General features: G+C 47.7%; 56 protein-coding genes (1 of these 56 running past the window's edge). 8 read left to right on the top strand and 48 right to left on the bottom strand.

The window, feature by feature from the left end; all coding sequences use genetic code 11:
- The 4 genes from BLW29_RS14800 to BLW29_RS14785 all read right to left on the bottom strand — a co-directional run.
- On the bottom strand, nt 1-17 hold the beginning of the coding sequence (locus BLW29_RS14800; protein WP_090980805.1) for an ABC transporter substrate-binding protein. Its footprint begins 1,708 nt before the window's first position; 17 of the gene's 1,725 nt are visible here — the first part of the coding sequence; it begins with the start codon at nt 15-17; its stop codon lies beyond the left edge, outside the window.
- A 97-nt stretch (nt 18-114) separates the two neighbouring features.
- A complete protein-coding gene (locus tag BLW29_RS14795) occupies nt 115-1,008 on the bottom strand; it encodes a carbohydrate ABC transporter permease (RefSeq protein ID WP_090980804.1) in 894 nt (297 codons plus the stop codon).
- 27 nt (nt 1,009-1,035) lie between these two features.
- Nucleotides 1,036-2,019, bottom strand: coding sequence for an ABC transporter permease (locus tag BLW29_RS14790; protein ID WP_090980801.1), 984 nt, complete (start codon nt 2,017-2,019; stop codon nt 1,036-1,038).
- 35 nt (nt 2,020-2,054) lie between these two features.
- Nucleotides 2,055-3,122, bottom strand: coding sequence for a glycoside hydrolase family 130 protein (locus BLW29_RS14785; protein ID WP_256208626.1), 1,068 nt, complete (start codon nt 3,120-3,122; stop codon nt 2,055-2,057).
- A gap of 340 nt (nt 3,123-3,462) precedes the next feature.
- On the opposite strand from BLW29_RS14785, the gene BLW29_RS14780 reads away from it, so the two are divergent.
- Entirely contained in the window at nt 3,463-4,473 is a 1,011-nt protein-coding gene (locus tag BLW29_RS14780; RefSeq protein WP_177186638.1) for a LacI family DNA-binding transcriptional regulator, read from the top strand.
- 75 nt (nt 4,474-4,548) lie between these two features.
- Here BLW29_RS14780 and BLW29_RS14775 read toward each other — a convergent pair whose 3' ends face one another.
- From BLW29_RS14775 to BLW29_RS14725, 10 genes are all read right to left on the bottom strand, one after another.
- Complete coding sequence (locus BLW29_RS14775) at nt 4,549-5,079, bottom strand: hypothetical protein (protein ID WP_090980797.1); 531 nt, start codon at nt 5,077-5,079, stop codon at nt 4,549-4,551.
- A gap of 13 nt (nt 5,080-5,092) precedes the next feature.
- Entirely contained in the window at nt 5,093-5,500 is a 408-nt protein-coding gene (locus BLW29_RS14770; RefSeq protein WP_090980795.1) for a hypothetical protein, read from the bottom strand.
- A gap of 125 nt (nt 5,501-5,625) precedes the next feature.
- Complete coding sequence (locus BLW29_RS14765; protein ID WP_090980793.1) at nt 5,626-6,468, bottom strand: DNA-primase RepB domain-containing protein; 843 nt, start codon at nt 6,466-6,468, stop codon at nt 5,626-5,628.
- Nucleotides 6,469-6,926: 458 nt separating this feature from the next.
- On the bottom strand, nt 6,927-7,352 hold the full coding sequence (gene fabZ / locus BLW29_RS14755) for a 3-hydroxyacyl-ACP dehydratase FabZ (RefSeq protein WP_090980789.1): 426 nt from the start codon (nt 7,350-7,352) through the stop codon (nt 6,927-6,929).
- 21 nt (nt 7,353-7,373) lie between these two features.
- Nucleotides 7,374-7,877 (bottom strand): NUDIX hydrolase, encoded by a 504-nt coding sequence (locus tag BLW29_RS14750; protein WP_090980788.1) that lies wholly within the window; start codon nt 7,875-7,877, stop codon nt 7,374-7,376.
- 64 nt (nt 7,878-7,941) lie between these two features.
- Entirely contained in the window at nt 7,942-9,567 is a 1,626-nt protein-coding gene (locus tag BLW29_RS14745) for a S8 family serine peptidase (RefSeq protein WP_090980786.1), read from the bottom strand.
- A gap of 182 nt (nt 9,568-9,749) precedes the next feature.
- On the bottom strand, nt 9,750-10,142 hold the full coding sequence (locus BLW29_RS14740) for a VOC family protein (RefSeq protein WP_090980784.1): 393 nt from the start codon (nt 10,140-10,142) through the stop codon (nt 9,750-9,752).
- Between the two features lie 90 nt (nt 10,143-10,232).
- Nucleotides 10,233-10,811: a GNAT family N-acetyltransferase gene (locus tag BLW29_RS14735; RefSeq protein ID WP_090980782.1), complete on the bottom strand. Its 579-nt coding sequence runs from the start codon at nt 10,809-10,811 to the stop codon at nt 10,233-10,235.
- Between the two features lie 43 nt (nt 10,812-10,854).
- A complete protein-coding gene (locus BLW29_RS14730; protein WP_090980780.1) occupies nt 10,855-11,313 on the bottom strand; it encodes a hypothetical protein in 459 nt (152 codons plus the stop codon).
- A 39-nt stretch (nt 11,314-11,352) separates the two neighbouring features.
- Nucleotides 11,353-11,865, bottom strand: a complete 513-nt coding sequence (locus BLW29_RS14725; RefSeq protein WP_090980779.1) for a DUF6886 family protein — start codon at nt 11,863-11,865, stop codon at nt 11,353-11,355.
- A gap of 319 nt (nt 11,866-12,184) precedes the next feature.
- Here BLW29_RS14725 and BLW29_RS14720 point away from each other — a divergent pair, with 319 nt between their 5' ends.
- Nucleotides 12,185-13,177: a Gfo/Idh/MocA family protein gene (locus tag BLW29_RS14720; protein ID WP_090980777.1), complete on the top strand. Its 993-nt coding sequence runs from the start codon at nt 12,185-12,187 to the stop codon at nt 13,175-13,177.
- Between the two features lie 69 nt (nt 13,178-13,246).
- On the opposite strand, the gene BLW29_RS14715 is transcribed toward BLW29_RS14720, so the two are convergent.
- From BLW29_RS14715 to BLW29_RS14705, 3 genes are all read right to left on the bottom strand, one after another.
- A complete protein-coding gene (locus BLW29_RS14715; RefSeq protein WP_177186637.1) occupies nt 13,247-15,076 on the bottom strand; it encodes an ABC transporter ATP-binding protein in 1,830 nt (609 codons plus the stop codon).
- On the bottom strand, nt 15,051-16,898 hold the full coding sequence (locus BLW29_RS14710; protein ID WP_090980774.1) for an ABC transporter ATP-binding protein: 1,848 nt from the start codon (nt 16,896-16,898) through the stop codon (nt 15,051-15,053). The genes BLW29_RS14715 and BLW29_RS14710 overlap by 26 nt, the downstream gene beginning before the upstream one ends.
- Nucleotides 16,899-17,181: 283 nt before the next feature.
- Nucleotides 17,182-17,784 carry a histidine phosphatase family protein gene (locus BLW29_RS14705; protein WP_090980772.1) on the bottom strand — a complete coding sequence of 201 codons (603 nt, stop codon included), beginning with the start codon at nt 17,782-17,784 and terminating at the stop codon, nt 17,182-17,184.
- Nucleotides 17,785-17,980: 196 nt separating this feature from the next.
- Between BLW29_RS14705 and BLW29_RS14700 the strand changes: the two genes are divergently transcribed.
- Nucleotides 17,981-19,525, top strand: coding sequence for a M20/M25/M40 family metallo-hydrolase (locus tag BLW29_RS14700; protein WP_177186636.1), 1,545 nt, complete (start codon nt 17,981-17,983; stop codon nt 19,523-19,525).
- A gap of 59 nt (nt 19,526-19,584) precedes the next feature.
- Here the strand turns inward: BLW29_RS14700 and BLW29_RS14695 are convergent, their stop codons facing one another.
- Nucleotides 19,585-19,866 carry a hypothetical protein gene (locus tag BLW29_RS14695; RefSeq protein WP_090980769.1) on the bottom strand — a complete coding sequence of 94 codons (282 nt, stop codon included), beginning with the start codon at nt 19,864-19,866 and terminating at the stop codon, nt 19,585-19,587.
- Between the two features lie 858 nt (nt 19,867-20,724).
- Between BLW29_RS14695 and BLW29_RS14685 the strand changes: the two genes are divergently transcribed.
- Nucleotides 20,725-21,426: a protein-glutamine gamma-glutamyltransferase gene (locus BLW29_RS14685; RefSeq protein WP_090980765.1), complete on the top strand. Its 702-nt coding sequence runs from the start codon at nt 20,725-20,727 to the stop codon at nt 21,424-21,426.
- A 41-nt stretch (nt 21,427-21,467) separates the two neighbouring features.
- Here the strand turns inward: BLW29_RS14685 and BLW29_RS14680 are convergent, their stop codons facing one another.
- The 11 genes from BLW29_RS14680 to BLW29_RS14630 all read right to left on the bottom strand — a co-directional run bounded on the left by BLW29_RS14680 (nt 21,468) and on the right by BLW29_RS14630 (nt 31,060).
- Nucleotides 21,468-22,253 (bottom strand): DUF817 domain-containing protein, encoded by a 786-nt coding sequence (locus tag BLW29_RS14680; RefSeq protein WP_090980763.1) that lies wholly within the window; start codon nt 22,251-22,253, stop codon nt 21,468-21,470.
- Entirely contained in the window at nt 22,250-22,459 is a 210-nt protein-coding gene (locus tag BLW29_RS14675) for a helix-turn-helix domain-containing protein (RefSeq protein WP_090980761.1), read from the bottom strand. Before BLW29_RS14675 ends, BLW29_RS14680 begins: the two co-directional genes overlap by 4 nt.
- 10 nt (nt 22,460-22,469) lie before the next feature.
- A complete protein-coding gene (locus tag BLW29_RS14670; protein ID WP_090980759.1) occupies nt 22,470-22,952 on the bottom strand; it encodes a DUF2975 domain-containing protein in 483 nt (160 codons plus the stop codon).
- 146 nt (nt 22,953-23,098) lie between these two features.
- Nucleotides 23,099-23,626 carry a GNAT family N-acetyltransferase gene (locus tag BLW29_RS14665; RefSeq protein ID WP_090980757.1) on the bottom strand — a complete coding sequence of 176 codons (528 nt, stop codon included), beginning with the start codon at nt 23,624-23,626 and terminating at the stop codon, nt 23,099-23,101.
- Nucleotides 23,627-23,654: 28 nt separating this feature from the next.
- Nucleotides 23,655-24,368: a class I SAM-dependent methyltransferase gene (locus tag BLW29_RS14660; RefSeq protein ID WP_256208624.1), complete on the bottom strand. Its 714-nt coding sequence runs from the start codon at nt 24,366-24,368 to the stop codon at nt 23,655-23,657.
- Between the two features lie 314 nt (nt 24,369-24,682).
- Nucleotides 24,683-26,188, bottom strand: coding sequence for a malate:quinone oxidoreductase (locus BLW29_RS14655; RefSeq protein WP_090980755.1), 1,506 nt, complete (start codon nt 26,186-26,188; stop codon nt 24,683-24,685).
- A gap of 333 nt (nt 26,189-26,521) precedes the next feature.
- Nucleotides 26,522-27,076, bottom strand: a complete 555-nt coding sequence (locus BLW29_RS14650; protein ID WP_090980753.1) for a DJ-1/PfpI family protein — start codon at nt 27,074-27,076, stop codon at nt 26,522-26,524.
- Between the two features lie 123 nt (nt 27,077-27,199).
- Complete coding sequence (locus BLW29_RS14645; protein ID WP_090980752.1) at nt 27,200-28,180, bottom strand: aldo/keto reductase; 981 nt, start codon at nt 28,178-28,180, stop codon at nt 27,200-27,202.
- Between the two features lies 1 nt (nt 28,181).
- A complete protein-coding gene (locus tag BLW29_RS14640) occupies nt 28,182-28,733 on the bottom strand; it encodes a GNAT family N-acetyltransferase (RefSeq protein ID WP_177186635.1) in 552 nt (183 codons plus the stop codon).
- 81 nt (nt 28,734-28,814) lie between these two features.
- The gene (locus BLW29_RS14635) at nt 28,815-29,993 is read right to left on the bottom strand and encodes a sugar efflux transporter (protein WP_090980748.1); all 1,179 of its coding nucleotides are present in this window, start codon (nt 29,991-29,993) and stop codon (nt 28,815-28,817) included.
- A 173-nt stretch (nt 29,994-30,166) separates the two neighbouring features.
- Complete coding sequence (locus BLW29_RS14630) at nt 30,167-31,060, bottom strand: AraC family transcriptional regulator (RefSeq protein WP_090980746.1); 894 nt, start codon at nt 31,058-31,060, stop codon at nt 30,167-30,169.
- 168 nt (nt 31,061-31,228) lie between these two features.
- On the opposite strand from BLW29_RS14630, the gene BLW29_RS14625 reads away from it, so the two are divergent.
- From BLW29_RS14625 to BLW29_RS14615, 3 genes are all read left to right on the top strand, one after another.
- On the top strand, nt 31,229-32,080 hold the full coding sequence (locus BLW29_RS14625) for an aldo/keto reductase (protein WP_090980744.1): 852 nt from the start codon (nt 31,229-31,231) through the stop codon (nt 32,078-32,080).
- Nucleotides 32,081-32,094: 14 nt separating this feature from the next.
- Nucleotides 32,095-32,556: a DinB family protein gene (locus BLW29_RS14620; RefSeq protein ID WP_090980742.1), complete on the top strand. Its 462-nt coding sequence runs from the start codon at nt 32,095-32,097 to the stop codon at nt 32,554-32,556.
- Nucleotides 32,557-32,699: 143 nt separating this feature from the next.
- Complete coding sequence (locus BLW29_RS14615) at nt 32,700-33,551, top strand: nicotianamine synthase family protein (protein ID WP_090980740.1); 852 nt, start codon at nt 32,700-32,702, stop codon at nt 33,549-33,551.
- A gap of 9 nt (nt 33,552-33,560) precedes the next feature.
- On the opposite strand, the gene BLW29_RS14610 is transcribed toward BLW29_RS14615, so the two are convergent.
- From BLW29_RS14610 to BLW29_RS14585, 5 genes are all read right to left on the bottom strand, one after another.
- Nucleotides 33,561-33,851 carry a DUF3817 domain-containing protein gene (locus BLW29_RS14610; protein WP_090980738.1) on the bottom strand — a complete coding sequence of 97 codons (291 nt, stop codon included), beginning with the start codon at nt 33,849-33,851 and terminating at the stop codon, nt 33,561-33,563.
- Between the two features lie 448 nt (nt 33,852-34,299).
- Nucleotides 34,300-35,157, bottom strand: a complete 858-nt coding sequence (locus BLW29_RS14600; protein WP_090980734.1) for a GNAT family N-acetyltransferase — start codon at nt 35,155-35,157, stop codon at nt 34,300-34,302.
- Between the two features lie 34 nt (nt 35,158-35,191).
- A complete protein-coding gene (locus BLW29_RS14595; RefSeq protein WP_090980732.1) occupies nt 35,192-36,118 on the bottom strand; it encodes a phosphotransferase family protein in 927 nt (308 codons plus the stop codon).
- A 37-nt stretch (nt 36,119-36,155) separates the two neighbouring features.
- A complete protein-coding gene (locus BLW29_RS14590; RefSeq protein ID WP_090980730.1) occupies nt 36,156-41,138 on the bottom strand; it encodes a DUF4132 domain-containing protein in 4,983 nt (1,660 codons plus the stop codon).
- A gap of 16 nt (nt 41,139-41,154) precedes the next feature.
- Nucleotides 41,155-41,577, bottom strand: a complete 423-nt coding sequence (locus BLW29_RS14585; protein ID WP_090980728.1) for a hypothetical protein — start codon at nt 41,575-41,577, stop codon at nt 41,155-41,157.
- A gap of 290 nt (nt 41,578-41,867) precedes the next feature.
- Here BLW29_RS14585 and BLW29_RS14580 point away from each other — a divergent pair, with 290 nt between their 5' ends.
- Nucleotides 41,868-42,869 carry a LysM peptidoglycan-binding domain-containing protein gene (locus BLW29_RS14580; RefSeq protein ID WP_090980726.1) on the top strand — a complete coding sequence of 334 codons (1,002 nt, stop codon included), beginning with the start codon at nt 41,868-41,870 and terminating at the stop codon, nt 42,867-42,869.
- A gap of 52 nt (nt 42,870-42,921) precedes the next feature.
- Here the strand turns inward: BLW29_RS14580 and BLW29_RS14575 are convergent, their stop codons facing one another.
- The 14 genes from BLW29_RS14575 to BLW29_RS14505 all read right to left on the bottom strand — a co-directional run bounded on the left by BLW29_RS14575 (nt 42,922) and on the right by BLW29_RS14505 (nt 57,448).
- Nucleotides 42,922-43,653: an AAA family ATPase gene (locus BLW29_RS14575; protein ID WP_090980724.1), complete on the bottom strand. Its 732-nt coding sequence runs from the start codon at nt 43,651-43,653 to the stop codon at nt 42,922-42,924.
- Nucleotides 43,654-43,711: 58 nt separating this feature from the next.
- Complete coding sequence (locus tag BLW29_RS14570; RefSeq protein ID WP_090980722.1) at nt 43,712-43,981, bottom strand: hypothetical protein; 270 nt, start codon at nt 43,979-43,981, stop codon at nt 43,712-43,714.
- A 227-nt stretch (nt 43,982-44,208) separates the two neighbouring features.
- Nucleotides 44,209-45,045 (bottom strand): VanW family protein, encoded by an 837-nt coding sequence (locus BLW29_RS14560; RefSeq protein ID WP_090980718.1) that lies wholly within the window; start codon nt 45,043-45,045, stop codon nt 44,209-44,211.
- Between the two features lie 135 nt (nt 45,046-45,180).
- Nucleotides 45,181-46,170, bottom strand: coding sequence for a phosphotransferase (locus BLW29_RS14555; protein ID WP_090980716.1), 990 nt, complete (start codon nt 46,168-46,170; stop codon nt 45,181-45,183).
- Between the two features lie 124 nt (nt 46,171-46,294).
- Nucleotides 46,295-47,905 carry a copper amine oxidase N-terminal domain-containing protein gene (locus BLW29_RS14550; protein WP_090980714.1) on the bottom strand — a complete coding sequence of 537 codons (1,611 nt, stop codon included), beginning with the start codon at nt 47,903-47,905 and terminating at the stop codon, nt 46,295-46,297.
- A 341-nt stretch (nt 47,906-48,246) separates the two neighbouring features.
- The gene (locus tag BLW29_RS14545) at nt 48,247-49,263 is read right to left on the bottom strand and encodes a phosphotransferase enzyme family protein (protein WP_090980712.1); all 1,017 of its coding nucleotides are present in this window, start codon (nt 49,261-49,263) and stop codon (nt 48,247-48,249) included.
- Nucleotides 49,264-49,304: 41 nt separating this feature from the next.
- Complete coding sequence (locus BLW29_RS14540; RefSeq protein ID WP_090980709.1) at nt 49,305-50,222, bottom strand: aminoglycoside phosphotransferase family protein; 918 nt, start codon at nt 50,220-50,222, stop codon at nt 49,305-49,307.
- A gap of 30 nt (nt 50,223-50,252) precedes the next feature.
- Entirely contained in the window at nt 50,253-51,743 is a 1,491-nt protein-coding gene (locus BLW29_RS14535; RefSeq protein WP_177186634.1) for a stalk domain-containing protein, read from the bottom strand.
- Nucleotides 51,744-52,008: 265 nt separating this feature from the next.
- Nucleotides 52,009-53,352 (bottom strand): DUF4179 domain-containing protein, encoded by a 1,344-nt coding sequence (locus tag BLW29_RS14530; RefSeq protein ID WP_090980705.1) that lies wholly within the window; start codon nt 53,350-53,352, stop codon nt 52,009-52,011.
- Nucleotides 53,345-53,884, bottom strand: a complete 540-nt coding sequence (locus tag BLW29_RS14525; RefSeq protein WP_090980703.1) for a sigma-70 family RNA polymerase sigma factor — start codon at nt 53,882-53,884, stop codon at nt 53,345-53,347. Before BLW29_RS14525 ends, BLW29_RS14530 begins: the two co-directional genes overlap by 8 nt.
- A gap of 140 nt (nt 53,885-54,024) precedes the next feature.
- The gene (locus tag BLW29_RS14520) at nt 54,025-54,828 is read right to left on the bottom strand and encodes a class I SAM-dependent methyltransferase (protein WP_090980701.1); all 804 of its coding nucleotides are present in this window, start codon (nt 54,826-54,828) and stop codon (nt 54,025-54,027) included.
- Nucleotides 54,821-55,720, bottom strand: coding sequence for an SPL family radical SAM protein (locus BLW29_RS14515; protein ID WP_090980699.1), 900 nt, complete (start codon nt 55,718-55,720; stop codon nt 54,821-54,823). Before BLW29_RS14515 ends, BLW29_RS14520 begins: the two co-directional genes overlap by 8 nt.
- A gap of 98 nt (nt 55,721-55,818) precedes the next feature.
- Complete coding sequence (locus BLW29_RS14510; RefSeq protein WP_090980697.1) at nt 55,819-56,535, bottom strand: hypothetical protein; 717 nt, start codon at nt 56,533-56,535, stop codon at nt 55,819-55,821.
- Nucleotides 56,536-56,551: 16 nt separating this feature from the next.
- Nucleotides 56,552-57,448, bottom strand: a complete 897-nt coding sequence (locus tag BLW29_RS14505) for a phosphotransferase (protein ID WP_090980695.1) — start codon at nt 57,446-57,448, stop codon at nt 56,552-56,554.
- Nucleotides 57,449-57,671: the final 223 nt, after the last annotated feature.

The raw sequence follows: 57,671 nt of genomic DNA, 5'->3' as shown, positions 1-57,671 counted from the left end.
TGCAACTTTTTTCTCATTTTGTGTACCCCTCTCGATCTGATTGGAACGCTATATGCTAACCGGCATCCCGGTAATAGCCCGAACGAACGCTCTATGAATCTGGTAAAGCTTCTCTTAGCCTTTGACTGCTCCAACCGTTAAGCCCTTGATAAAATACTTCTGAAGGAACGGATAGAGCAAAACAATCGGACCAATCGATACCATCGCCGTCGCTACTCGAATGCCGATGGTCGGCACCGTTGCACCGCCAAGCGCCGCCCTTGCCGCTGAGCTTAGCGAGGAGTTCAGGAACTCAGCCTGCTGCTGCAGCCGCATAATCAAGTATTGAAGCGTAAACAACTTCTGATCGTCGATGAAGAGGAGAACCCGGAACCATTCGTTCCAATACCCCATGGCCGAGAATAAACCGATGGTTGCGAGAATTGGCGCCGACAGAGGCAGGATAATCTTGAAGTAGATATAGATATCACTTGCCCCATCGATCTTCGCTGACTCGGACAATGCCTCCGGCAAAGATGCGAAGTAATTCTTCATGAGAAACACGTTGAAGCCGTTCAAGGCACCCGGGATAATTAGCACCCAAATGTTGTTATGCAAATGCAGCATGCGAGTCGTTAGAATGTACGTCGGGACCAAACCACCGTTAAATACCATCGTCACATAAGTGAAGAATGTGATGCGATTCCGGTACTTCAAGGTGCTGACCGTCAGCGGGTAGGCCAGCGAGCTCGTAAGGAAGAGCGTCAGTATAACGCCGCCGATAGTCGTGATGATTGTAACGGAATAAGCGCGGTAAACACTCTGCGTTCCTGTGAAGATCAGCTTGTATGCGGTCAGATCGAACTGCGATATCCATAAGCTGTAGCCATTGCGAATCAGCGCCAGTTCATTGGTGAACGATGCGGCAAGCGCAATCCACAGCGGCAGCATACAGATGAGCGCGAATCCGATGATGGTTACGTAGAAGACGGTTAGCAGCGTCCGGTCACCCATCGTCTTGTGGTGCATGGCGATTCCTCCTTTCAAGGCCGGACCTTAGAACAGTGCCGAATCCTTCGATAGCTTGCGTGTGATGCCGTTAGCGGAGAGTACGAGGATGAAGCCGACGACGGCTTGGAACAGGCCGACTGCCGAAGACATGCCAATATCATTGTTCATGCGAAGAGCGCGGTACACGTACGTATCAATAACATCCGTCGTCGGTCGCAGTACCGGATTATCGCCTACAAGTGCATAGATCATGCCGAAGTCTCCGTAGAAAATGCCGCCGATCGACAAGATGAACAGCATGAGCGTTGTGGTCTTCAGCATTGGCAGTGTAATGCGAGTAATGGATTGGAACCGGTTGGCTCCGTCAATGCGAGCCGCTTCGTACATCTCTTGATCCAGACCGCTAATCGTTGCCAAATAGATGACGGTACCGAATCCAACGCCCTTCCACAGACGAAGCATGACGAGAATGAACGGCCACCAGGAAGCATCCTGATAATAATTGATAGGTTCTAGTCCGAATACACCGAGTACATGATTAATGACACCTGCATCGGTGGAGAAGAGTGCAATCGAGAAGATTGAGATAACTGTCCATGAAATAAAGTTCGGCAGAAACATAAAGGATTGCGCGATCTTCTTCACCGTCTTGCTGCCGATCTCGTTTAGACCGATCGCCATGAACATTTGGACAGCTAGCCCGGTAATGATGAACAAGATGTTCAGATAGATCGTATTGATCGTGACCGTTATCCAATCGTTGGAGGTAAAGAAGAACTTGAAGTTCATCAGCCCTACGAACTCACTCTTCAGTCCATACAGTCCTGCCATCGGATTGTAATCCACGAATGACATGTACAGTCCGGCCATGGGCAAGTAGTTGAACACAATGAGGAATAGAATACCCGGTAAAGTGAGCAAGTACAGATACCGGTTCTTTATGATCTCTCGTAAGAACGTGTCTTTCTTCTTCCTCTCAGTCGGTGGCTTCGACTGCGTTTGCCGCTCAAGCGTTATGGGAGCTGGCATGGTTGTTCCTCCTCTGGTCTATCATTTGTGTACACTCAAAGTTGATTATTCAGCTGCTTGAGCCCAAGGTTGGCTTTAATTGCTTCTATTGCGATTTCTACATAACCGATCGAGGTATCGCTTGCCCCGTAGTAGATCTTCACGAGACCATCCTCATGCAGAGCACCGCAAGGGAAGATGACATTCCCGAAAAATCCCTCTAGCTCATAGTCCGTCTCCGGCTCCATAATCGGCTCCACACTTCGTGCAATGACTTTCCATGGCTCCTGCTTATCCAGCAGCAGCGCCCCGATGCAGTAGCGATTGGACTTGTCCGCACCGTGATAGATTTCGAGCCACCCCTCTTCGATCTCGAACGGGACCGCGCTGGCTCCAATTCGGCCATCGTCCCAGAAGCCTGGCCTTACGCCGATAAGGTGTCGATGGTTGCCCCATTGCTTGAGATCGCTGGATTCTGCAATCCACATCTCCGGTTGTCCGTAGTGGGAGCAAGATGGACGGTGAAGCGCATAGTAGCTGCCTCCGATCGAGGCCGGGAAGATCGCAACGTCTTTGTTATCGGGGTGAAAAATGTTCCCTTGTCTCGTAAAGGTAATGAAGTCTTCGGTTGTGATCATGGATGTGCAGATGCCGTATTCAGAGATTGCAGAGTAGGTTATGTAATAGATGTCTTCTATTAAAGTAATGCGGGGGTCCTCGATGCCATAACTTTCATATGGATTGCTAGGTAGAAGGGTTGGTTCAGGATCGATTGTGAACTGAATGCCGTCTGTGCTCCTCGCCAGTCTTAAATGAGAGATAGACGTTAGATAATTTCGTTCTGGTGTGCGGATAACTCTTACATCGGAGAAGTCGTATTCCGGCTTGCGTTCAAGCGTATGCAGCTCGATACGGTCTTCGGAAGGACGATACAGGGGTACTACGTAAACCTCAGGATTATCGTTAATCGGACGTTCAGCAACACGGAGCAGCAGGATCGTTTCATCTTGATAGCGGGTAACTCCTGCATTGAATACCCCGATGACCTCCATATCCGAATTGGAAGCGTTAACATTTTGAGGTTGAATAATAGGGTTACTCGGTGATCGCCTCGGTTTCGTCAAGGGCACTCTCTCCTGTCCATTACTTCTCGTTTGCTTCAGGGGGGGATTTATTACCTTATGTAAGCGATTATAAATTAGGTTATTATTTCCTGTCAACGGTTAAAATTAAGTTATTTTTCTAGAGGTGGTTTAAATAGTAAATCGTTGGAAACAGCGATTAAACCCAGTAAACACGCGGGTTTTTGTGAAGTTTAACGGCCTTCAAAACCCACTTTATCGTAACTTTATGCCAAAACACAGAAAAGATACCTGGAAACTTATAACTTTACAATTGACTTGTTAAGTAACTTTTTATAGTATTTAATTAGCAGTCAAAATGACATTATTAGGGGAAATTCGCATGCAGGTGGGTAAAGTTACGCTAGATACCATTGCCGCGCAGCTCGGCATTACGAAAGTGAGCGTATCTAAAGCTCTGAATAACCAGCCGGGTGTCAGCGATGAGTTAAAGAAACGTATCGTTCAATCTGCCCGTGAGCTCGGATATATTAAGAAGGGGAACGTCAAACCTTCTACTGCCGTCTCCAAACTTGGACTCATTGTCCCCAAACGATTCTTTCTGGAATCGGATAACTTCTATACGAAGATCTATTATTATACCAATCAGGAATGTGCCAGGAAGGATATTAGCCTATCCTTATATGTTCTGGATCCCGAGCAGGAGCAGAACGGCTCACTTCCGCTCTCCCTCATTCAGGACCAGGGCGAGCTGGACGGCTTGTTCGTTGCAGGAGAGGTAGCAGCAGACTACATGAAGGTGCTGCTGGACTGCCCATTTCCCATTGTAGTCATTGATTTCTACAAGGCGGGTATGACGCTGGACTGCATTCTGGCCGATAACTATCAAGCCGGTTATACCGTAACGAATTACCTGATCCAGAACGGACACACGCGGATTGGCTTCGTTGGCAATCCTCAATTCACAACCAGCGTGATGGACCGCTACTGTGGTTATATTAAAGCGCTTACCTATCACCAGCTTGAGATTAATCCGAGCTGGAGAATCGTGAATAATGATATTAACAACTCCTATGTCATGGACTTTCAGCTCCCGGCTGAGCTCCCGACCGCATTCGTATGTCACTGTGACATGGCTGCCTATAAATTGCTGCTGAAGCTTCAAAAGGAAGGTATTTCCGTACCTGACGACGTATCACTCATCAGCTTCGACAACACGGACCTGAGCCAGAGTGTTACTCCTGCGCTGACTTCGATGAATATCAGCAAACATGATTTTGCGACCGAAGCCGTTCACCGCATGTTGTGGCGTATCAAGCATGACAGCGCGCAGAGCAAGACGACGTATTTGCAAAGCACATTAATCGAGCGAGATTCAATTAAGCGGATGTAACCGCGCGTAATAACAAAGGAAGGCTGCCTGAGCAATTGTTGCTCGGCAGCCTTCCATCGTTTCATGCATTTATTGCTACACGGCTATAAATCGGATTAGACCTAATAGAGCAAAAGCGAATAACACCGTGCCGGCCCCGATACCCGTGATCGCGCTGTTTGCCACTTGGAGCCTAGGCGCAACAATAACGGCTACAATCGAGACGATAACCATAAGCGCTGCCAGCAGCCATAAGCTGGGATCATCAAAGACGTTTTTCAAGCTAATAAAATGAATGCCTACGATAAAAGCGATCCATGGAGCGACATAAGCCTTGCGCTTCGATCGGATCAATACATATGCGCCTACACCAGCCAGAACAAATTCGCCATAAAACGAAATCAAATAGTTACGGAAGGCGGACACCTCATTCAAAGCGGACGGCGCATCCCAGTTCCTAACGCTCAGATAGACTCCTGTTAAGCACACGATTAACGCAATTCCCGATGCAATGCCCAGATATATCCGCCAGCCAGCTCTGGGATTCTCTTGTGCCCAGCCAAACCACGCAAAACTAAACATGCCAAATACCGATGCATACATCGCGTAGTCCCTAATGTAATCCATTAACAGCCTCCTCCTAATTCACGTCTTTAACTTTAAAAAGACTTAGCATCATTGAATATCCACTTATTAAACCGATAAAAAATTGACCATTAAAACTCATGATCCTGATAAACGTGTGGCCTAAAGGTAAGGCCAAATAGAAGGATAAAACAAAATAGACTAAAGTAGCAAAACTGATAGCGAAAACAACAAACTTGCTGCTATCCAAACGTACATGCTTTGGTATTCCTTTCATCAACGCCAGATAAATACCAGAAAATAACGAAACTATGATTGGAATCCATAGATGATATCCCCGAATATTAAATGTTTTTGAAGACCAATCTTGAGCAAATTCAAGTAAAGTACTTGAATAATAAATGATTAAAATAGCTCCAATAGACCAAATAACAGAGTAAAGATTTCTTGCGTAATTACTCATACGGTAATCCTCCCTTAAATCAAGAAAACTTTTCCACTTAGGTTAAAACGAAATACGGCCATTAAAGTTGCACTTATTTGCCAAATGAATAAAGGCATCCGATCAGATCGGATGCCTTCGAATATTCATAAGGTTAATGCTAAGCTGCGAATGAGCTCGGCCTGCGTGAAAGGTTGTTTTCTCCCCCAGCTCTTTACGCAAACGAGGTAAGGGCTAGCCGGGTTCTTCCGGTGGTAGAAACCGGGAACGCGCATGACGCGAGCGAGGTCTGTGATTTTGGGATCGGAGTTGAACTTACGGGCCAGCGCTCGCTGAATGGGAACAAACCAGCCGATCGAGCCTTTACGAATTGTCCAGTAAATGTGGTAGCCGTTTTTGGTTTCGACGATCATTGCACCACGAATGAGCTTTCGGTGCTTGGCAAGAAACTTCTGTTTGAGCTGCCGCACTCTTCGCTTGCCTCGCTGCGCGAGCAGTTGATAAAGCCCTTGCTTGGTAGGTGTCACGCTGATGGATTGGATCTGTTCCAACCGGTCCGCTTTCAGCTCCTGCATGCGCCGCTCCGCTTCTTCTCTCGTATCCAGCAATTCGGAGATCTTGTTGAGGTCCACGTCGATGAAGTGAGCGCGAACCCCCTTGAACCGGCCCCGGGCCTCCTCCCGATAATTCACGGTCATGAACACCGCATAACCTTCCTTATTTTTGCGAAGCAGTGGAACCTCACGCTTCGCTGGAGTCAGCAGCGTAATCCGGGACAGCCGGCTCTCCAGCTGATTCAATGGCTTATGCAGCGTCATCGCCCTCGTCTTGCTTTGCGAGGTGGGGAGAGTTGGCTTGCGGGCCATCGTATCGTGGACGAGCGTAAAATGTAAGGTTTGCCCTCTTTTGCAGCCGAGCTTCTTGATAAAATGCCGGAATTGACGGGAACGCGACCGCATGCGGCTTGCATGCAGGTTCAAACTTTCCACACCATCACTTCCCTCTATTTTAGGCTGACATCACACGATCACACGCTGCATCCGCCTTTACACAATCATATTCTGCCAATATTCCATTCGTGTGGTCACTCATCATGCTTTGCTGCATTCATGAATAGTCTACCTACGTCTTACTTCATGGGCTGAGTGATTTTTTGAATGGATCCGGAACGATTATTGATAATCAGCCATGTAATTTCGTTTACCGACTCTACAGGAGATAGGTAAACCACCCAAGATTGCCTATCTCGACTAATCGACCCTACATTCCATTTAAACGATTGGCTAGCAACATATCGTTCGGCGATTTGCCTTGCTTCCTTTTTGGAAATTGTGAAGTAATCATACATTAATGAGGCCGCAAGGATAATTACAAGGGTTAGCGCACTAACTGCCATTACCTTCTTCATCATTTCACCTCAATATCGAGCAATAGATGTTGAATTAACCTAAATCGAACTGAATGCAAACATGATTTCAGCCTCACAAACCATTTCATTGTTAACCATGGCAACGCCTTTTCCTTTGACGATCTGGCCTTTAATTCGAGTTACATCAAACGTAAGGAGGAGTTGGTCCCCCGGTTTTACTTGCTGTCCGAATCGACAATTATCAATACCGGTCAATAAGCCGATTGTTTGACTGCTTTCTCCTTTGGACATCACGATACCGCCGACCTGCGCCAATGCTTCGACAATCAAGACCCCAGGCATAACGGGATAGTCGGGAAAATGACCAAGGAAATAAGGTTCGTTGATTGTCACATTTTTAATTCCAACCGCTTTCTTGCCCTCATCTATCTCTAAGATTCTATCAACCAATAGAAACGGATATCGATGAGGAATGAGCTTTTTAATTCGTTCAATATCAAGCATGGATTTCCTCCTCCTGCTGATTTACTTCAGTAAATGGTATTCCCTTTTCAAGTATTTCAAGTAAAACAATATCCCTGCTCGGTCAACATCAGAGAATTGTAGAGGGTCATCATTCATTAATTGGTTCAATTCATCTACCGTAATCCATTTTGGGTTTTTCGTTTCATCACCTGATATTAATAAGTTCCCTTGTGCTTTACAACGGAAGTACACACCTACAGAATCAAAGGGCCCTTTTATGGTCTGATATGCCCCGAAAGGTTGTATACATTCCACTTCAAAGCTTGGGTCAATACCAATGGTATCAATCCTTGTATCCTCACCTTCAATTTCTACTACATCCAATCCCGTCTCTTCCTTTACTTCTCTTATTAGTGCTTTTACGAATGATTCATATTGCTCAATTCTTCCACCTGGAAGCTCTATCCGCTCAGGACCATCAGGCTTATTCCTTGTCTGAACTACGATTTCGATTATTCCATTATGAGTTCGTTCAATGATTGCACGAGAATTAACTAAAAACATTCGATATCACAACACCCTTCTTTTCATCATAACTTACATTTTCGATAGTAAACGAAGCCTTTAATCAATGAACTACCTTCCATTGAGCCCATTTCTGGGCTATATGTAACCTTGCTTGTTTACTCCGATCCGAGTAAAAGCACTGCCCATCTCGCCATTCTGGCATCGGGTCGAAGGCAATACCAGTGATCGCTTCGAGAGCATTGCACCTCGCTCCGAATAGTGAGACGCGTTGGAGTAACGCATCTTCATAAAGACCAGAAATAAGCGGTTCTATAAAACCATGGTTATTTATCGCTGAAGCGAGCTTTATTGAACAGTATCGGAGGTTCACATCAGGATCCTGAAATAGCTTTATAATTTCATCAGTTAACCCCTGCCACATTTCGGGACAATTGTTCAAAGCAAACAGTGCTGCCATTCGAACGTAACTAGAGTCATCGCAAAGCAACCGACGTAAAGCACTGCTTGAAAGCTTGCCTGAGTGAAATCCTAGAGCCGTTATTGCAGCTGTACGAACCTTGTGGGACTTGTGATTCGATAATGAAAGCAGTTGTTCCGCAACTTCGTCAGAGAACAGTTCCCCGCAGAAAGACAATAAAACAGAAGTAATGAGTGCCTCATCCTGATCTTGCATTGCCTCTATGCGCGTTGATTGGTCTTTACTTTGCCAATCTTTCCATTCGCAATACGGTTTATAGCTATTTTCGATTGGGGGTACCGCTTCTACAGCTCCCGCAACATCAACTAAACCCGCATACAATTCGTCCCACATCTCATTCCTTATCGAGCTGCTGATCATTGCAGCTTTCACTTGGTTCGCAGTCCAATTGGGCTGTGCTTGCCAAATACATGCTGCACATCCCAATATAATTGGACCCGCAAATGAAGTGCCTTCTGTTCTGGCATAACCTTCAGGCAGGTTATCATTAGATGCTGTATAATGACTTCGTCTCTCTTCAAGTGTCTGAAAAGGCATTGGTAAAACCAGATTTTCAGCTGGCGCTAGAATCTCAGGTATCCACTTGCCTTCAAAGGTATTGCCCCTGCAGCCGTGGTATGGCCTAGCCTGATTGATTGCTGCATCCTCTGAGATGATCACGCCGCCAACCGACAGGACAGACGGTGACGAAGCCGGCCCACTGCAAGTTAATTCCATCGTGTTACCCGACGCTACGATTACGAGAAGACCATCCACTGAAAGTTGTTCGCATCGTATTCGAATCGGATCAGCTTGCCAAGGTAGAAGTCCCGTATCACGCGTTGATGCAATCGTTAATACTACTCCTCTAATATTATACTGACGCCAATTCAAGATCAGCCAACTTAAAGCGGCTTCAAATTTATGCTCAATTTCTTCGATGGTGTTGAAGCGCCCCGTCTCCAACAAGTAGAGATCCGCATCAGGGGCAGCTCCAGCATATCGTTCATCTGATAAGTAGCCGGAGCCAGCAGCTGCTGCCGCTGTCCACAATCCATGTAAACCTCTGTTCCAGGGTCCGTCATTCGCCACATGTAAAGTAGGATGAGGATCGGGCTCGGATGTTTTCACGAGATAACTATTTCGGCGTACATTTGTAGCAATGTCCGGATGGTTCGGGAAACTACCATCCACAATAGCTATACCGACACCTTTACCAGTGAGTTCCTCCGGAATCCGAAGGAATTCTCTAATTGAAGACCACGACATTCGACCGCCCCCCCTCGATTGAACAAATAGGACCGGGGATTCTTTTCCCTCGGCCCTTACTTTGGTGTACTCTTCTCGCTTTCCGCTACCAATCCGAACTGTCGTTGCTCATTAGCTTAAAGATCTTCTTGCTTTTTCTTATTTTCTACATACCACTCACTTAGATAGGGTACATATGAAAGTTACATCGGTTCACCGTCGAGCATTGATATAAATTCAAGCTCGTTACCATCGGGATCATCAAAATAATAAGCAGCGGCCGGCATCCATGTATGTACGATCGGCTCTTCGGTGCCACGACCAAATACTGGCTTAATACGAATATCTCTATCGCTTAAATACTGAGGAGCAAGGATTAAATCTTCAAAATTCACATTGAAAGCAAAATGACGTTTATTCATGTCCTCCTCTTTGACTTTCCAGAGTCCAAGCATATGTTTTTTCTCATCTGTAATCCATAAAAAAGCAACATTCTCATAACGGACATCTAGCTTCAATCCAAGCGATTCGTAAAACTCGATGGAGATATCCAAATCACGAATGAACAAATGAGTTTCAAATAATCCTTTTATCATAGTTATATCCCCTCACTAAACGTTTACCGTTGCCATTCATGCTGGCTGCGCAAGAGCATCGCTGCACTATATAAACTATCCTTATCAAGGCTATTTGTAGGCACTAGCATCAAGATAGCCCTCCAGCATGGATTTTACTTCCTGCCACTCCGAATCGAGGATGCTGTAAACGATATAATCAAGACCGCGGTACTTTTTTCGTAATACGCCTTCCTTAACTGCTCCTAATCGCTCGATGGCTCGCTGTGATCGGACATTATCCGGCGTCGTGATAATCTCGACCCTGTTCATGCTAATCGCTTCGAAGGCATGGCGAAGTAAGAGATATTTGGCTTCCGTATTGACCCTTGTTCTCCAAACCAGCGGCGAGTACCAGGTCGAGCCGATATTTAAATTGCGGTGTTCCTCCGAGATACGCAGATACCGAGTAGAGCCTACGAAAGCCTGCAGTTCCTTATCGAAGATAGCATACGGAAATTGCTCGCCCCGCTTCCGGCCTTCAATTGCCTTCTCAATAAATGCTTCAGTCTCTTCCATGTTCCGGATTGACGATGGATAATGCATCCCTATCCGGGGATCGTCGGCAGCCTGAAACAAGGGAGCTGCATGCTCGCGTTCAAGGGGAAGCAACCGTACGCGCTCCCCTTCCAATTCATGAAATGTGAGCATTGAAACTCCCTCCTACCACTTAGTGATTGATAGACATTACACATTAATCCTTTAACAAGGATCCTTCTTTTTGTAACCAAGCTACAAGGTTATCGAAGGTTAACTTCGACTTCCCGTATTGTTGATAATCTTTATTCTCAACCATAAAAGTTCCGGATTCGCGATAATCAACCATATAATTTCTATTATTGCCGTCCTTATCTTTATACATAAAAATAATCATAATTGCATCACCAGTAGCGCCTTGAAAATGAGTAACTCTTCTTCGAAAAGATGCGGCATCCAGAATGTTAACCAACTCATTTTGATGATTCATGAATTCTTGCTTATTTTTAAATTCATATTCGAGAAACTGTCCGCCTGTAATATGAATCACTTGAATGTTTTGAATATTATCTGTGGTTGGCAGTATATATTGAATTTTTAAGGGATACGTAAAATAGGTGATTGCCCCTAAAGTTAGCAGCACAATAAGAAGTAACACGAATCTGGAAAATTTCAATTATCCTACTCCTTTGCTACTAAATTTACTGTTCAATAGTTAGATTTTTTTGGCGTTATTGAATCTATGAATCCCAAATCCTTTAAAATCAGAAGCTAATATGGCCTCCCTAAGCGGGTATAAATTTGTTGTGAATCTTAATTCCACTCCTTTTAGGAGTAATCTCTCCAACAAGTTATCATATTGATCAACTGAGATCGGATGAACTACTTGGCGAGAGATGTAATAGCCAGCTGTTTCATCAATAAGCTCAAACCCCTCATCGTCGAAGCAATATCTATATAGAGTTTGCTTTGATATCCTCGTATACCAATCACTTTCCACCGTAACTATGGTATTGGCAATGGAATGATTAAAGAATAAATCTAAGTGTTGAGTTGTTGTCGTCTCATCTCTCCTGCACACAATTCGAGGACAATCCCTAGGGAAGTAATAAGTAAATTCATGCTCTTCATCAATTGCCCAAACTACCGCAGGAAATTCAGGACGATTCTGTTTCACTTTTGGTTCAAATATACCGATACTATCGTCTTCACTGAAGTGAAAAAGCATTATTGATTAATCCTCCCCTTTACTTAGTAAAGCCGCCGATCGCCAATCTACGACCCCTACTTAATATTGGATTGTTGTTGGTTAATACAAATTGCTACACCTATCGCCCAATTGTATCAGATATTGTCATTTTATGAAGATATTATTAGCAAAATCTCGATTCTATCTTTAAAAGGCGCTTCGATTAGCTTATTGTACATTGCCAATTGTTGATAGACATGGCATTCTACAACTTGTAGCAGCTTCACCTGGGGACGGATGTCCCGGGAATGGCTGTTAACCCTAATCCATCATCCAAACTCTTAGGAGGAATTCACGTATGATTCGCGTAGCCATGCTCAGCTATTGGCATGTTCATGCCTGGGATTACACTAATCAAGTGCAAGCCAACCCAAACCTTGAGGTAGCCGCTATATGGGATGAGCTTCCTGTCCGCGGACAAGAGATCGCAGACCAACTGGGCGTACCGTTCTTCGCTAATTTAGATGAGCTGCTGGCCCGTACAGATATCGATGCCGTCGTCGTGGATGCGCCAACAAACATGCACCGCGATGTGATGGTGAAGGCAGCTCGCGCTGGCAAACATATTTTCACAGAGAAAGTAGTTGCGGCTACACTGAGAGAAGTGAATGAAATTAAAGCTGCTGTACGGGAAGCCGGCGTCAAATTCACGGTTTCAATGTTCCGCCTGAACGAACGTTATACCCCAACGATTAAAGGTCTAATAGATCAAGGCCTATTCGGCCAGCTGACTCAAGTCCGGGTTCGTAACGCACATAACGGAACGACCGGCAATTGGCTTCCTGATCATTTCTATAATCTGGAGCAATGCCAAGGCGGCGCCCTTATCGATCTGGGATGTCACCCTGTCTATCTGACGCGCTATCTTCTGGGACTGCCGCAGAGCGTTACGGCCAGCTTCGGCTACGTAACGGGCAAAGAAGTAGAGGACAATGCAACCGTAACGCTTCAATACGAGAATGGTGCAGTCGGTATTCTTGAAACCGGCTACCTCACTCCTCATTCCCCATTCTGCATCGAAATTCACGGTACGGAAGGGACGCTTCTATACGGAGTACCGGATGACGTGATCCGCGTTCGCAGCAACAAGCTGGAACAACAGGAATGGGTCACCATTGACCATCTTCCTGACCTGCCTACTGCCATCGAGCAATGGGTAGGCCATATTATGAATGATACGCAACCAGACGAGAATAACGAGTTTGCAACCGATTTGACAAGAGTGATGGAGGCCGCTTATCTTTCTGTGGCTGAGAAACGCGTAGTCTCGTTGGCTGAACTGCACAACTAAATGATAAGACGCCTTTGTATAAAGAGAAGCCACTCCTCAATCTCAATAGGAGTGGCTTCTTTCTATCGATCACGTGCCGACATAATATTGCGCCTGCGCATTCCACAGTTCAGCGTATTTCCCATCCCGGTCGGTTATGAGTTTGTCATGGGAGCCGCGTTGGATAAGACGACCCTCGTGAAACACGGCGATGTCATGACAGAACTTACAGGACGAAAGCCGATGGGAGACGAAGATGGCTGTCTTGTTGCTAATCAACTCATTGAAACGGGGATAGATCTCGAACTCCGCAATAGGGTCCAGTGCCGCGGTTGGCTCGTCAAGTACCACAAAAGGCGCATTCTTATACAGTGCCCTTGCCAGCGCGACCTTTTGCGCTTCGCCTCCCGAAATCTCAACACCGTCATCCGAAAAATCCTTATGCAAGAAGGTATTAAGCCCACCAGACATATGGTTTAATTTCGAGCCAAACCCTGCCATGATGAGCGATTCCTCTGCCAATTCTGCGTCATAGCTTTCGGAAGCGGCAACGTTATGGCCAAGTGAGAAGGAATAGAGTTTAAAATCTTGAAACACGACACTGAACACGCCCATATAAGCCGAATAGTCGTATTCCCTAATATCGATGCCGTTTAAAGTGATTACACCTTCCGTAGGTTCATAAAGCCGGCAAAGGAGCTTAATCATAGTCGTCTTGCCGCTGCCATTCAACCCCACAACAGCAACCCGCTGGCCGATATGAAAAGCCATGCTAAGCTGCTTAATGGCATAGGTATCGGCACCGGGATACTTAAACGACACGTCGCGGAACTCAAACTCCAGATCCCCTTCCGGGATTTGCCTGCTTCCAATGCTCTCTCGCATGTTGTCCGGCAGATCAAGATATTCGAAGCTTCGTTCGAGGTACTGATTGTTTGTAATAAAGTTGCCCAGAACCGAGACAAGCTTGGCCAGCGCGTTAACAGCGCCGGTAACTGCCCCGATATATTGAACCACGCTGCCCAATGGATACATGCCATATAACGCACGCAGACCGATAAAGAGATAGACGCAGCCGCCTAATACGGCGTTCACGGCCGCTGCCAATGCGTTGTTCTTACCGATTAAGTCGAAAATTCTGTACCAGAACTCCGCCCCCACGGATTTATTGTAGTGGTCCTCGATTGCTGACGCCTGTTTATAGAGGCGAATATCCTTGGCCGCATTTTTTACCTGCATATACTCGTTAAAGAAATGGACATAGGTGTTTGCCTTCGGGTTTTCCTCAAACACCGTCTTCTGGATCCTCTCCTCCCTTTTCTTGAGTACATAGGTGAAAGGAAGGATAAGCAGGATAAGAAGGATCAGCAGCACAGTGGCAGTCGGTGATGTTATGAATGTCTTCTCGTAGGACGCGGCAGCCGTGAACATGCCGAAGAACAGTACGATTGACAAGATGAGTTCAAAAAAGGGCTGCAACAGTTCCGGCAAACTGTGGTGCAGGCGAAGAATGCCAAGTCCGTTGCCGTTTGTCTTCGCTTCAATATCCGCTAACATTTCATTATTCATTGTATCTTCCACTTGATCGTAATTAATCTGCATATAGCGATTGCCCAGGAAGAAGTAGAACCGTGCCCACAAAGTACTGTTTAGCGTCGTAATCCGGCGAGAAACCATGGCATTGGCAGCTGACAAAACAAATCCAAGTCCTACTGCAAGTACGGCGTACAGGATAATGCGACTTACGTCGCGCGCGCCTGCTAACTCGTTAATGATCTGTGCAGACAAGAAAAGAATCATTAACGGCTGTACGGCTTTAATAAAAGAAGAGACGAAAGTAAGTGGAATATAGGTCGGCGAAAGGCGATTTACAATCCCGTATCCCCGGCGCAGGTTATGCCAGATGGAGCGCGTCTTCATTCTCGGAAACCTCCCCGTCCTTGTAGTAGTGGGACTGGACGTTAAACATCTCCGCATATTTCCCGCAATGTCTCATAAGTTCATCGTGCGACCCGCACTCGGCGATAACTCCGCCTTCAATGAACAGAATTCTGTCGCAGAATCGCGTGCTTGCCAGTCTGTGGGAAATATAAATAGAGGTTTTACCGGCTGTCAGCTCGGCGTAACGCTGATAGATTTCGCTCTCCGCGATAGGATCGAGCGCAGCAGTCGGCTCATCGAGGATAATAACCGGCGCGTCTTTATACAGTGCGCGCGCCAGTGCCAGCTTCTGCTGCTCACCGCCAGAGAGCTCAATGGCATCATTGTGTACGCGGCGTACAAGAAGCGTCGACTCCTTTTTCTCAAGCCCGTTTACTTTATCCATAAGACCGGCTATTTCCAAGCATTTCTTGACCTTCTCGTAATCGGTCTTCTCCGGCGATTGTTGAGATATATTTCCGGCAATATCGCAGCAGAACAGATGAATATCTTGAAACACCGTCGAGAAGAGCGAGTAGAATTCATCTCTGTTATAACGCGTGATGTCGACGCCTCCGAGCGTTATCTCGCCGGTTGTCGGCTTATAGAGCCCGCATATGAGCTTGATAAACGTCGTCTTGCCTGCTCCGTTACCCCCGACAATCGCAATGCGCTCTCCCGGCATAATAGCAAGATCAATGCCGTTAAGGGTCGGTTTGGTTGCCTCGGGATAGGTATATCCGACGTTTCGAAGCGTAATCGCGGGAGGCAGCATTTCTCCGGACGGCAGCGCATTGCCAGCACCGGTATTAGAAATATCAGGGACGTCAAGATAAACACGGATATCCGACATCTCGCTTAAAGCTCGCATAAGCTCGCTGGAGCTTCTCAATATGCCCGATAACCAACCGGAGAACGCGCCTATGGCGGCAAAGACGAGCACGAAATTGCCCAAGGTCATCTTGTCGTTGAGAAGCAAATAAATGAGAAACGCATATGCTGCTCCGTCACGCAGGAGGCTGAGCGCTGCATCCGACAGCTGAGCCTTCATATCGCCGGTCGCTACCTCTCGTTCTTTCTTGGTGCTGGTAGCGAGTACGTTTTGAAAGATACCGTTGATTAAACTGCCTAGATCATATAAGCGTATATCCTTGCCGCCTGACGACTCTTTCGATACTTTCTGGATGTACCACAGCTTGCCATGAAGCTTCGACCGCTCCTCGCGCGTGGCCAGCTCAATCTTGCGGGCTCGCGAGAGCGCCAGCCAATTGATTCCGGCCGAAACAGCTAGAAAGAGAATAATTAGAGGATGTACCGTTACAATAACCATCCCGTATGTCAGAAAGCCTAGTACGTTCATAACAAGCTGTGAAATGTTGCGCGGTACGTTGGAGGCGGGAGAGTGGTTACTTTGCATGGCGCGCCATGCTTTTTCCCCCAGCTTGGCATATCCGGGGCTCTCCAGCACCTCGAAGTCCATATGCAGATGCTTATGCATCGTAGTTTGAAGATGTTTCAATATGCTGATCGTACCGACAGATTCATTGGTAATGAGGTCGGCATAGCTCTTCGCACTGCTCAGCAAGGCCAGAAGAAGCGCCATGGCACCAACTGACAATATAAAGTTGCCTGGCGTGACACCTGCTGTAATATTGTCGATGACAATTTTGGGCATAAGGATACTTACAAATGGCAGACCAACACCAACCAGCACCGAGATGACACAACAAATCAGCGTAAGTGGCCTTGCCCGCCAGTGCAACCGCATAGCATATTTGATGTTTGACCAAGCGGAATACTCCGCTCCTTTCTCAGTTGACACTCTAAATCCCCCTTGTGGTAGTTATCATTAATCGTGCAGCATCATGACGTGCAATGTCGGAATCAGCATAGCACACCCGCGAATGACAACCTATCAAGTATTAGTTGACTTTGCAGGATTTAGGAGATTCAACTAACAGTAGAATTTACCGCTATTTGGAATAGATCCCTCTAATTTCTTCAGAATATTCCCGTTTTCCTGCTTGTTCTAGAGTGAATAACTGGTAACCCCATCCTTCCTCAACTTGCTCGGCACCTTGTTTGTGCTATCGCTGCTTGTTAGTTTAGTCATATAAGTGTGCTGTATTAGCAAAATCAACTAATTCAACCGCCCCATTCCTATAAATCACCTTCGTTATCGAACACTCTGCAACCAAATTGCTTTGTTCACTTACAAAGTTCGAGTTCCACTCCGTCAGTTCGATTTCAGAACATACATTTACCATGAAGTCTGTTATCAATCCGCCATGAGTAACAATAACGATGCTTTCATGCGGATATTGAACTGATAATTCCTGTAAACATGATGCCAGCCTCTCACCTGCACTTCTTGCGGAATCCCCGACTTGAGGAGTAAACTCTCGTTCCTTCGTGCACCGGTCCCACATTGCCACAAACTCCTGAAATGTTTGTCCAGGTAAGTCTCCCCAGTTGGCACGCTCTCTCAGCCTAGAATCCTCTGCTATTGTTTTGTTTATGGATTCTGCAATAATACGGGCTGTCTGCTTAGCTCTATTGAGCGGGCTGCATACGATTTGGGATAATTGCACGTTGCGAAGATGGCTTGCAGTCTTTTGGGCTTCGGATAACCCTTCAAGAGTTATGGAGACGTCTCCAATCCCCTTTTCTTTCTTTGCATGTCTAACAAGGTAAAAAGTTGTACTCATTTCTCCAACTCCTTCATACCGATATTAAATTAGATAAATATTAAATTAGATGCATATCTAATTTAATATTATCATCTACTTCTATCTTTAGAAAGAAGAATATAACTAAACTCCCATTAGCTGCCTTATTACGGAAAGGAATTCACCAGCCGCGCATCGAATTCTCTCCTATCCATTTATGTTTAGGGGGAATTCGATGCCTGGTTTTAAAATGAAAGCACGGGTAATACCTTTGCTTGCTGCAATTCTACTAGCCGGCACAATCGCTTCGCCGAATGTTTACGCGGAAGAATCCGGAGCATTCACATTGAAGGAAGGCAATCCTGGTTATTACGCCTTGCAAACGATGCAATATTTAAGCTCCACGATCGGCACCCGGGTTGCCGGCAGCGAGGCGGAAGCCAAGGCGGGAGCGTTCATTTTGCAAGAGTTCGGCAAAATCGGCTTAACCGCGCAAATGCAGCCATTCGAATACAAGGGAGACAACGGTCAAACCATCCATTCGGCGAACGTCGTGGCCACGATGCCCGGCAAATCCGCGCGCGTTCTGTATGTTGGCGCCCATTACGACTCGGTAGGCGTCAGCAAAGGCGCCGACGATAACGCATCTGGTGTCAGCGTCATGCTCGAAGCTGCGAAAGCAGTCTTGAAATCAGAGGTTCCTTACACGATCAAGTTCCTCGCGTTCGGTTCGGAAGAGGTCGGACTCGAAGGGTCTAATTATTACGTATCCCAGCTGTCCCAGGAAGAGATTAACAACGCCGTTGCCATGATCAACCTGGACAGCTTGGCGGTTGGCGATCATATGCATATTTACGGCAATAGCGGCACCGACGGATTCGTGCGCGACCTTGGCCTCGACATTGCCAAGCGTCTTAACCTGAACATTTCGACGCAAACCGGCCTCAATCCCTTATATCCTGCGGGAACGACTATCGATGCCAGCGATCACGTTGCTTTTAAATATGCCGGAATTCCTTATGGGTACTTGGAAGCTACTAACTGGCAGCTCGGCGCAATGGACGGGTATACGCAAACAGAGAAAGACGGCGAGATCTGGCATACACCGAAAGACACGACCGATTACATCGCCGCTACCTATCCCGGACGCATCGAGGAACATCTCTGCTCCTTCACGCGCCTGCTTACACAGTTGCTCCTCGAGATAAAAGAACCGCCCGCCGCTCTCGCATTCACCGATATCTCCGCGACTCCTTGGGCAATCGATGCCATTGAATCGCTCGCTTCCAGAGACATCGTTCTCGGCGACAGCGCCAATGGCTTCCATCCACAGCGGCAGGTAACTCGCGCTGAATTCATCGCGATGCTGGCTAGAGGCTTGGGACTGCTCGATCCAACCGCCACCATTCCATTCGCCGACGTCAGTCCCGAAGATTGGTATTATCCGTATATCGCGTCGGTCGTTCAATGGAAGCTCGCCCAAGGCAACGGAAACGGCATGTTTAACCCAAATGCGCCGATTACCCGTGAACAGATAGCCGTGTTGGCAGCAAATGTACTCCAAGCTTACGAGAAGATCGGCGAGGCCAAAAATCCTGAAGCCGCTTTAGCCACCTACACGGACCGTTCAAAAATTGCCGCGTACGCTCAAGATGCTGTCGCGCTCGTAACGGAGCTGCAAATCATGCAGGGCATGCCGAACCACGCATACGCTCCCCAAAAATCCGTAACCCGAGCAGAAGCTGCAGTCATGCTGCAGAACCTTCTCTATCCTCAATAAACCAACAACCTTAGTCCGGCGAATTGCCGAGCTAAGGTTGTTTTTCAATTCTATGACTATCATTCTTCGGTCCGACCTAAGGAAATTTTTCGAGGTACATCCGTGTCCTTTAATCGTTCATACGCTTCAACTATGTTTGGTACATGATTTTTAGTTAGAATAACTCCGTTTATTACGTTCCTAATAATGATTAGCTCATCTTCGTTACATGTTGAGAGTTCTGCAACAGAAAGCTGTAATTGCTTCTCAAAATGATTCGAAAGGGTATTGGTAATTAATGTTTTCTCTTCTTCATTGAGTTGTTCACATAGAGACATAATTGTAGCTATCCTGTCATTCATGCAGTCAATCACACTCCTAGTCCGGGTTTAGTTCAATACTACTTGTCATGGAGTAAATTTCCGACAACTTTTTCACCATTCCTCACTTCTTCCTCAACACCCTGATTATCGTATATATGATCATGAAAAAGATAAAAATACAAACCACTGTAAATAAGTAGGATGACAACGTGAAACTAATCCAAATAGCCGTCTGAGTAACAGAACCATCCGCATCCTCTACAGTAGAGGTCGAGTTATACTTTATAAATATGAGCAGAGCAAGGGGTAGTAATGCTGAAATGATGATACCTATGATCATATCTTTTAACTTGAACACGCTGCACTTCCTCCATATCTATTAATCGTACTGAATGGCCTATGCCTATGCCGTTCTCCTTGTTTGAATATACCACATACTGGAACAGGCTTATTTTAACCTGGGGCATTAAAGATCCCGAACCACCTGCCACTAGACTGCTTGGTAAACTTATCGGAGCCATTACTGTCAGTCGACAATAAACATACGCATCACTACCCTCAATAGTGCCAATGGATTCTGTAACGGTTGCCAGCGTGGCTATTTCATGAAATAACCACCTTTTAAAACTTTAACGGTTGCCAGCATCGTTATTCCCTGCATACCGGTTGGTTTCGATCGAAAAATGCCCAAATAAGCTCGCTGGCAACCGTTAGAAAATGAAAACGGGATTTATGAGCTAAATAAGCACTCTCACAACCGTTACAGGTTGCAAGAGAGTTGTTGATCCCACACCCGGGAGCAGCTCTGTATTTTCTTCTGAATCCGGAGACCGATTGCCTCCATTGCCCATACAATGAAATAGGCATTTTGGAGAAGGTTGAGGAGGCAGAGGCGACATGCAGTTCGAACCGACCTTACGGTCGAATATTATCGCGGCAGCTAGGGAGTTGCAAAGCAGCCCAGCGGGATTTGCTACGTTTAAGAAGTCGTTTTGCAATGAGAAGTATTGGACGTTGACGGATGAAGGCGGATTTCAACTCAGGGAGGACGTGATGCCGGCCGACGCCATCCAAGATATTTTCTCGAACGGGAAAAAATACGGCTTCGAGTGTGCAACGGCCATCATCATCGTGTTGTACAAAGCCGTCCTGGATACGCTCGGAGAAAGCCCGTTTAATCGGTTATTTCAGAAGCTATACCTGCACTCCTGGCAAGCAGACAGTGACCTCGGGCTAATCAGTGAAGATGCGCCAAGCGAACAATCGCAGCCCGGCGACGTATTATACTTTAAGAACCCGGACGTCAATCCGGACAAAATGGAATGGCAAGGCGAGAATGTCGTGAAGCTTGGCGACGACCTTTATTTTGGGCACGGCATTGGCATCAAGAGTGGAGAAGGCATCATTGCATCGCTGAACAAACGACGCATTGAAGATGCAACGAAATCCGCTTACCTCGAGGATCGGTTCGTTTATCCGGATTTCTATCATTTGTCCCAATACGCTCCGGCTGATATTCGCATGTACTACAATACCAAATGGCCAAATCGGTATGCAGTAGGCGCGAGCATCGGAGCACGCAGATATATCCGCCGTTAGCACAAAGACCAGGAAGAGCATATGCTCTTCCTGGCCTTCTATCATTTAGTCCCGCGCGGGACATGCCTTACTTTCACCAGCTTCAAAGTCGCTACAATCAGAAAACTGACAATGACGAGCAGCAGCCATGAGCTCACTTTACCAACATGTACGATCCGCCACGAACCGGCTTGATCCGGATATTCCCATGCTCCGAAGAAAGTGGCAACATTCTCGGCAATCCAGATAAAGAATCCAATTAACAGGAATGAAGGTGCAAGCGGCATTCGGTATCTGGTACCGCCGACCATGAAGGTGACCCAAGTCCGCCAAAATACAATGAGAACAAGTGCTGACAACCACCAACGAGCATCGATCCAATAATGATGTGTGAAGAAGTTCAAATAAATCATAGCCGCAAGTGTGACCACCACCGGGAACGGCGGCCATCTAACCAGCTCAACATCCATTCGCCGCCAAGCCTGGCAGAGATAACTTGCAACACTCGCATACATAAAACCGCTGTATAACGGAACGCCAAACACCTTCGTGTACCCCTCACCAGGGTATGACCATGAACCCATATGCACTTTGAAGATTTCAAGTGCCAAGCCTATGATGTGAAACAAGGTAATGACCTTAAGCTCATCAAGGGATTCAAGACCGGAACGAACCATCCACCACTGCATCGTAAGGCAAATGAGCAGCAGCAAATCGTATCTCGGCAGCCAAGGAATCTTGATAAGCTGCGTGAAAGCCAGCGAAGCGAAAATCACAACGGGAAACAGACAAGACCATGCCTGCTCCCAGCCGAAACGAACGAGCTGCAGCAGCGCTCTTCTCATCATTCATCCATTCGGTATTCTAAGACATCTCCCGGCTGACAATCCAATGCTTTACAAATCGCCTCTAACGTGGAGATCCGAATCGCTTTAGCCTTCCCGTTCTTCAGAATGGACAGGTTCGCCATCGTAATGCCGACCCGCTCCGAAAGCTCCGTTACGCTCATTTTCCGCTTCGCCAACATCACATCAATATTAATTATGATCGCCATGTTATTCACCTCAGACCGTTAGGTCGTTTTCTGATTTGATATCTATGGCATTTCTCAGCAGCTTCTGAAGCACCGCCGCGAAGACCGCAATAACGAGCGAAGCAAAGATAAACGCCATCCCGATTACGATAACGCCCGGGGAATCGTCTCTCTCGGCCAAGAGGTAGAAGAGCGGCATCCCTAGTACAAACAAAGCACTGATGATGAGCGCGCAAGTTTTGATATTCTTCAACGCAGTAACGGCAACATCCGAGAAAGCTTGATTCTTGTCAATGTAGTCTAACAGTTTGAAAGCTTGATACAGCGCAATGTAGAAGGGAATCACTGTTGCATATAGATCGATACACACAAAATATTTCAGATACGTATGATCCGGATACAGTTCAGCTAGATAATTCGCGATCTCAGGGATTACAAATATGCACATGGCCAGAACCGGAATGCCAAGCAGAAAAATAGTTACCTTTAAGAAGAGGGTTGAGCCTCGTTCCATGTCATGCACCTCATTTTCGTTATTCTCCACTTGAATTTATCACATAATTTATTGTTTTGCAATAAATTTAAATTGTTAATCGCTCTATTTATGTTGTTTATCGCAATAAAAAAGGCCGCCATTAAGCATCCGGTAGCCTGCATTTATTAAAGCTTCTTAAGCATATGGATATCATGAGGTTCTTTTTCAAACAGTTCCTTATCCACCTCTAACGTATGTAGCGAGCCGCAGCTGGAATAGAACTTTACTGCGGACTCCGTTTCGGTCGAGGAAATATAGAGATACTCCGCCCCTCTTGCGATGGCTTCATTACTTAGTAAATCCAAGATACGCCTGCCGATGCCTTGCCGCCGGTAGTTCCGTGTAACATACATCAGATCGACCTGCAGCTGCTTGTTATCCGGACCTCTGAATGGATGAGCCAAGACACCGAATCCAACTAGTTTATCTTGATCATAGGCGCCAAAAGCTGCCCCGCCGCTTCGAAGTTCATATTCATAGCGAGAAATGATGGCTAAGTAATCGTCTTCCCCCCAATTGGGACATTCATGTTCCGATTTAGTCTCATCCAGAATGCCGTTCTTGCATGTATAGATCACATGGATGGTTTCCGAACGGTCAATGTCTCGTATGGATGCTGCATCTTCGAGCTTCATTTGCATGAACGTAATCATCGTCCGTTGCCTCCTAAGTGGAATGAAATTAGCTACGCGCCTTCGTGCCGCAAGCCATCACAAAGTTCAGCATAGCATACGCCTCAGACGAAGTATTCAGATTCTCCGAGGCCTGTTTCATGTGGTCCAGCTCTTCCTGCGTAATAACTCCATTCTGGTTCAAACCCATGAAGCGTCTGCTATCAAACTGATACCGGAAACCGTCGATACCAATCAAATCGCTATGCTGGAGAATCGAATCCATATCCACATCCGTATAGTCGGCTTGTTTCAACAGCCTCGGCAGGCTTCTGCCGATCAATCGATTCCCGCCATTTGCGGCCACATAGTCCGCAACCTTCTGCAATACGGAGGGCAGCATAGGTAAGTTGGGATGCAGCGCACCAAATATCCCGTCATCGACATCGATGATGACCAGCTTCCCTCCCGGCTTCAGCACACGAGAAATTTCTCTGGCCGCCGTCAGTGGATCTTTCAAATGAAGGAAGAGCAGCCTTGCAATAACGAAATCATAGGTATTGTCCGGCAGCCCCGTATCATAGACAGAGGCATGGACAAACTCCAACTGCGATGAGAATTGTGGATCTATTCGATTACGGGCTTCGTTCAAGAGCGCCGAGTCAACCTCCAAAGCGGTAATGACACTGTGGGGCAACTGTCCGACTAGCTGTTCCGTATAGAATCCAGGCCCACTGCCTACTTCCAGAATTCGCATTCCGTCCTGTAAGCCGAACCATTGCAAGTTACGAAACTCTTTCTCCCACCCATCAACACTTGCACTTGTAAGCGAGCCAGCTCATCTGTGTAACCAAGCACGGCCTTCTCAATATTGTAAGTCGAATTTCGCTCGATCATCTGTACCTCCGGGAGCCCCACTGTAATTGTGGAAGTAAATTACCATTCCTATAGGCAATGATACTTTACATTTATATCCTAAAAAAGAGAAAGATGCTCTTCTGTAATTTCTTATTTATAGCTAACATCCATAGCCGGTCGTTTAGACCAACGCAACGCAAAAAAAGCAGCCGAATGATTTCGGCTGCTTCATCTATCCTTCTAGTGCGATGCCTGAAGCGATACCTTCTCGCTCAGTCCAAGTGCCCGCGCTGTTGAAAGCTGATGTTGACGGATCAACTCCGGGTTCTTCAGCAGGGACACGCCGTAAGATGGGATCATTTCTTTGATCTTCGGCTCCCACTCGTTGATGTGTGTAGGGAAGCATTTCTTGATGACTTCAAGCATAACGGAGACTGCCGTGGAAGCACCCGGAGATGCACCAAGCAATGCCGCAATGGAACCGTCAGCGGCGCTGATTACTTCCGTACCGAATTGCAGCGTTCCTTTGCCGGCCGCAGTATCTTTAATAATTTGTACGCGCTGGCCTGCTACTAGTAATTCCCAATCCTCGCTGTTTGCATTCGGAACGAATTCCCGCAATGCTTCCATGCGTTTCTCTTTGGATAGCATAACTTGCTTAATCAGGTAGGTGGTCAAGGAAACGTTCTTCACGCCGGCTGCCATCATCGTAACAAGGTTATGCCCTTTAACGGAAGACGACAGATCGAACATCGAGCCGAATTTCAAGAACTTCGGTGAGAACCCGGCAAACGGTCCGAAGAACAGAGATTCTTTCTTGTCGATGACCCGTGTGTCCAGATGCGGAACCGACATTGGAGGCGCGCCGACCGGAGCTTGTCCGTAGACTTTCGCACGATGCTGCGCGACGACTTCCGGGTTCTGACACACCATGAAGAGTCCGCTTACCGGGAATCCGCCAATTCCTTTTCCTTCCGGAATACCGGATTTCTGCAGCAAATGCAGACTTCCGCCGCCACCGCCGATGAAGACGAACTTCGCCGTTTGACGTTCTACCTTGCCGGACGCAACATCGCGCACTTTCAGCTCCCAAGTGCCGTCAGACGCACGTTTAATATCATCCACGTTATGGTTGAATTTAATATCGACGTTCTCGCTCTTCAGGTGATCAAACAAGATGCGCGTCAAAGCGCCAAAGTTAACATCTGTACCCGATTCGATTCTTGTCGCTGCGATAGGTTGATTGACATTCCGGTCTTTCATCATCAGCGGAATCCATTCCTTCAGCTTCGCCGGATCTTCGGAATACTCCATCCCGTCAAACAGCGGATTGTGCTCCAACGCTTTAAACCGTTTCCTCAAGAAGGATACGTCTTGTTCCCCTTGAACAAAACTCATATGAGGCACGGGTACGATAAAGTCCTGTGGATTACGAATCAAGTTGCTGTTCACCAGATAAGACCAGAACTGTCTCGAAACCTGGTATTCTTCATTCACTTTAATAGCTTTGCTAATATCTATGGAGCCGTCCGGTTTCTCGACGGTGTAGTTAAGTTCGCAAAGTGAAGAATGTCCTGTTCCTGCATTATTCCATTCGTTTGAGCTTTCCTCACCTGCGGTTGCGCGCCGCTCGAGCACCGTAATGTTCCAATCCGGCATCAATTCTTTAAGCAGCGAACCTAAGGTAGCACTCATGATTCCGGCACCGATTAAGATAACGTCTGTATTCGTTTGTCTGTTGCTCATGTTTACCGTCCTTCTACTCTACGATTTGCAGAAAGGATGTGAGCGTTCCTGCTAAAGCGCCACAGCAAGCCAGGGTAAAACCTTATCACACATCTTTTCCGGTCATTTTTCTCTCTCCTAGTGTATCACTATTATTTAGAGATTAAAATAATTGGGGTCAATAATCCTTTACAAATTCGTGTACCAGTAAAACAAACATATTCCATACCCGTATTAGTTTAACCATTTCTTCCTATCAAATAACAAAGCCAAATCTCTCCAAGGCCGGCGATTCAAATAAACATCAAAGGTTGCAAAATAAAAAGAAGCCCGCTGCGGGCTCCTTATCATGTGCTATTTCACTTGCTTCAAGAACTCCCGCATGAAGCCGGGGAGATCCGGCCAAGCGTGACCGGAAATAATATTGCCGTCTACGCAAAGGGTTTCTTTGGCGTAGGATGCGCCGAGCGCCTCAACATCCGGGCGACATGCGGAGTAAGCAGTCATGGAGCGGCCTTCGAAATAGCTGCGATTGTTAACGACGGCTAGAATAAGTGCCGCATGACAGATCGCGCCGACAGGCTTATCCGCTTCGAAGAAATGACTGACGATTCGAGGCACGTTGTCGTCCAGTCGAATATATTCAGGAGCTCTGCCGCCAGGGATGATCAATCCGTCATATTCAGATGGATCAACCTCGGAGAAAGCGATATGCGAATTCAGTTGATACCCAGGCTTTTCCGTGTAGGTATCCCAGCCTTCGAAATCATGGACGACCGTTCGCAGCGTCTTCACGCTTGGAGCAGCGATAACGGCTTCAAACCCTTCCTCCAATACGCGGAAATACGGATAATAAACTTCCAACGACTCAGCGGCATCACCAGTGAGGATGAGAATCTTCTTGGACAACTCCATCACGCTCCATGAACAAATTAGAACCCTTATTCATTGTCCATGAAGAGGAAATATCTGTAAAGAGGCATAAAATGTCGAATCCGTTGATCCGTTGTCGCTATTGGGTCAAGCGTACAACTAAACTGCGCCTACCACCGGATGAGGCACATACGGCTCTTCCAGCGAAGCAATTTCTTCACTTGTCAGCACAACGGACAGAGCGGCTACCGGATCTTCGAGATGAGATACTTTCGTTGCCCCGATAATCGGTGCGGCTACCGGCTGTTTCTGCAATAACCAGGCCAATGCGATCTGAGCACGAGGAACGCCGCGTTGTTCTGCAATTGCCGCAACGCGATCTACAATCAACCGATCCCCATCTGCAGTTGCATCGTATTTCCATTTCTGAACTTGATCGGTTTCGGAGCGATGCGTTGTTTCCGACCAGTCACGCGTCAATCGTCCGGATGCAAGCGGGCTATAGGGAATGACGCCGATTTTCTCGGCTCTGCAAAGCGGCATCATCTCCCGCTCCTCTTCTCGGTACAGAAGGTTCAAATGATTCTGCATCGACACAAACCGGGTCCACCGATTGGTCTCCGCTACATGTAACGCCTTGAGAAATTGCCAGGCATACATCGCAGAAGCACCGATGTATCTTGCCTTGCCCGCTTTTACAACGTCATGCAGCGCTTCCATCGTCTCTTCGATAGGCGTGTTGTAATCCCAGCGGTGAATCTGGTACAGGTCCACATAATCGGTTCCCAATCGTTTCAGACTCTTATCGATTTCACTCATGATAGCCTTGCGCGAAAGTCCGGCACCATTAGGTCCTTCATGCATGCGAAAATGAACCTTCGTCGCCAGCACAATTTCATCGCGATTGGCATATTCCTTAAGTGCTCGTCCCACAATTTCTTCGCTTGTTCCATCTGCATAAACATTCGCCGTATCGAAGAAATTAATTCCAAGCTCGAGCGCTTTCTTAATAATGGGACGACTGTTCGCTTCATCAAGAATCCACGGATGCGTCCATCGCTCTGCAACGCCAAAGCTCATACATCCAAGACAAAGCCGAGACACATCGAGGCCCGTATTACCGAGTTTCACATATTCCATCCTATTCACCGCTTCCATCAAATTTGGACAAGTCACTTTCCAGTACTGAATAAATCACTTCATTGCACCACTTGTCGTTACATAATCTGGTCTCTCTTAGTATACCGTCCTTGATCATGCCGGCTCTAATCATGACTCGTTCGGAAAGCTCGTTCTCGGCATTGGCGTATGCGACTACTCGGTGGACATGAAGGTTGCTGAAAGCAAAGCGAATTAATGTCTTTGCCGCATCGGTTGCGTAGCCTTTCTTCCAATGATCAGGATGTAGTGCCCAGCCGATCTCCCACTCGTTGATTTCCGCCCAGTTTAATTTGATTCTGACTCTGCCAATAGGACGGGAGTCGAATCGATCACATAGCAGAAATGCATAGACGACACGAGGATTCGCATCGTTATCGGCCAAGATCGCTTCGAAATTCGCTTTGATTTGATCTTGATTCGGGTGGCGGCTCTCGTATTTGTAGGTATAGCTATGTTGTTCTAACTCCCTGTAGAAAGAAAAATCGTCAGCCGTGTACTCTCTAAGCAATACTTTCTCACCTAGGATTTCCAAGATCCTTCCTCCAAATCCATTACTGATTTCATTAGGACATCTCCCTTAAACTGTAACATTATTACATATTTGCGAAAAGCGTTACACCAAACTTCTCCGGCTTCTCATTAAGATAAAGAGCGAGACAATCAATACGGCCAGACAGACCAAATATACGTCGCGAAACCCTGCATACTGTGCAATGATTCCGCCTCCTAAATTTCCGAGCAGCCTTCCCAGAATCGACCCGTTGTAATACAAAGTAGTGGACATTCCCGGTGAATGCGGAAGCAGCTCCGAGAAATAGCTTAGTCCATTGCCCATTACTATTGCCACGAATGTCGCTTGTAATAGCTGTGCCGCAATGAGCTGCCAGGAACCGTTAGAAACACTAAGTATGCTGTAGTACAGGATTGCAATAAAGCAGGCGATAATCATTAAGGAATGGTTCGAAATCTTACTCCCTAATGCACCAAGCGCAAGCATGATGGGAATCTCCAAGCCCGCACAAATACTTACGACTACGCCCACATTTGCATGAGTGCCATGAAGCTCATTTACGATAAATAAAGGTGTAACGATCCCATTTATGGCATTAACAGCAAATAGTAAAATGAAAGCAAGGAGCGGAATCCAGAGCTGCCTGCGGCCCAGCGGAGCTGCGTCTGCATGGGATCTCTTCTTGGGAATGACGCTCTTATTCGGCAGAAAGAGAAACACCAATGTAGCAATGGCAAGGAAAATGGTCGAGGTCCCCAGGAAGAGTCCTTTGTATCCAACAACGCCTAAAATCACACTCCCGACTAAGGGGCCGATCAGGAATCCCAGTGATACCAGCGAACGTAACGTAGACATTGCAAAAGTCTTATCTTCGAAGCTGCTCTCATTGGCCGATTCCTGAGCGTAAGCATACATTTGCGGCATGGCAGCTGCCCCTAAGCCACTGAAGAAACTAACGATAATAAGCAGAATAATATAATTATCGAACAGTAAGTAGGACGAATACCCCAGAGCAGATGAAACCGCGGCAAAGATGATAATCCATTTGCGGTCCAGTCTGCGGTCCGAATGTTTACCAATGAACGAGTTTGCCACCACGCCGGTTAATGAACTCACGGCCGTCAGTACGCCGAATAGTCCCGCGCTCATTCCCAATTCTTCTGTACAATACAGCGCTAAGTATGGCAGCGTTATGGATATCCCAATGCCGACCATCAGCACACAAATGACAAATAAACCATATCCCTTAATTGCATGTAAATTTCTGAGTCTTGTGTACAATGTGAAGTGATCCTCCTTAATTATCCCGTTAACCTCTACTTATTATGAAGCAATGAGCTACCGACCGTTATCCCATTCGTCTCGAATCTTTGCCTAATCCTTTCACAGTAGAGTCAACTTCATCACAGAAAGACCTTCCATTATTACATGGAAGGTCTTCGATTTATGCCCATTTATGTTTTCAGACGTTTAATATCTTGTCTTGGTGGAAAGCCAAACATGCGGGAGTATTCGCGGCTGAATTGCGAGGGGCTCTCATAGCCCACTCGAAATGCCACATCAGTAGCATCTTCCGATTCAGTTAACAGGAGTCGACGGGCTTCTTGAAGCCTCAGATGTTTCTGAAATTGAATCGGGCTCAGGGCCGTTACTTCTTTGAAATGCCGATGGAACGATGAAACACTCATATTCGCGATTTCCGCAAGCTCCTCAATCCGGAAAGCACGATCATATTGATTCATAATCTGATCAATAACCGCTTTAATTTGGAGGGTCGAGCTGCCTTCCATTGCAATTTGTCCCAAAACACCGCCATTCTCACCTTGAAGTGTTTTGTAGATAATTTCCTTCGTAAATAAGGGAGCCAGAAAGGGGATATCTTGGGGACGATCCACTAAACGGGCTAACCTGATGATCGCATCCATTAATGACGTTTCCATCTGACTGACAAATATAGCTCTCTTCGGATTTTCAGTTGGCTGAGCTTGAACATCCGTTTCACGCAAAACCTCTAAGATCTGACTCGGTGTAAACTCAAGCTTGAAGCCCAAATAGGGAGCATCCGGAGCGGCTTCGGTTACTTGGGTGGTCACGGGCAAGTGGACGGATACAACCAGGTAATCGGAAGGAGAATATCGGTAGCGATCATGTGCAAGATATACTTCCTTCGCTCCTTGCACCACCATACATAAAGATGGCTTATAAACGCCATGCTTTGATTCAAATGCATGCGAGAGACGCATGAAATACAGTGACGGAACAGCAGTCGGGTGAACGCCATCCGTTACGGCGTGGCGCTCAATGATAGTAACGAGTTCATTTTGTTGTAAAGTCATCATTTCAGACATTGGATCCCCCCGGTCGGACATTTCTATAGCTCGATTATAGTCCATCTTCGTTGGACGCATAAGTGGTGCTGAGAGGATTAGGCAAAGATTCGAGACGAATGGGATAACGAACTCAAATCCATCTGTTACATACTAAGGAAAACGAGCTTCTACACGGGAGGATTATTAATGCACAACGTGATTTTAAACAACGGTGTTGAGATGCCTATTCTTGGTTTTGGTGTTTTTCAGATTTCAGATCCCAATGAGTGTGAACAAAGCGTATATGACGCTATTATGGCAGGCTATCGGTTGATTGATACAGCGGCCTCCTATCAGAATGAAGAAGCCGTTGGCAGAGGGATTAAGCGAAGCGGCGTTGCAAGAGAGGAAATATTCATCACTACGAAGCTTTGGGTTCAGGATACCGGCTACGATCGCACGAAGAAGGCATTCGACAGGTCGCTCAAGAGATTGCAAGTAGATTACTTGGATTTGTATTTAATTCATCAACCGTACGGCGATGTGTATGGCTCCTGGCGTGCGATGGAGGAACTCTATCATGAAGGAAAAGTTCGTGCCATCGGCGTTAGCAATTTCCACATGGATCGTCTGATCGATTTGATGCTGCATAATGAAGTCGCTCCTGCCGTAAACCAGGTTGAGACGCATCCGTTCAATCAACAGAAGGACAGCGCCGCATTCATGAAAGAGCATCATGTTCAGATCGAATCCTGGGCACCTTTTGCCGAAGGGAAAAATAACTTGTTCCAGAACGAGAAACTGGCAGCTATAGCTGAGAAGCATAATAAATCCATCGCTCAAGTGGTCCTGCGTTGGCTGGTCCAAAGGGATGTCGTTGTCATTCCAAAGTCTGTTCGTAAAGATAGAATGGCCGAGAACATCAACATCTTTGATTTTGAACTGCACCGGGAGGATATGGAGGCAATTGCTGCGTTAGATACGAATCAGAGCCTATTCTTCTCTCATCGCGATCCCGCAATGGTACAATGGTTAGGTACAAGAAAACTTGATATCTAGCGGAGGTCGCTTTCATGCAAACGATCCGAAATTTGTTCGCGCATATGGATTGGGCAAACCGCCAGCTGCTTGAGGCGTTGCAAGCCGCGCCGAAGGATGAAGCGAATAAGGCAACGTTTCTGTTTCTGCACGTGCTCCAAGCGGAGCGTATCTGGCTGACTCGGCTGCGAGGCGAGAGCAGTGAAGGAATCGTTCTGTGGGTAGACGATGCGGATTCGCTCGACTGTGCAGCACTGATCGAAGCGAACGGAAGCGGCTATGATGCTTTGCTCAGCGCCTTGCCCGAAGAAGCGCTGGATACGCTTGTCGCGTATCGCAGCCAGGCAGGAGCACCATTTGAGACGTCGACTCGGGATATTCTGACCCATGTCGCCCTGCATGGTCAGTACCACCGCGGCCAGGTCAACACCCTGCTCCGCCAGAGCGGGGCTGATCCCAAGCCCGTGGATTACATCCTATTCGCGCGACTCAGCTAGCGGTGAACCAGTACTCCTATAGAACGAGAAGGGCTGCCACTCGGCAGCCCTTCTTAATTTGTACTAGCGATTACTAAATACCACCTAGATCGAATATATTGGGTTCAGGATATCGAACGGAACTGTACTGGAGGTAATCGCTTATGGAATATTCTATTGCCACATCATCTAAGCGGATATCGGACTTGATCGCCATTGTAATGGAGACGTATGATGTCCTTCACCGAGAGTCTGATCTGACCCCTGCGAATGCCAAGATCACGAGAATGATCTCTAATCTGTCACAGGTTATCAGGCAACCCTACACACAGGAAGAAATTCGAATGGTAACCGGTCATACTGAACTAGCAGCTCTGAAGAAAGGTTTGCTTGATAAGCTATCTGAAGCGGAGTTTCAGATGGAGTTGTTCGACTCCCATTACCTCTGCAATCAACTCTATTTGGGAGTAGAGAGCCTGTTCCACTATAAGAACTGGAGGAAGTATGAAAGTCTTGTCGGTGAGGAGATCAAGCAACTCGGCAAGCTCAGTCGGCCGGAAGACGCCTCTGCGCCTATTGTCTTCGTCGGAAGCGGACCTTTACCGCTTAGTGCTGTGCTGCTTCATCTGCGGTGGAATGTGCGCGTCTGCTGTTTGGATATCGATCCGGACGCCTGCGAGGCTGTACGTGTGTTGATGGAACGGCTCGACCTAAGCGATAGCGTGCAAATTGTTCAGGGAGACGGTGCGGCGTTCGATTATGCTTCGTATCGGCACGTGTTTATTGCAAGTCTTGTATCGCGTAAGGACGACGTCCTTGCGCAAATCCGCCGTACGAATACGGACGCCTTGGTAGCCATACGTACAGCGGAAGGTATGCGCCAACTCATGTATGAAGCAGTCAATGAGGAAGTTATGGCCGCCGCCGGTTGGCAGCTGCTTGGCCTTACTTCGCCAACGGAACAGACCGTCATCAATTCAACTTTGTTCTACCGTCTAGATTCGCGGTGTAATTGAGCAACCCTACTACTTCCGCAGCAAACGGCGATCCAACAAGAAATTGCCAAGCGGGAGAAAGGCAGCCCCGAGCGCGAATAGCACGTTGACCAGCGACCAACGATGAACGAACGTCACATGTGCGACCGCAATCAGATAAAGCCCGAAGAACAACCCATGCAACGAGCCGACTATGCTCACGGCTTCCGGTAGATCAGCGGCATACTTGAGTGGCATCGCGATGCATAGCAGGACGATGTAAGAGAGTCCTTCCAAGAGAGTAATGATTCGCAAACGGCCCATTGATGTAGTGAACTGCATGAATTTCGACCTCCTAGTTCGGCCCAATCGGGACGAGATTATCTATCTCCATCCAGTATACAGCGGTGTCTCGTGCCTGCCCAATGAACATATTGTTACACGCCTCTATATCAACTAAAAGCAAAGATTCTAAATTGTGCGATGAGGTAAACAGTAATAAGTACATTGATTGCGAATATTAAGACTGCGCTCATATGAACGGAATATTTCCCTACAATCTGACGGTACACGAAGGAAAGCAAGGTCATGATCACACCGTATCCAATGGGGACAACGAAACTATAGAACATTTTTTCCGTATCGCCAATGTCACCCGGCGGGCCATCAGCTGCTGTGAAACGGCCCATTGCGATCCATATCCTGATAATCCAGTAAAATACGAATGATAGGGTCGATAATCCTACCAGATAGACAGCGTAACCGAATACACTAAGGCTTAGTCTATTATTCAAACCTTGTCCTCCGAATCTATGCCCTTGTTAGACTCATCGCAGTGATAGCTGTAATAATCCTGTGCATGCACCACTTTGAATCCAACCGATTCATACAACCGTAGAGCATGGTCATTCTTCGTTTCGACTTCCAGGTGTACCGAATATCCGGCCGCACGCTGCTCATGAATGACGCGGCGTAGTACTTTGCTGCCTATCCCTTTGCCTTGGTGTTCGGGTAGAATCGCAAATCCATAAATCCATGCTTGCCCCTCTTCGCGACTCACTCGGATTTTCCCTACCGTCTCTTCGTTCACGCCAATCATGTACACATCCGTGTTGCCCGCATAAACGCGGCTTTCCATCGCATGGGCATCTGCTTCGTCATCTCCGAACGCCTGCACGGATATGCGTACACGCATCTCGTAATCTTCAGGCGTCGCCGGCCTCAGTGTAATGCCGTCCGTTTCGCCAAGCGACTTTTCCTGCCACTCCATTTGATGCTCCGAGAATGCATACTCCGCGCCTTGTTTCCTCAAGAAAGCTCTTGCCGCATCCGATCCCGCAGGCGCATTCAACAAGATTCTCTTGAATCCGTTCTGATGGACCTTCTCCATCGCCTGCCGGAACAAGCGCTGGAAATGCCCCGTCCGCCGTTCACTCGGTTTCACCATGCCGCATACTTCGACCGTTGAGCCAAAAGCGTACAAACCTACGAACGCTATAAGCTGTTCATTTTCATAATGAAACAAATCGAGTCGGTCCGATTCACGTTCTCTAAGCATCTCCCAGTTGAGCTTCAGCTGCATATGATCATGAGCCTCACACTCGATCTGCAACTGTTCGATATCGCGTAATTGCTCAGTTGTTATCATGGTTATCTCCTTTGCGTTTCTGTTCGATCAGCTATCACTTATTCAAGTTTAGAAGGAAGTTGCGTGTCGATTGATAGGCATCGTTCCAGCCCATTTTAGCATAAAAGCGAAGTCCATCCATTCCTTTAAAATAATACGCGCCCAGCAATCTCTCCTTGAAATTTGGAATTTCAATTCCAGCCTGCTCTTGGTAAGCCTGATACGCTTGAACCACTTGAAGTCCCGGCATATGTCGATCCAGTATCGCGAGATCTACAAGGAAATCGCCGTAGGCGCAGTTACCGTCTATAATTCCGGTAATACGCTTACCGTCCGATAAGATGTTCCACTGGTGAAAATCTCCATGAATGAAATGACGATGAGGCTCATTGTAGACCGAATACGCCATTAAACGGCTATAGCATTCGTCAAACACCTCTTTCTCCAAGCAGGTCGTTTGAAAGAGGTCATACCAGTTCTCCCAGAAGTTCCCCGTCTGATCCTCCCCGAACACATCAACCAAATAATCCTTCCACGTTAGATACGTTCCGTCTCCTGTGGGTTTAATCCAACCATAACCGCTTGTTGAGCCCAGCTCGACATGGTTAATGCGAGTCAAGATCCGTATCAACTCCGGAAGTTGGTTACGCTGCTGCTCCTCGGTGCAATCTGCAAGATTGCCGCCCTCTATTCGCTCAATGATTACATAGCCCAAATGCCCGGCTTGCCCTTGACCCAGAATCCTTGGAAACGGTATTCCCTGACTAGCTAACAAGTGGGATATATAACGATCCGTTTCGTATGCCCCTGCCATGTCACTGAACTTAATGACATGGCCTCTTCCTGCATGCATGAAGGAGAACACGCTGCTCAAGTTGCCTCCTGACATCGGCGTGATCTCTGTCACGCCTGATTCCAGATGAGCGCTCAGTACATCCTCTATCTCGGTGATAGATAAATTCGGTTTTTCGTATGCAGTCATCCTACAACCTCCGATCAACTGCCTCTTCTACGTTTCTTCACGCTCTCTTGATCTGCTCCAGAATCGTCGGGTCCTTCAGCTTGCGGTCCTCGGCAAGCAGCAGCACCTTCGACATGATCTCCGCTGTCCGCGGATCTTCATCGACGAAGGGCAGGAAGATCCTGCCGCGATGCTGCCCGTGCACCGGTAAGATGTACAGACTCCCGCTCGCCATTTGATGCACCATGCCGCTGCCCAGATGAACGGTATATTCGCCCAAAGTTCCCTTGATATGCGCATGGGAGCCCTTAATCGCTACATTGTCCAGCTTCAGAATCGGAACGAGCTCCCGTACCATCGCCGCCCGCATCTCCACGGTAGATAGGCTTGCTTCAGGATCGACGCCGCCGACATGAGCCACACTGACAACCAGATCAACGTCGCGCATCACCTCGGAGAAGATCACCTTCGGAATATCAGCCAGCTGCATCGGCTCACCGGTCTTCCGCTTGTAGAAGGCTACCGTTTCAATCGCCGGCGCTTCTACCTCGGCAGGCGAGAACCAGTCGGCCATGGCATACAGGGTCACCACAATATTTTGCTTGTGATAAACCTTCTGCAGTCCCTCTTCATAGCTCGCTGTCCATTGACGGGATTTCAGCAATGAAGCTGCTTTTCTAGGTTGAATTTGGTGGCCGTCATACCGCCTTGAACGAACACCTTCCAACAACTCATCTGCATTCGGACGATAAATCTCTCGAAACACTTGCTTGAAGGGCTGCATGATTTGCCGCTCAATCACAACCTTCTGATAAGCAGCCCATTGCCCACTCTCGTACAAATGAACCGGATGCGCGATCAATATTTCTTCAGCCGCATCCAATGAAAGGACATCCCCGCTGATATCCCGCAGTTGCCCCTGTTCGAAGAATCCAATCGCATCCGCAGACTTAAAGAGCAGATCCCTTACCAGCGGCTCAATCACTTTGTTGGTTTGGATAAGACTTAGCTCTTCCGCAGTGAACGACTCTTCCAGAACCATCGCACGCTCCAGTGCGGCACGCGCGCGTTTATGCTGCTCTCTTAATGAAGTTTGCATTTCTTTCAAGCCTGCCAGCGTTTCATCATTCTTCAGCTTGGATGGAATGGTCTTAACCGGCTTGCCGTCCTTCGTAATGGCTACCGATGCTTTGCCTCTCTCATCCATCACAAGGCATGCTTCCCACTCTTGTATCGCAATCGGCTCGAAGCTGGCTGCAATTTGCTTGAATTTCTCCGCTTCCACATTCCATGTCATGCGAATGACATCGGAATATCCGGCATTGCGGGCCAAATTATCCAGCGCAATACTCACGATCTTCGACTCGCTGTCTCGCCGCAGTGCTCCGAACTGCTTGCTCTCTTTGGCGAAACGCTGTAGCACTTCGTAACGGTGGATAAGCTCCGCTTTCCGATTATGCTTACCGAAAGGAATCAAGCCGTAGCAGAGCACATGATTCTTATTTCGCTTGCTGGACAGCTCCTTCTCGATTGCATCCGCATCCAACCTGCCAAGCACGGCATCGCAAAATAACTGGGAACGCTTATGGTTCGCACCCTCTGCTATATATTTGGCGCTGTCATAGACGAGTTGGAAGCGTTGTTCGCCCAAAGTCTCGTAGGCCTCGAAGAACCAGTTGATATCAAAGGCACCTTCATTGAAGTCTATGGCGGAGATCGGCGAATACCGCGCGACCATCGTTTCTTTATCCGCGGAGAAATGCTGGTTCACATGCGCATGGAAGTACCAGCAAGCAGGCGCCAACCCTTCCCAGCCAATATACTCGGCAATGATTTCCACCCATTGCGGGGCATACATCGCAGCCTCTATTAATCGAATCTCTGAAATATCGTGCCCCTCTAGCAGTCCTCTTAAAGTATTGGCATCATCATCAGGCTTCGGATAGCAGCACTTCAGCAGATGGCTGATCATATCCTTCTTCGTTTGCCCGCCGCCCCAAGCATAGAAATACCCACGCGCCAGCTTCTCTTTGTTGCCTAAACTGAGCAAGCAGCCGACGAAATACTGCATGCCTTCGTATTTATTAATTCGCTGGGCCAGATAGCTCACCGCTGTGTCGCTGTCCCCCCGTTGCAGCTCGATTTCAACAATCCGTTCCACCGCAAGTCTGCCGATAAGCTCCGCTTGGGGATATTGAAGCAGCTCCTCTCGCTGATGGCGGTGCTCATTCGTTATGGTGCTGATATGATCGGGACTGCTCCGTCTGCCCATCAGTTCCTTATACCATTCATTGACGGTAATGAATCCGGACTCATACGCTTTCGCAAAAGGAGTTAATCCCAATACGTGACGATCCGATTGTTCATCCAAGCGTTCATAATGGTACAGCAGCGTAAACCCCGCCCGGAACATGTCCTCTTCGCCGTTATACACGCCCGTCATTTCGGAATACCAGAACGATACTTCCTCTGTCGTCATAATCTCGGTAAATCTCAGCACTTGAGCGCCGTAAGGCTGTTGTACGTCCAAGCTCGGATGCTGTCTGACGAACTCGCTTTGTTGATCGATCAGAATGCCGGCATATAAGGCAAGCGACGCATTGTACGTCAGAATGAACCGCTCTCGAGGATCACACTCATTGAACATCGCTTTAAGCAGGCTGTAGATGAGGCGCTCATACTGCATGTCCCCAAGCCACTTTCGTACTGCTTGTATGACGGTAGGCGAGAGCATCTGAAGGACATGCGAGACTTGAAAAGTAGACGAAAACTCGCTCAACTGCGTACCGTATCTTCTGGAACAGACATCATAATAGAAGAGCAGCTCCAGGATGCGCTTCGTATCCAGCCCCTTGTCCTTGGCGAAACCGCGCCACACCTCAGCCAGTGGAAAATCATTCAATACGGCAGGACCCGCATGATTGGCGGTTGCCAGAGCACGCATGCCCCATTGCTGTGTGCCAAGTACGATTCTACCGCGGCCGCCGCCATATTCCTCGATCTCGTATTCATACTCACGATACGCATGGATAAGATCGCTCCAGCTTTGCAGCAGCTCTTGAATTTCCTCGGCGCTAGAGGTCAAGACGTCCCCAAGCGAAGCCCCCGGCCAAGGCTTCAGCTCAGGCAATTGCTGCAGCTCCTGCGGGTCAAAGAGTCCATAACCATTCTCCGGACTATATTCCACCCGGGCCGTCCCCGTAATCCGCTCGATCAGAACAAGCTCCCTCGAAGAGCGCTTAATCGCGGCATCTTTGTCCTTCAACAGCTCGACACATTGCTTATAAATGGACCGTCTCTGCTCCTCTTCCTTGAGGTTCAGGATCATATCGAGGCCGCCTAGGCGCTTGTCTTCTTTCTTATCCGACAGCAGACGCTCGGTTGTACCGATTAGCTGTTCCGGCGCCTGCTTGAGCAGTAATTGAATGACCGCTTTACGGAGATCGCCCGCTTTGTATTGAAGCAATCCTTCCACCCAGATGTATTCCTCTTCACTTAGCTGTAAGCGATCAACACTGCGCTGCGCGGCCTGGCGAACTTCCACTCCCTTATCACCTAAGGCTTCAATCAGCGCTTGGCGCTGCTTCACGCTCTGCGGTTGTTCAAGGCAGATATGTACGAGCCGGGAACGCGTATCTACATTCATTTTGTCCCGGTAATCGAGCATGACGTCGAACATCTCTGGGTCACTGTGAATATAAGCCACGATTAACATGAGGCCGCATAGTTGATCGGCTGACAGCGTACGGCTGAAAGACAGTGCAGGATTAGAATAGGTCACTTCCTTCTGCGGCATCCGATCAAGGATGTACTGCAACTGACCGAACAGCGTTCTGTCCGTGACGACATACATGTGGAAATCTTCAGGTGTCAGCTGACGATGATTCAAGCTGTAACTGGAAACATCGCTGAACAAATTGGGCAGTGCCCAAGCAAGGACCTCCAAATCCGGACTGTCCAGGAAGGCTGCCGCAATCCGGTGTTGGAACGCAGCAAACTGACTTTGTGCTACGAATTGCAGCGCCGTAATTTGCTTGTATTTGGATCCGGACTGCTTTAGCGCCATGATCGTCGCTTCGGTATTCATTAATTCATCAACGGCTGTCGCCCACAGTCCGATGTACAGCAGTTGACTGTCCTCACTTTCCAGACATTCGAGAAGGACGGCCTCGCTCGTCAAACATTCGTAAGCTGCCTTCAGGCATTTCTTAATGACAGCCGGCTTGAGCGCTTCCAGTGCCAAGCCTGTCCACACGTCAAACGCACGAATGATGGATGAGAAACGGCTTAGATCGTGTTCAATCATAATCCCTAGTATGTAGATGAAGCCTTCCCTGCTGGACTCGTCCATACACTCCGTAATCGTCTGACGCAAACCCTCTTGCAGCTTGGCGGCCAACAACAGTTCACCAACGAGGCTGTGTGCTTCCGGACTGCGGCTCATCAGCATGCCTTTGATGATATTGCGTGTTACGACAGCCGTATTGTTCTCGCTGTATATGATTTCTTTCAACTGCTGCAGCAGCGCAGTATTTCCTTCATCAAGCTCCAGCGCGATATAATCATGCAAATACGGATAGTCAGCCGTTTCTGAGTCTGCTATAGCAACCTCAGGCTGCCATGCATACCCTCTCCCAACAAACCGCAGTGCATAACCCAACCGATCTAAGCTCGAATCGAGGTATACTCCTGTATTTACGTTTGTCCGAAACGATCTTCGAAAATAGCCCATGGAGAACGGATACAAGGTGCAGCGATCCCACGTTTTCTTAAATAAGGCCGCATGAGAATCACCTAACAGAAATTTCAACACCTCGTATTGGTCACCGGTGAAAACGTCCGTAATCGAGGTGCTCGATTCGGACAGCAATGCTTGTCTCAGCAAGGTGTACTTGTCGAAGGAAACATACTCACTTGTATAACAATCCATAATAACGCTTGCCATCTTGCTTAGTTCTGCCGGGAGCATGAGGAGTTGATTGCGTTTATCAGCAACATATTGCTTTACGCGTTCCAGATGCTCTCTTGTCATTCCTGCCATCCCCTTCTCCTCCTCGTTACCACATTCGTCCCGCAAGCATCGTCAATCGTATGAACATCACTCGGTCGTTCTCCTGCAGCTGCATTTGTTCCTCCAACCGCTCTATCTCGCGATCATTAATATATACCTTATAGAGACCGTCCTTGTAGCTGAGAAGCGCATTCTCTATGGCTTGAACTGGGTCTTGTTGATTCGCGTTATACCTCGCACCGAATCCGACTTTACCAGCGTCCAATTGATCTGCAATTTGTTCTTCTGTCAATGCCGTCAGAACCTTCGACTGACCAGCATCACCACTGTTATACCGCTCAACCTCGAGCATCACGATCTGGGTGATCAGCTCTTCCAGCGTTGCCGGCGGACGAGGTAACGGCATCGCCATTTCTCCAATGATTGGCTTGCGTTTACCGATTTGCTTTACCATTATGAGTATTTGCATCACATTGCCCCAGTCTTATTGTTCATATGAATAAGCCTCTTATTGATTTCGCAGATTTCGGATTATTTCCTCTCTACGACCGGCATGAACTACTTCAAATGCCCGAGTTGCTCCCCTCTGTCACATGATTATCGGCTTCAGAATCATATCTCCGAACAGAAGTAGGCGCTTTCTCCTGCCCCGTTATAGTGCCAATCACCTGATTTCCATGATGTTCCGTTTCGAGGCGGATAAGTATAGTAAGATATAGGAAATGGAAGAGATTCCGAACATGAAAGGAAGTGTGCGCTTTGAACAGAAACTCGAAAGACAAAGGTTTTCAGCCCAGAGCCGCTCGTATGCCCAAGAAGAAATCCACCCTACTCCTCCTACAGGCAACAGCGGGTATCGTTATTGTTGGTGGAATACTGTATAGCATTTATGCAGCACAATCCGGCTCCGCACCGAAGCAAGCCGCAACAGGGAATGATCCCGTGGGCATGCAAGTGATCAAGAACGATCCTACAACAACCAAGGATGACGGAGACAAGGCTGTTCATGAGTTAGCCCCTGCTCCCGGAGAATCCACTAGCAATGAGACTGCCACGAAGCCTGGGACTTCGGTCAGTAACGATCAAGAGGCTGCTGCCGACCCGGTTGTCACGCCGGAGAAGCCGTCCGTTTCGAAGCCGGAGATCAAAGTCGTCCAAGCCAGTAAACCGGTCAGTAAGCCGGCTGGCAAACCTGCTGTGAAATACCCGTTGACCTATGTTCTCAAAAAAGGGGACACGCTGTCTTCCATCTCGATGAAATTCTATCAATCGAAGCAGTACGTCGCCCGCTTGGCAGAATACAACCATATTGTGTTTATTAATGATATGGTCGAAGGGGATACCATCAAGATTCCGGCGATCTCATCGACTGCCGGATCATCGGCTTCCAATCCGCAGAACATGGACTACTCCAAGGTCACCTTACCGGCAACCTATCTGGTGCGCACCGGCGATACCTTGTCTGCGATTTCCCTGCAATTCTATCAAACGAAGAAGCATGTAGAATTGATCGTGAAACAAAACAAGCTGGATCCTGACAAGAGCCTGATCGCGGGAAGTTCGTTAATTATTCCGGCTGTTCCGGTCGTGAAGCCGATTGTGAACCATACCGTGCAGCAGGGCGAGACGCTCTCCAGCATCTCCAAGAAACACTATGGTTCCGCTAAATACGCTGTCAATATTGCGCAAACCAACCATCTGGCGAATAACAACGATATTAAAGCAGGCGATGTGTTGAACATTCCTTATCTCAAATCTTAAAGCTGGGAGCTGCCGCATTACGGGCAGCTCTTTCTTTTATCCAAACACACCATCACTCGTCAACATCATCATCCGAATCCGAGAACAGCTCATCCAGAACCGTCTTCCTATTCTCGAGAAACCGCCTTGTGATGATGTAATGAAGCGTATCTTCATATCTGATTTCTTCAACGGGCTGTACATCGAAGTTTACGATTTGCGCATCCGGGTAGCCGAGAAGAATGGGTGAGTGCGTCGCAATTATGAACTGAGCATCCTCTTCCAGGTCCTTAATGACTCGCATTAAAGCCAGCTGCCTTGCAGGCGATAACGCGGCCTCCGGCTCATCGAGCAGATAGATCGCCTTCTTGCCGAATCGATGCTGGAACAGCGACAGGAATGCTTCTCCATGCGATTGCTGATGCAACGAACGGCCACCGTAATACGGCAGGCTATCCGGCATCGTATCGATATGGGAAGCGAAATGATAGAATGTCTCTGCTCTTAGAAAGAAGCCATTCGTAATCTTCGGCATCCAAGACAGCCGAAGATGCTCTCCGAGAATGGAATGCGATGCATCTACATCATAATTATTGTTCCGCCCGCCACCGGCCGTATTAAATCCGCATTGAAACGCAATTGCTTCAAGCAGCGTGGATTTCCCCGAACCGTTCTCCCCCACCAGAAAGGTCACGTTAGTCCGAAATGACAATGACTTCAAATATTTCAGCGCCGGTATGGAGAAGGGGTAGCGCTTCGGATCTGTTTCCTCATTCCTAATCAGTTCGAGACTGCGCAGGTACATAAGTTTCAACTCCAATACCATTCGATAGTTAGATTAAGCTTTGCGCTGCTTACATCACTCATATGCCGCTGCTATTCGTCGTATCTGCCTTTTCTCTAAAAGAACCGAACACACCCACAACAAGCCCAACAATGCCAATCGTCATGCCAAATCCTGTTGATTCATGGAAAGCTACTACGATCAAGATGCCAAACAACGTTAATTGAATTCCTAAGAGCTGCACTTGAAGAACGCTGGGCTTAATAAAATCCAACATGACCCCCACAACAAACATCAGTGTAACAATGACCACGAATACCGTTAGAATTATTAAGCCAATGGTCTCCATCTATGGTTCAGACCTCCTTCGATACAACTTAATCGCTCTGGGCAAATTCAGGACCCCTATAAGAAACGTGCTAATAAAGGGTATCCATTCATGGATATGAAAGTGGAACTTGCCATCTCCGACCGGACCGGTCTTCGGCTGGTGAAAGTCCCATATGGCATACAAAACACCGAGCACAGGGAGCATGATACACACGATGGCCGCAATTAAATAGATTTTTTTCCTGTTCATACCTGTACCTCCGTCCATCCATTTCCATTAGCTGCAGGCTCTGACAATAATGGTGCGTACATCATAAGTGCGTGGTTCTCGGTGACATGCTCATCGTTGATCAGTTCACGATCATGATTGTAGACACGGCGATGAAGTACGTTACGCCGAACGTAACCGCCCCAATACTGCTGCTCGATGCGATGCTCCTTCTCATAGATTTCATAGGCATGCAGCGGCTTCTCACTAGCCCGCCACTCACCTGTCAGAACATGATCTTTCAACTCAAGCACCAGTTGATACGGAACTGTCGTCTGGTTCTGAATCATCAAATCCAAGTAATTATAAGAACAAGTCGCTCCACTGCCGAAGGGCTGTGTACGGTTCGCGTCCGGAAACACGTCATAGCTATGACGATGGCGCTCCACCACGGTAAGAGGCGTATGCAGCGTCATCCAATAGATTAAATTCGACAGCTGGCACAACCCTCCGCCTAACCCTGACTTGAATTTTCCATAGTGCAATACCATACCCGGCACATAGCCTTTTCGCGCAGTAGTTCGCCCGATCAGCTTCCAATAGGACATGGTCTCTCCCGGAGCAATGACGAGCCCCTGTAGTCGTTGAATCGCAAGCGCCAAATTAATCTCTTTGTTATGCTGCAGCCACATATCCACGTCCTTCAGCTTCCGCAGCGTCGGCGTTGAATGATGGTAAACAACATGTTCCAGCGGTTCCACTGCGAATGTCTGCGCGAACGAGATACCTCCGAACAGCCACCGAGCATATCTGCGCCATGTAAAATAAGCAGTCCCCATCATAAGCCGCAGCCTAGATCTCCGAATCGGTTTCATCCACACTGCACCTTCCTTATATGATCTCAACTTCTATATTTTTACACTTTAATTAAGACGTGAATCGCTTCAAAAAGTTGCAATGCAAAAAGACCGCCGGCGGCAGTCTTTCGGATGTGTGAAACGGAGCAAGGGTCATGCCGTTGCACGAATAGCATGATGCTCACACCAATTCCGCAGAAACTTTAGGTTCGTGTTAAAATAATGATCGTCCTGCCAAGCGCCCCAGACATGCCCGAAGCTGGTATGGAGACCCATTAACCAGATTTCCCTAATCGCTACAAATACCGGTATCGCTTTAAGGTCGTATTCACTCAGCACTTTAACCTTCTGATAGGCATCTAGGAAACCAACCCAATGCTCGTTGTCATATTGTTCTTTCTCTTTCCCTCTCACCCTGACCCATAAGAAAACGGAAACATCATAGGCTCTCCAACCGAAGCCACCACAGTCAAAGTCGAAATGAGTTAACGTGTTTTCATGAAAATGTACGTTGCCTCCATGAAGATCACCATGACACATCCCCCATTCCAGCTCTGACGAAATTTCAGCTATGCGGCTCGACAATACTTGAGACAAGGATTCCAGATAATCGATGTCCTCTGGTCGGTGGGCTAACAATTTCGATTGTCGAATGTTGTGCAGAGGTTCCTTAAGCAAATGCTCCAGATCAATCTTGAATCTATCCGGTCCACCAATGAAGTCGTTCATAGCCAGATGCATCTTGGCCACCTGCTCCCCATACAGCTCCGAACTCGCTTTGGTATCGGAATAGCCGCCTTCCGCATACGTAAACAGAACCGCGTAACGCTCACCCTCAGGGGCATCTAGTTCTATAACGTATCCTCCGTCCTTTCTCGGGACTGGCGCCGATACCGGAATTTCCTTGTCATTCAAATGATTCAATAATTCCACTTCGAAATCAACGTCATTTTTCTTCCTCCAATGCTCTTTATAAATCCGAAGAACGTATTTGCTTGTACGGGTCTTCAGCATATACGTATCATTGAGCCCATTCGATAGAAACCGGCATTCCGTCACGTCCCCTACCTCATACAGATCATTGATCGTAACCATTAATGCATTAGAAGATATGACAGAATGATTGACAGGAAGTTTTAGCATAGACCGATCTCCTTCACTGACTCGTGATTAAGTCGTGTTTAACTCAGCACTTCCAGCATGCCATAGTTTCTTCCATTCGAGTAGATTGAGTTTATTTAGAAAATGTTCTCGCCTACTGCAGACGTCAACCCCCATCTCTCGGCGGAAGTATTTTCAGATGCTTAAAATCCTTATATGCCTCTAGATCGTCCAGTACAAGCTGTTTCCCCCGTGCTATTGCTATGGACAGTCTGTTCTGCCCCGCTTCTTGAACTTGTAAATAACTCCCGTCAGCGAAGCTGATCGACATCCCATGGAAGAATCCCTCGACTTCAGCAGTGGAAGCAGTTTCCTCGACGCCGCTCTTAACGAATTTCTTCAGCATCCGGCAGACCTTGTTTATTGATTCATGGTCAGCCTTATTGGTACTATTAAGTGGGACATATAAGAGATCCCCATCCTGTAGATTTACGGATGTTATGGTTTCCGGACTGCATACAGCTGCCAATTCGCTTAGTGATTTGGGCTTAGGCAGGTTGCTCCTTTCCTCCTCGTAAGAGGGCCGATCGTACGTTAATCGAACAGAGCGATTCTTCTTATCCAAGGGACTGTAGTAGATGAAATCTAATGACCCATGTCCCATGTCGCCGGAAAAATTCAGCCCATCTTCGCTGTAAAGCGCCTTATTGTTCAAAGCATGCGTCCGCTCTTCCCCAATCAATAGCTTATCCGCCAACACCACGACAGAGTGGTCCTTGAGGTCGATTAGCGTGAGGAGTCCGGTTCGATTCGGCCGAACGACCAAATAATCCTCGCCGATATTAAGTACGGTGAATACCTCATCTTGGCCGGTAAGCATGGGCAGATCATAGTCATTAATCGCATTGCCCTGTTCGTCGAACACATTCACGATTTTGCCATCGGTTATAACTAACCGCTGCAGCCAACCTTCCCGTCTATACAGTTGAAAATAGGTTAAATTGGACTGATAGCTGTGCGCATACGACGCTTTCTTTTGGCTTACAATCTTATTGTCTCGAACAAGCATGCTATATTCATCATAGTGTAGAAGAAGCTTGTCGTCTGTATATTTGTCCACAGCTGTAAGTATGCTGATGGGGCCGCCGAATCCCCCGTTATAGAAGGAAATATCGCCTTTCACAGTGCCTTCCAGTTTACCGATAAGAACGACAGGATGCTGATCACTAAGCGCTCTATAAATTTCTTTGGTCACAGGGTTCAGCCAAATATAACTCCAGGGGCTCGGTTGGATATAGGTATCCTTACGCGTTATTCGAACGGTTTTGCTCGTTTCATCCCATACGACCTCGGCCTTGGCAGCCTCCGAGAAGAACCGAAGCGGAGCGTAAATTTGTCCTTGCAGGTTGAGGAAAGGCGCTGGTAGTGGGACTTGCCGGTCATTGACGATTGCATGCTTAGAACCATAAATCAGCCTCACGGTGAGCTCCGGATATTTCATGGACACCATCTTGGCTGCAGCATTCCAGGACACGATCGTTCCGAGCAGCCGGCCCATATCACGCACAGGCAAATAAACATTTCCTCCGGAAACAAGTGGAGCAGTGTACAACTCATACCTATTTCCGTTCATCATTACTTTAATTCCGCCTGCTTGAGGTGCAGCATCAGCTCCGGAGCCTTCTTCGGCCGAGGCTGACATGGGAATACCCAGCAGCATCGTTATAACTAACATGTTAGCAGCAAGTAAGGTAAGTACTCTTCTATAAAGAAGCAAGGGATCATCCTCCTGTTTATTAAAGCCGGATGATCATTAGACGAGTGCACCTGAGAAATGTTGCGGTAAATTCCTATATATGGATGATATGCCGAGAGCGGGACTACGATCTGGCACAGGCGGGGGGTGATACAAACGGAGCAGGTCATGAAATGCTGCCATAAAAGCAGCATTTCTCTTCCAAACTGGGATATTTCTTTGAATTGCTGCTTAGAAAGCAGCATTTTGTCCATTTGGGAGTAGAAAATGCCTGCTCTTAAACGAACTGCTGCATTTCAAGCAACATTATCTAGTTGGGAGCCTCATCTCCTAGAAAATGCTACCGACTGAGCAACATTTCCTTACCAAATATCCACGATAGGCATGTTACGCTCCAACCTAACCTTACTCTCTGCAATCCAATCCTTAAACCACTGATTATCGGAGCTGCTGAACGATTCATCCCCGTCAAAGTCCCGAAATGCCCCAATGTAAACGATCAACTCTCTCAGCATCAAGAACAAGGGGATTTGCTTCAAATCTTCTTCGCTTAACGTGTTTTCGAGGTTATAGCCTTTCATAAATGAACGCATGAATCTGCGAGCCTGATCCTCTCTCAGCTCCCGACCATCTTCGCCCCCGTAGACATAAACCAGATAGTACAATTGGATCGCGATATCCTCAACAAACCAGCTGTACTGCGCCTCGTCGAAATCGAACAGCGTAATCTTCCCATCGCCTTCATCTCTGACGAAATTACCGATGCCCATATCCCCATGAATAAGTCCATAAGTATCGCGATCCGTTGGCATATCGTTCAGCCTGCTAACCATCAGACTGTAATTCTCTTTTACACGCTGATGGGACGGAGGAAGGATATCGATATCCTTCAAGTAATCGTTCTGGCGCCATTCCAATCTGTGAGCGCTGTCGTCCTCAGGCTGGTACAGCTTCGATAATGCATGCATGTTGCCCGTAATTCTACCAAGAGCTTCATATAACGCATCATCATCCAGACATGCCGGATAACCCACCTTCTGTCCTGGCGCTTTCTCGAAGGAAACCGCAGTAAAGAACATCTCTGCTGTCACTATGACTTCCGTCCACTCCCCGGCTGCAGACAGAATCGGCATCGAAGCTGAAATGCCGTGGCCAACCAGATACCGGATCCATTCCAGCTCTGCTTTTACCGCTCCAACGGTACGCCTGCTTCCCGGTGTTATTCGCAATATATATTCGCGCCCACTACGCTGATACTCATATACGAAGTTTTGAAAACCACCGATTAAAGTTACCTCTTCCACGCTGAGCCCATATCTCTCCGCCGCAATTGCAAGAACGCCGTGACGATGAAAGAGGTCCGTAATGACGTTTTCCATATTGAATTCCCCCTAACCTGAACCTGCATCCAAGTGAGCAATCAACTGTTCATAATCGATTCTGCAAAAGCTACCTGTTTAACGAGATCCGCATACTCCTCGGCTGTTGCGCCATCCTCTACACACCAGCATGAGCCCATCGCCGTTTCGACGAAGAGGCATTGTTTGATGATCGCGCTCGGAATGCCCAGCTTCTTCTCAAGTACGACGATAATCTCGTTGATTTTCGCATAGCCTTTCTGCGAGAAATCATCATCAAATTCATTTAAGATAAAGCGCGGAACGTCAAACACCGGATCGCCTATTACACCTTTCGGATCAATGATTTGATAGACGCCACCTTGCCCAAGCAAAATATTATCGTGGTGAAAGTCTCCATGAAGCAGCATCTGCCGGGTATATACCGCAGCCACCGATAGGCAGATATCTTCTGCTTTCTTCATGTAGCCTGCTAATTCGCTGCAATCTGGCTGCTTGCTCATGAATTCGGTTATTTTGCTGACCCAATCTACGTAAGTCGGATATAACTCTGCGTTAGCGGCCGCTATGTGCAGGTCTGTGTATAGCGAGCTGAATACGTCCAATCTTGCCGCAAGCGATGTCTCTTCCCTTAGCGGATTGCCCGGCTTGACGCGCGCTTCAAGCATCACGCCTCGAACGACATCAGCCGCATACACGTTGCAGAATCGTCTGCCATCGTAATGGAGCAGCGTATGATATTCCGTGTTTATCTCTGCCGAGGAAATTCTGCCTACCTTGAGAACCGCGCTTCCGAATTGCGCGGATTCGCATGTAAACACCAGGTTTGCAGAATAGGAGGGAATGAGCTGAAGCTCGCTCAGTGCCCATTGTTCGGCGAAGGTATCGAGATCCCTCAACACCTTCTCATAGAACGCTTGCCCAAAGCGATTCACGATTTGTTCGATTTCATTTTGCCGGAACTGATAGTGCTTGCTCATTCTTAGGTTTCTCCTCCGCTATGCTCCATTCTACTCCGACACTCGAATCGTATTGCTCTCGGGCTCCCAACTCGTAGTCCAGCCGAATGCCGCACCGAGTTCACGGACAGGCGCCAGCAATTCCCCTCTTACACTATATACTTCCTTGCCAATGGCGGTAGACTTCCCATTCACATAAATGCCGCCTGTTTCTTCTGTGTGGAAGGAGAACTCCTTGCCATCCTTTAGCGCAACCGCAATTTTGTCCTGATCGTTCCACGTCAATCGATAACCCATCGCTTCCATTATTCCTCGGACAGAAGCATAAACGCTGCCATCGATCTGCATGGACCACATGACAATTTGCTTCCCGTTCACCAGCACGCAAGGCGCTTCCAGTACGGGTTCATATTTGGTAACGGATAAGGTTCCCCATGAGTACGGTTCATAGGAGTAAGGCGGAACACCGAAGCCATCCTCTCCTCCTCCCTGACCTAATACCCCGCGGCCAATCTGACCGTAGCGGTTTAAGCCTGCACCCCACAAGGTACCGTCCTTCTTAATGAGAAAAGAAGACCGAGAACCGCTGACAACCTCTACTGCCTGCTGGTGCGCAAGCTTCACGGGGTGATCGAATCGATGCGGCTGCAAGCCGTCTCCGATCTGACGGTAAGAGTTATTACCCCATACCCATACCTGGTCAAGCTGATCGAGCGCCAAACATTGCAAATAACCGCAAGATAACTTATCTATCGATTGAAGCTCAGGAATTTGCACGAGATGGAGCGGCCCTTCCAACGGATCTTTGTTTCTCCCCAGCACGCCGCCGTAATTATCTCCGAACGACCACACGGTACCGTCCGTGCGCAGCAGCAGAGTAGAGCTTCCGGAACTTGTAATCGCCTTGATATGATCAAGCTTCTCGAATCGTCTTGGTTTCGTAATGACGGCTTGTTTCCCCGTCTGGTAATAGTACCAATACGGTGATCCCCAGTACCAGAGTTCACCTTTGTTGTCGATTACGTAGGCTGTAATACCATCGCTATGTATGGCTGTTATTGGAGGCAAACCCGCCACAAGAGCCGGTGCGGCGAGGGATTTCACTTTTCCATTCCCTAATTCGCCATACTCGTTGCTTCCCCAGGACCAGACCGTCCCATCCTTCTTCAGCGCGAACGCAGCGTGATAGCCTAATTCAATAGCCTTCACGTCTTGAAGTCCATCCATTTGTTTGGGAACTCTAGTGAATAGGGGATTGGTTGACGAATAAGTGACACCGTCGAAAGTGCCATAACGTAAACTCCCCAACATCCATACCGTCCCATCTTTCTTCACAAAAGCGGCCGTATCCGAATAAGTCGAAGAAAACGAAATGGACTCCACATCCGATAAGCCCGGAACTTGAACGGCGGTCGTGGTCAGGCGAGACCCAAGATTAGCCCCCCAGGACCAGACCGTCCCGTCCTTCTTCAGCGCAAGCGTACTTCCGTATCCGGAAGCGACTTGTTTCACATTCGTAATTACTTTTCCTCCAAATGTCATCGATGGCTCCTGCAAGCTTTCCGCCGAAGCTCCTATAGGCAGCATGAAACTAGCCATACACACGAGCACAATCAACTTTAGTAAACGAGAATCTCTCACTTTCACTCCACCCCAGTACCATGAATTAGGATATCTTCATAGATCTTAGACGTTTACGAGGCAAAAAGGTTACTGACCTAATAAAAAGACCGCCACGAATGGCGGCCGTAATGTCGTGAAACCCACACCAACGAGTAGCTAACGAATCGTGCAGGCCTATGATGGTCTATTTAATTCTAAGCTTAATGTCCCCTTCGATTCGACTTGGATAGTCGGTAATGGTGAGCGTCAGCGGACTCTGATAGTTCGCCTTCTTGATGAAATATTGGAACATGTCGCCGGACGTTCCCGTCATACCCGATCCGAAGGATTTACCGGATGCATCCTTGAAACTCATGTCAAATAAGCTGTACCCTCGGTTCTCATCAAGCGGATTATCATTCTCTAACTTAAAGACAAGTATGCGCTGCCCGTCTTCCTTGCTGGTGCCGACGTCACTTAGCGTAAGATGATCGTCCGGACCTGACAGCAGCTTCTTATGATCAAGATCCACCTTGATCTCCAGCTTGTTTTTGTCCAATGCACGAATGCTGTTCGCTCGTAAATACAACCGGTCCGGCTTGCGGAAATAGTTGCTCTGGAAATAAAGAATTTGTCTGTTCTCATCAATGGTCGAACCGGATACGCCGTTAGTGATGGTTCCGAACGTTTCACCGCGCTCATCTTCGATCCGAATATCGTCAAAGTAGAATATCTTCTTCGTGTTGGTAGGATCGTAAGCTACTTCCAGCCCAATCCGGGTCGGATATACGGTCATTTTCCCAAAGGTAATATGCTGACCCTCTACTGTAACTGTCTTGTTAATGGCGTAGGTTTGCTTCAAGCCTTCGAATTTGGCTTTATCTATAGGAATGTCAAACTTCCAATTCGGCAGGGCAGTCACTACCTTCTCATCCTTTCCGACCTTTAGCTCCAGTTGGAGAACATCCGGAACCGCCGCTCCCCCTTGTAAATTAAAATCAATCGTGCCTTGGCTGCTTTCCCATTCCTCATTAGAATTCGAGGAACCGTACGAGATGGAGATCTGCTCTTTAGTCGCCAGATCGACTTTCTGTACATTGACGACTCGCTTCCGTCCATCCATATTCGTTAAGGTATAGAAGACAATAACCCTCGATTCATCCGCAAGCACACCATCCACGGTCACCTTGATGCCATCATGCTCCTCGGACAGTCCGATCGGCTGCATGAAATCATTTTCGATGGCAAGCTCCAGCCCTTTGTCAGAATTAATCAGCTCCACGAGTGAGCGAAGTCCGGGCAAATCACCGACATAGGCCGCAACAACAGGCGAGAAGCGCACCGAAGCTACCATTGTCAGAAGCAGCAGACATGCGGTATAAGATGCGAATCTAGTTACCGTGCGGCGCCTTCTGCGTTGCCGGCCAAGACGCATGCCATTCCTAATTCGCTCATCGATCGTCCCGGGAACCGCAATTTGATTCATCTGTTCCTTCATCGCATCCAGCTGCGGCCAATCCTGCTCATTGGAATCGCGAAAGTCATTCATGAGGTTCACCGTCCTTCTCCAGCCGCTTCCGCAGTCCGCCGAGTGCTTTATGCAGCCATGTTTTGATCGTACCTTCCGGCTTCTCTAACGTTCTCGCAATTTCGGCGATCGTTAGATCATGATAATATTTCAGCTCAATGACGGTCCGATAATTGGCATCAAGCCGTTCCACCGCGGATTCCAGCATGACTCTCTCCAGCAAAGCAGACTCTCCGCTCGCCACATGCGGCTCTTCGGCACCGGCCGCCACTTGCTGTTTCTCATTCCGGCGAGACTGCCTCTTGGTCTCGTCCGCGCAGTAGTTCATCAGAATGCGTATCAGCCAGCTGCCGAAATAACCAGGCTCCTTCAATTTGTGTATCTGCATGTAGGCACGACAGGTCACTTCTTGCACGGCTTCAAGCGCGTCGTTCTCGTTCTTCAAATACGAATAGGCGATTCGGTACAGTTTATCCTTGTGCTGCGTAATGAGGCTGTAGAAGGCCGCATCGTCACCGCGTTTAGCTGCAAGAGCCAGCAATTCGTTATCCATACGTGCGTTTCCTCTCCTGCCATCATGCTTCTTCTACAAGTTAGACTGTGCAGAGCGGCAAACGGTTTTCGTTTATCGTAAATTATTTTATCCGAATGACAAAAGGCCACCTGATCGGCAGCCCTCCTCGTAACGATCATCTATTCGTTCTTCCTACCCATGTACATGAAATGTTCAGCTACACTTAGTAGCTCCTCGCGTTCACATACTTGCTCCGCCAAGTCGAGCCAAGCCGATACCACCTCTGGCGGCTGCGCAAGCAGCTCCGGCTCCCGCAAGTATAGGAAGCTTTCGCAGTTGATCACGTGCAGTTTCTCCAGTTGAAAGGCTTCAAAGAACGGCGCTACATCTCGGGGACGGATGTAATAGTTGTCCGTGAATCCATGTCCGGCAAAATTCGCATCCTCAATCATCGTATGAAGCTCAGACCTGCGATCATCTGCTAGGATGAATGCCGGGTTGCGGATCAAGTAATCCCAGACGAATGAATAAGAAGAGACAAAAGATACGAACAGGACTCCGTTCGGCTTCAGCTTCTTGAGGCACTCCTGAATGGTCGCAGCTCGATCCTTCTCTTCTTTCAGATGATACATCGGCCCCATGCACAGCACATGATCGAACTGCTCATCTGCAATACTCGATAAGTCGCGGCTGTCTGCGCACAGCACTTCAAGTGGTAACCCAAGCTCTTGCGCTTTGTTGCGTGCAAAGTTTACATTGTTGGGCGAGAGATCAGCCAGCGTCACGTCACAGCCAAGCGCCGAGAGATAAAGCGAATACCTGCCCGGACCACCGCCAAGATCGAGCACTTTATCACCCGGCTTGATATAGCGGTTCATATATCGTTTGCTAAGCTCAAACTCAACCTTGTGCCGATCGAGCCTCTCCCATTCGTATTGCACGGTATTATCGTAGAATTGGCGAACAATCGCAAGATCATCCATAGGAACACTCCTCTTCGCCGAACAAACTCATTTGAAACGAATCCGCAACCGGCGGTTGATAATAGGGCATTTCCGTTGATATTCCGTGCAGCGAGCAAGCTTCACGGAAGCGAAGCTCCAGTTCCTTCTCGTTCTTCGACTTACACTCATAGGCAAGTCCAAATGTCCGTCTATATTGATTGCTCAATCCCGGAAATAATTCATCCAGCTTGCGATAGAAATACTCTCGCTGCCTATCTCGCAACGTAACGCCGAATGCCGCAATGATATGTTTGACACCGGCGGCAGCCGCCCGCTCAACAAGCTGATCGATGTTATCCCTTTGATCTTCCAAGAAGGGAAGAATAGGCATCATCGTCATCGTCGTCACGACTCCAAGCTTCTCAAGTTCAGCAAGCGTGCGAAATCGCTCTGTTGAGGATGCTGCATGAGGCTCCAATTTGCGTGCCAGCTCATCGTTAGCAGTCGTAATCGTCACCGCAACGGAGGCATACTTGGTGCTTAGCTGCTGCAGGACATCGGAATCTCGGAGGATGAGGTCGCTCTTCGTTGTAATATGTACCGGGAACCGGAACTCGGCAATCATTTGCAGTGCACGCCGCGTCATCAGCAGCTTGCGTTCCATCAGCGTATACGGATCACTCATCGAACCCGTACCGATCGTCGATTCTCTGCTTCTCTTTGCAGCCAGCTCCTTGCGAAGCAGCTCCAGCGCATTGCTTTTGACAGTGACATTGTGAAAGTCGTCGATCCCATACCGCTCACTTCGCGAATCGCAGTAAATACACTGGATGTCACAGCCGCGATACAAATTCATGGTATATTTAGTCCCAAACCAACCGGCAGGGTATTTAGTAGGAATTAGAATACTCTTGGCTTCAACAGATTGCATCTCACTTCACCCTCCAACAAAAGAAGAACGTTTGTTCCTATATAAACAATAACATTATTCCTTGTGTCTGGGAAGTGGATCTACTCGATCCTACAAAGTTAATGGATGAGCTTCCAAACCGACTTTGAATAAACCAGCCAAGTGCTATACTCACAAATCTTATTACGCAACTCATAAACGTTGTCCATATCCGTGAAATGACCAACAGCCGCGATCGGTATCTTATATTCGGCTGTATCCATAATCGCTTTCGACAAATCAATGTATAATCCATCGCGGGTAAATTGCAACAACGCTGTTGAGATCTCCGTCGGTATAGGCCCAAATTCTCTTCCTGTCAACTTCCGAAGCTTCTCCACAATCACGTTGGCGAGAAGCACTTCATAATCATGCAGGTCCGTCACATAGAGCTTGTTGAACCAACCATCATCATGCGCGTAATACGCAAACCTCACCTTGGGCACCTGGTGCAGCGGTCTGGCGAAATGCCCGAAAAATAATAATTCGGCCACATCATTGTCGCTTAATGCATCCAGATCCTCTTCCCGGGCGAAATCCACCCAACAAAAATCCCCATACCCATAAACATCGTCCTCGATCAACTCATCGAGCTCTTCCCGGGTTACATAATCGAGTCGAGAGTGCGGATTCCATTGCGCATTCGAGAATTGATGTTGGAGCAGGATCAGGTTCTCCGGTCTGGGAGACACACCATTCATAAACGCATGAAATTCAACTCCATACGAATAGAAGCAGTTATTCGGGTGCATTTGGCTGACATAAATCATATCTCTGGTTTTCTTCATTTTGTTCATGAGGCGATTCTCCGTTTCACTCAAATAACGAGGGCTGCTTGAGCCATAGATCCAGATCAACAGATCCTTGTACGCCTAGCAGCCGATAGAAATAACGATACACGGTGCGATAGTCCGTTATATCCGGAGGGGCGAGGATTGACGAATAACCTTTGAGGAAAGCAGCGGCAGAGCGCTCATCGAGCACATACTCCAACCCGACAAAATCAAGCTCACGAGGACCTACTGCATAAGCTTCAACATCGACGACTGCGGACAACACCCCATCCTCGCATAGGAACTGTGACGAATCCAAATCAATGAATATAGGACAGAAGTGCTGCGGCACCGGAAGAACGTCAAGTGCATGAAGCATCGCATTGAGCTGCGCCTTGATCTTGATATCATTTGCATAATCGATTTCGATGAGTTGCCTCATGGTACTAGCCAACCGGACATGGAAATTCGGTTGTGGGACTCGTTGAGTGCCGGCAAGGTTGCCAAAATAGTCGTAACGCTGCGCATGCACGCGGGCCAACCAGACGCCTAATTGATGCAGCAGCGCATCGGATTGCTCGGTGAACTTCTGCGATGGGGAACCGTTCATTTTCTCGACTACCAGATACTCTCCGCCCTCGATGATCTGATGCTTATGTACTCGCGGTGCAGGAATATCTACAATCGTACGGAGCATGGCAGCATTCGCTATGAAGTGACGCATATGTCTGGGATCTATTCCGAATAAATCATGACACCCCCACCAAAACTCATGGGTCGGCGCTTCTTTCATTCTGGATACACGTACAACCTGCTCCCCTGCAGCGGTCTTAACTAGCCAGACGTCGCTGGCATGCCCCGAATAACCGGGATCAAGAACCGTAATCTGTTCGATCGGTTCATCAAAGAGCTGCTGAAGCAGATGGTCTGTTGTCATAGTGGAACCTCCCTTTAATTCATCAACCTTCATCGCACAACTCCGCTGGCCTTGATTACTCAACAATGTTGTAAAAAATGCAGCATTTTATCCATCCAACAGGCTATCGCGACCAAATGTTGCACAAACGGCTCAGCCCCTTTAATCCGGAGTCCTTCCAGCCAAAAAACAAGTTCTCACAAGATTGCTTGTTTTTTCGCGCTGTTACATGGCTTTATGGAAC

Source organism: Paenibacillus sp. CF384 (assembly GCF_900106745.1).
GTDB lineage: Bacteria > Bacillota > Bacilli > Paenibacillales > Paenibacillaceae > Paenibacillus_Z.
Note: the sequence above shows the minus strand (reverse complement) of the source record. Positions and strands in the feature narration are given on the sequence as shown.

Excerpts from the sequence above, each read along its gene's own strand:
- BLW29_RS14795 (WP_090980804.1), bottom strand. The coding sequence starts at position 1,008 with ATGCACCACAAGACGATGGGTGACCGGACGCTGCTAACCGTCTTCTAC.
- BLW29_RS14790 (WP_090980801.1), bottom strand. The coding sequence starts at position 2,019 with ATGCCAGCTCCCATAACGCTTGAGCGGCAAACGCAGTCGAAGCCACCG.
- BLW29_RS14780 (WP_177186638.1), top strand. The coding sequence starts at position 3,463 with ATGCAGGTGGGTAAAGTTACGCTAGATACCATTGCCGCGCAGCTCGGC.
- BLW29_RS14775 (WP_090980797.1), bottom strand. The coding sequence starts at position 5,079 with ATGGATTACATTAGGGACTACGCGATGTATGCATCGGTATTTGGCATG.
- BLW29_RS14770 (WP_090980795.1), bottom strand. The coding sequence starts at position 5,500 with ATGAGTAATTACGCAAGAAATCTTTACTCTGTTATTTGGTCTATTGGA.
- fabZ (WP_090980789.1), bottom strand. The coding sequence starts at position 7,352 with ATGCTTGATATTGAACGAATTAAAAAGCTCATTCCTCATCGATATCCG.
- BLW29_RS14750 (WP_090980788.1), bottom strand. The coding sequence starts at position 7,877 with ATGTTTTTAGTTAATTCTCGTGCAATCATTGAACGAACTCATAATGGA.
- BLW29_RS14745 (WP_090980786.1), bottom strand. The coding sequence starts at position 9,567 with ATGTCGTGGTCTTCAATTAGAGAATTCCTTCGGATTCCGGAGGAACTC.
- BLW29_RS14740 (WP_090980784.1), bottom strand. The coding sequence starts at position 10,142 with ATGATAAAAGGATTATTTGAAACTCATTTGTTCATTCGTGATTTGGAT.
- BLW29_RS14735 (WP_090980782.1), bottom strand. The coding sequence starts at position 10,811 with ATGCTCACATTTCATGAATTGGAAGGGGAGCGCGTACGGTTGCTTCCC.
- BLW29_RS14725 (WP_090980779.1), bottom strand. The coding sequence starts at position 11,865 with ATGCTTTTTCACTTCAGTGAAGACGATAGTATCGGTATATTTGAACCA.
- BLW29_RS14720 (WP_090980777.1), top strand. The coding sequence starts at position 12,185 with ATGATTCGCGTAGCCATGCTCAGCTATTGGCATGTTCATGCCTGGGAT.
- BLW29_RS14715 (WP_177186637.1), bottom strand. The coding sequence starts at position 15,076 with ATGAAGACGCGCTCCATCTGGCATAACCTGCGCCGGGGATACGGGATT.
- BLW29_RS14705 (WP_090980772.1), bottom strand. The coding sequence starts at position 17,784 with ATGAGTACAACTTTTTACCTTGTTAGACATGCAAAGAAAGAAAAGGGG.
- BLW29_RS14700 (WP_177186636.1), top strand. The coding sequence starts at position 17,981 with ATGCCTGGTTTTAAAATGAAAGCACGGGTAATACCTTTGCTTGCTGCA.
- BLW29_RS14695 (WP_090980769.1), bottom strand. The coding sequence starts at position 19,866 with ATGAATGACAGGATAGCTACAATTATGTCTCTATGTGAACAACTCAAT.
- BLW29_RS14685 (WP_090980765.1), top strand. The coding sequence starts at position 20,725 with ATGCAGTTCGAACCGACCTTACGGTCGAATATTATCGCGGCAGCTAGG.
- BLW29_RS14680 (WP_090980763.1), bottom strand. The coding sequence starts at position 22,253 with ATGATGAGAAGAGCGCTGCTGCAGCTCGTTCGTTTCGGCTGGGAGCAG.
- BLW29_RS14675 (WP_090980761.1), bottom strand. The coding sequence starts at position 22,459 with ATGGCGATCATAATTAATATTGATGTGATGTTGGCGAAGCGGAAAATG.
- BLW29_RS14670 (WP_090980759.1), bottom strand. The coding sequence starts at position 22,952 with ATGGAACGAGGCTCAACCCTCTTCTTAAAGGTAACTATTTTTCTGCTT.
- BLW29_RS14665 (WP_090980757.1), bottom strand. The coding sequence starts at position 23,626 with ATGATTACGTTCATGCAAATGAAGCTCGAAGATGCAGCATCCATACGA.
- BLW29_RS14655 (WP_090980755.1), bottom strand. The coding sequence starts at position 26,188 with ATGAGCAACAGACAAACGAATACAGACGTTATCTTAATCGGTGCCGGA.
- BLW29_RS14645 (WP_090980752.1), bottom strand. The coding sequence starts at position 28,180 with ATGGAATATGTGAAACTCGGTAATACGGGCCTCGATGTGTCTCGGCTT.
- BLW29_RS14630 (WP_090980746.1), bottom strand. The coding sequence starts at position 31,060 with ATGTCTGAAATGATGACTTTACAACAAAATGAACTCGTTACTATCATT.
- BLW29_RS14625 (WP_090980744.1), top strand. The coding sequence starts at position 31,229 with ATGCACAACGTGATTTTAAACAACGGTGTTGAGATGCCTATTCTTGGT.
- BLW29_RS14620 (WP_090980742.1), top strand. The coding sequence starts at position 32,095 with ATGCAAACGATCCGAAATTTGTTCGCGCATATGGATTGGGCAAACCGC.
- BLW29_RS14615 (WP_090980740.1), top strand. The coding sequence starts at position 32,700 with ATGGAATATTCTATTGCCACATCATCTAAGCGGATATCGGACTTGATC.
- BLW29_RS14610 (WP_090980738.1), bottom strand. The coding sequence starts at position 33,851 with ATGCAGTTCACTACATCAATGGGCCGTTTGCGAATCATTACTCTCTTG.
- BLW29_RS14600 (WP_090980734.1), bottom strand. The coding sequence starts at position 35,157 with ATGATAACAACTGAGCAATTACGCGATATCGAACAGTTGCAGATCGAG.
- BLW29_RS14595 (WP_090980732.1), bottom strand. The coding sequence starts at position 36,118 with ATGACTGCATACGAAAAACCGAATTTATCTATCACCGAGATAGAGGAT.
- BLW29_RS14590 (WP_090980730.1), bottom strand. The coding sequence starts at position 41,138 with ATGGCAGGAATGACAAGAGAGCATCTGGAACGCGTAAAGCAATATGTT.
- BLW29_RS14585 (WP_090980728.1), bottom strand. The coding sequence starts at position 41,577 with ATGCAAATACTCATAATGGTAAAGCAAATCGGTAAACGCAAGCCAATC.
- BLW29_RS14575 (WP_090980724.1), bottom strand. The coding sequence starts at position 43,653 with ATGTACCTGCGCAGTCTCGAACTGATTAGGAATGAGGAAACAGATCCG.
- BLW29_RS14570 (WP_090980722.1), bottom strand. The coding sequence starts at position 43,981 with ATGGAGACCATTGGCTTAATAATTCTAACGGTATTCGTGGTCATTGTT.
- BLW29_RS14560 (WP_090980718.1), bottom strand. The coding sequence starts at position 45,045 with ATGAAACCGATTCGGAGATCTAGGCTGCGGCTTATGATGGGGACTGCT.
- BLW29_RS14555 (WP_090980716.1), bottom strand. The coding sequence starts at position 46,170 with ATGCTAAAACTTCCTGTCAATCATTCTGTCATATCTTCTAATGCATTA.
- BLW29_RS14545 (WP_090980712.1), bottom strand. The coding sequence starts at position 49,263 with ATGGAAAACGTCATTACGGACCTCTTTCATCGTCACGGCGTTCTTGCA.
- BLW29_RS14540 (WP_090980709.1), bottom strand. The coding sequence starts at position 50,222 with ATGAGCAAGCACTATCAGTTCCGGCAAAATGAAATCGAACAAATCGTG.
- BLW29_RS14535 (WP_177186634.1), bottom strand. The coding sequence starts at position 51,743 with ATGACATTTGGAGGAAAAGTAATTACGAATGTGAAACAAGTCGCTTCC.
- BLW29_RS14530 (WP_090980705.1), bottom strand. The coding sequence starts at position 53,352 with ATGAATGACTTTCGCGATTCCAATGAGCAGGATTGGCCGCAGCTGGAT.
- BLW29_RS14525 (WP_090980703.1), bottom strand. The coding sequence starts at position 53,884 with ATGGATAACGAATTGCTGGCTCTTGCAGCTAAACGCGGTGACGATGCG.
- BLW29_RS14520 (WP_090980701.1), bottom strand. The coding sequence starts at position 54,828 with ATGGATGATCTTGCGATTGTTCGCCAATTCTACGATAATACCGTGCAA.
- BLW29_RS14515 (WP_090980699.1), bottom strand. The coding sequence starts at position 55,720 with ATGCAATCTGTTGAAGCCAAGAGTATTCTAATTCCTACTAAATACCCT.
- BLW29_RS14510 (WP_090980697.1), bottom strand. The coding sequence starts at position 56,535 with ATGAACAAAATGAAGAAAACCAGAGATATGATTTATGTCAGCCAAATG.
- BLW29_RS14505 (WP_090980695.1), bottom strand. The coding sequence starts at position 57,448 with ATGACAACAGACCATCTGCTTCAGCAGCTCTTTGATGAACCGATCGAA.